Below are 57671 nucleotides of genomic sequence, written 5' to 3'. Positions count from 1 at the left end.
CGGGTATGGAGCTATGGGTATTTTCTTTACCCAATGCTTTTAACAGCAATTAATTTCATAGGATGAAAGCTCAATGCATCAATCTGGTTCTGTTTCTCTTTGTCGTTCCGCAATATCTGTTCTGGTGGCTACAGCGTTATATTCACCCATAGCATTGGCATCAACAGTTGAGTATGGTGAGACAGTTGATGGTGTTGTCCTGGAAAAAGATATCCAGCTGGTTTATGGGACCGCCAATAATACGAAAATCAATCCTGGCGGAGAACAGCATATTAAAGAATTTGGTATAAGTAGTAATACTGAAATTAACGGCGGGTATCAGTACATTGAAATGAATGGCACCGCAGAATACTCAGTATTAAATGATGGTTATCAAATTGTTCAAATGGGTGGTGCGGCAAACCAGACTACCCTCAATAATGGTGTGCTACAGGTTTATGGCGCAGCGAATGAACCTACGATTAAAGGCGGGCGCTTAATTATTGAAAAAGATGGGATTACCGTCTTTGCCGCTATCGAAAAGGGAGGATTACTGGAGGTTAAAGAGGGGGGATTAGCATTTGCGGTAGATCAGAAAGCAGGCGGTGCGATTAAAACAACCACCCGGGCCATGGAGGTATTCGGAACAAACCGTCTCGGTCAGTTCGATATCAAGGATGGTATTGCTAATAATATGCTGTTGGAAAACGGCGGAAGTTTGCGAGTTGAAGAAAATGACTTCGCTTATAATACCACTGTGGATAGTGGCGGCTTACTGGAGGTTATGGATGGCGGGACTGCAACTGGCGTTGATAAAAAAGCAGGCGGAAAATTAATTGTCTCAACGAATGCGCTGGAAGTGAGTGGTACAAACAGTAAAGGCCAATTTAGTATAAAAGATGGTGTGTCAAAAAATTATGAGCTGGATGATGGTTCCGGGCTTATTGTTATGGAGGACACGCAGGCCATTGACACTATCCTTGATGAGCATGCCACTATGCAATCGCTGGGAAAGGATACTGGTACGAGAGTGCAGGCAAATGCGGTGTATGATCTCGGTCGATCAGATCAGAATGGAAGTATCACGTATTCCTCTAAAGCCATCTCTGAAAATATGGTTATCAACAATGGCCGCGCTAATGTCTGGGCTGGCACAATGGTTAACGTTTCAGTCAGAGGGAATGATGGCATTCTTGAGGTCATGAAGCCGCAAATAAATTATGCACCCGCTATGTTGGTGGGTAAGGTAGTGGTTTCTGAGGGCGCTTCTTTAAGAACGCATGGTGCCGTGGATACCAGCAAAGCGGATGTTTCACTCGAAAATAGCGCATGGACCATCATTGCCGATATCACTACGACGAACCAAAACACTCCCCTCAACTTAGCCAACCTTGCGATGTCTGGCGCAAATGTGATTATGATGGCTGAGCCAGTGACTCGTTCATCTGTGACGGCAAGTGCGGAAAATTTCACTACGTTGACCACCAATACCCTATCGGGAAACGGCAATTTTTATATGCGTACCGATATGGCTAATCATCAGAGCGATCAGCTCAACGTCACCGGGCAGGCAACAGGTGATTTCAAAATATTCGTGACGGACACCGGTGCCAGCCCGGCAGCAGGAGATAGCCTTACACTGGTAACAACGGGCGGCGGTGATGCTGCATTTACGTTGGGCAATGCCGGAGGCGTTGTTGATATCGGTACGTATGAATATACCTTGCTGGATAATGGCAACCATAGCTGGAGCCTCGCAGAGAATCGCGCGCAAATTACCCCTTCAACCACTGATGTGCTGAACATGGCAGCAGCACAACCGCTGGTATTTGATGCAGAACTGGACACCGTGCGTGAGCGTCTTGGTAGCGTAAAAGGCGTTAGTTACGATACGGCGATGTGGAGTTCGGCAATTAACACCCGCAACAACGTGACCACTGATGCGGGAGCTGGCTTTGAGCAAACATTGACGGGCCTGACGCTCGGTATCGATAGCCGTTTCTCCCGTGAAGAAAGCAGCACAATTCGCGGCTTGTTCTTTGGTTACTCTCATTCTGATATTGGTTTTGATCGCGGCGGCAAAGGCAATGTCGATAGCTACACCCTGGGGGCTTATGCCGGTTGGGAGCATCAGAACGGTGCCTATGTTGATGGAGTGGTGAAAGTTGACCGTTTTGCCAACACCATCCATGGCAAGATGAGTAATGGGGCAACAGCGTTTGGCGATTACAGTAGTAACGGCGCGGGTGCTCATGTCGAGAGCGGGTTCCGTTGGGTTGACGGATTGTGGAGTGTTAGACCTTATCTGGCCTTTACCGGCTTTACCACAGATGGTCAGGACTACACGTTATCAAACGGCATGCGCGCGGATGTGGGAAATACCCGCATATTACGCGCTGAAGCGGGAACGGCGGTAAGCTATCACATGGACCTGCAAAACGGTACGACGCTGGAACCCTGGCTGAAAGCCGCCGTACGTCAGGAATACGCCGATTCTAACCAGGTGAAAGTTAATGACGATGGCAAATTTAATAATGATGTGGCTGGAACCCGTGGCGTTTATCAGGCTGGGATAAGGTCATCGTTCACCCCGACGTTAAGCGGTCATTTGTCAGTCAGCTATGGCAATGGCGCAGGGGTAGAATCGCCGTGGAATACTCAGGCGGGTGTGGTCTGGACGTTCTGATAACAGAAAATAAACAGGCCGTGATGTGTCGCGGTCTGTTTATCGAATTAAATGCAGATATAAAAAAAACCAACCGTAAAGGTTAATGCCGATCAGTTAAGGATCAGTTGACCGATCCAGTGGCTGTGTAAGAATCCGGAAACGCTCACTTGTTTCCGGATTTTTTTATGCACATTGGACAGGCTCTTGATCTGGTATCCCGTTACGATTCTCTGCGTAACCCACTGACTTCTCTGGGGGATTACCTCGACCCCGAACTCATCTCTCGTTGCCTTGCCGAATCAGGTACTGTAACGCTACGCAAGCGCCGTCTTCCCCTCGAAATGATGGTCTGGTGTATTGTTGGCATGGCGCTTGAGCGTAAAGAACCTCTTCACCAGATTGTGAATCGCCTGGACATCATGCTGCCGGGCAATCGCCCCTTCGTTGCCCCCAGTGCCGTTATTCAGGCCCGCCAGCGCCTGGGAAGTGAGGCTGTCCGCCGCGTGTTCACGAAAACAGCGCAGCTCTGGCATAACGCCACGCCGCATCCGCACTGGTGCGGCCTGACCCTGCTGGCCATCGATGGTGTGTTCTGGCGCACACCGGATACACCAGAGAACGATGCAGCCTTCCCCCGCCAGACACATGCCGGGAACCCGGCGCTCTACCCGCAGGTCAAAATGGTCTGCCAGATGGAACTGACCAGCCATCTGCTGACGGCTGCAGCCTTCGGCACGATGAAGAACAGCGAAAATGAGCTTGCTGAGCAACTTATAGAACAAACCGGCGATAACACTCTGACGTTAATGGATAAAGGTTATTACTCACTGGGACTGTTAAATGCCTGGAGCCTGGCGGGAGAACACCGCCACTGGATGATACCTCTCAGAAAGGGAGCGCAATATGAAGAGATCAGAAAACTGGGTAAAGGCGATCATCTGGTGAAGCTGAAAACCAGCCCGCAGGCACGAAAAAAGTGGCCGGGACTGGGAAATGAAGTGACTGCCCGCCTGCTGACCGTGACGCGCAAAGGAAAAGTCTGCCATCTGCTGACGTCGATGACGGACGCCATGCGCTTCCCCGGAGGAGAAATGGGGGATCTGTACAGTCATCGCTGGGAAATCGAACTGGGATACAGGGAGATAAAACAGACGATGCAACGGAGCAGGCTGACGCTGAGAAGTAAAAAGCCGGAGCTTGTGGAGCAAGAGCTGTGGGGTGTCTTACTGGCTTATAATCTGGTGAGATATCAGATGATTAAAATGGCGGAACATCTGAAAGGTTACTGGCCGAATCAACTGAGTTTCTCAGAATCATGCGGAATGGTGATGAGAATGCTGATGACATTGCAGGGCGCTTCACCGGGACGTATACCGGAGCTGATGCGCGATCTTGCAAGTATGGGACAACTTGTGAAATTACCGACAAGAAGGGAAAGGGCCTTCCCGAGAGTGGTAAAGGAGAGGCCCTGGAAATACCCCACAGCCCCGAAAAAGAGCCAGTCAGTTGCTTAACTGACTGGCATTAACCGTAAAGGTTGGTTTTTTTTGGGATTTTTGGTCGGCACGAGAGGATTTGAACCTCCGACCCCCGACACCCCATGACGGTGCGCTACCAGGCTGCGCTACGTGCCGACTCGTGGCTGCTAATACTACCGTTTTCCACACCGATTGCAAGTAAGATATTTTGCTAACTGATTTATAATTAATCAGTTAGCGATAAAACGCTTCTCGTCTGTCAGTACTTGCAATAACAAACTTAACTGTGGTTTTTCATCTTTCACTCTTTCACCACGTAAGTTGTAAGTACGGTATTTACCGTTATTGTTCAGCACCAGCGTCTTTTTCGGGGTGGTAATTGCCAGCGTATCGTTATCCGCGGCGGTAACCCAGTAATGACGGCGTTGAGGGTTGAACAAATCCTGACCTTGCGAATATTCGCTGGCAGGTGTGCTGACATGTAGCAGGCGTTGCATCAGCGTCGTCATCAGATCGGTATGATCAGTCAGAGCATTAATACGCTGCGCCGGCGTACCTGGCCAGTGAATCACTAATGGCACCTGCAGATGACCGTGGGACCAGTCAAAGGTTTCTTCCTCTTCGCTCAGCGGAATACCCCGACCGGCAGTGATAATCACCACCGTATTGTCCAGTTTGCCAGAATCACGTAGTGCATTGAGCACGCGGTTGATCTGGTCATCGACATTGCCTGCCGCCCGGCTATATTTCCGTGCAAATGCCTGCTGATTGCTGTCGTCAATGTTAGTGCCATTGAAAGAAACCCACGAGAACCAGCGGTTATCTTCTTGTGCGTAGCGGCCCAGCCAGTTGATCCACTGCGTGGCGGTCTGCTCGTCGGATTGGGTGCGTACGCTCGGCATCGAGAAATCTGACAACAATGCCTGGCGATACAGCGGGCTGGTAAAGCCATCCGACGAGAATAACCCCAGCTGATAGCCTTGCTGATTAAGCGCAGTAATTAACGCCGCAGGCGTACGAGTCGACAGAATGCCGTCCATATAGCTCGGCGAGATGCCATAGAACAGGCCAAAGATGCCGTTGTCTGTAGTGTTGCCGGAGCTCATATGGCGCGTGAACGAAATATTTTGCTCAGCAAAACCTGCCAGCGCAGGCATCTGCTTCTCGAAGCGTGAGTAGTTCAGGCCATCGACAGTAATCAACAGCACATTCTGCCCGGTGCCCATATCGCGATAGCGCAGTTCGCTTAACGGATACTGAACGGAAACGGCGTCTGGATTACCTTGCTCAATGAGACGGCGTTGATATTCCTGCGCATCCAGCAGACCATGCTTCTCAAGAAAACGTCGCGCCGTCATTGGGTACGAAAGCGGCAGGTTAGCGCGCTGCATGGTGATCGGGCGATAGAAGTTGGCATCGGCCCAGATATACACCACATGCGAGGCGATAAAGGCGATAAATAAGAATGCGGCCAGCGGGCGCGCGAAGCGCCGACGACGCGTCAGGCTGCGCAGCTTTTGCCAGCTCCACGTCGCAAACACCAGTTCAAGCAATAAAATAACCGGCACGCTGATGAACATCAGCTGCCAGTCGCGCGCCATCTCATTTTCGTCTGGGTTGATAACCAGTTGCCAGACGATGGGATTAAGATGGAGATGGAAACGAGTAAAGACTTCGCTATCGATCAGTAATAGCGTCATTCCCGCCGTTGCCAGAATGACGGACAAAAACCTCATCAGCCTCTGGGAGCCGACGATAAAGGTCAGCGGGAAGAGGATCAGCAAGTAGGTGGCGAACACCAGGAAGCTGAAATGGCCGATAATGCTTACGTAGGAATAAATGCGACCAGCAAGCGTTGTCGGCCAGTCGGCGATAAACAGGTAACGGCTGCCAATGACGAGCGAAAGCAGAATATTGAACAGTGCAAACCAGTGCCCCCAACTGACCATCTGGGAGACTTTTTCACGGTAGCGCTGACGATGAGTTACCATAACCTGTTATCTGTTTCCCTTAGTGCGCTTTGTCTTCGTTGATAGAGGACTGTAAGGCGCGGGCAAAAGAGTTGGCAATTGCCTGGCGTTGGGCCGGGGCAATGCTGGTGTTGATAAGGTTAGTGACCATGTTGCCTAACACCATCAGGGAAAGGTCGGTCGGAGCCTTATGTTTTTCCAGTACGTTGAGCAGCTCTGCGAGCAATTGTTCAACCTGTTCATCACTGTAGCGGGAAATTTGTGGCATAAATCGAAATCAGTTAGTTGATGAAAGGGCAACATATTACCGTAGCAACGGTTTTTTTTCTGCTTTTTTATGCGTTAAATCATTCTCGTTACGCTGCCTTCTGTAAAATGACCGCCATCTTTTATTGCGTCGCTTAACCGGCGGTGGTTGAATACCGCCCGGTCTTAAAGGAGAGTTTATCATGAGTCTGGATATCAACCAGATTGCTCTGCACCAGCTTATCAAGCGTGATGAGCAGAACCTTGAGCTGGTGTTGCGCGATTCATTGCTGGAACCGACGGAAACCGTCGTTGAGATGGTGGCAGAACTGCATCGGGTCTATAGCGCCAAAAATAAAGCTTACGGCTTGTTTAGCGAAGAGAGTGAACTGGCGCAGACGCTGCGCTTACAGCGTCAGGGCGAAGAGGACTTTCTGGCATTTAGCCGCGCGGCAACCGGTCGCCTGCGTGACGAATTAGCGAAATATCCTTTTGCTGACGGTGGATTCGTGCTGTTTTGCCACTATCGCTATCTGGCGGTGGAGTATCTGCTGGTGGCAGTTCTGAGTAACCTGAGCAGTATGCGTGTTAACGAAAATCTCGACATCAACCCAACCCATTATCTTGATATCAATCATGCGGATATTGTTGCGCGTATCGATTTAACCGAGTGGGAAACCAATCCAGAGTCGACCCGCTATCTCACTTTCCTGAAAGGGCGAGTAGGGCGCAAAGTGGCGGATTTCTTTATGGATTTCCTCGGGGCCAGCGAAGGGTTAAACGCGAAAGCGCAAAACCGTGGGCTGTTGCAAGCGGTCGATGATTTCACTGCCGAAGCACAACTGGATAAAGCAGAGCGACAGAACGTGCGCCAGCAGGTTTATAGCTACTGTAATGAGCAGCTGCAGGCAGGCGAAGAGATTGAGCTGGAGTCGCTGTCGAAAGAGCTGGCAGGCGTCAGCGAAGTGAGCTTCACGGAGTTTGCGGCTGAAAAAGGCTACGAACTGGAAGAGAGCTTCCCGGCAGACCGTAGCACACTGCGTCAGTTGACGAAGTTTGCCGGTAGCGGCGGTGGCTTGACTATTAACTTTGATGCGATGCTGTTAGGTGAACGCATCTTCTGGGATCCGGCAACCGATACCCTAACCATTAAAGGCACGCCGCCGAATTTGCGCGATCAATTGCAGCGCCGGACGTCTGGCGGCAATTAATCGGTTTTGTGTTCTGAATGCCAGATGCGGCGTGAACGCCTTATCTGGCCTGCAAAAAATAGCAATACCGTAATCAGGCATAATTTGCAGAGACAAAAAACCCCGCCGGAGCGGGGTTTTTTACAACTTATTCAGCAATTAAGCGCGAACGAAGTCGATGTGCAGCAGCTTCGGTTTGTACGGGTGACGCTGTACGTCCTGAGCTTTAACTTTGATTTCTTTACCGTCAACAACGATGGTCAGAACTTCGCTGTAGAATTCAGCTTTAACTTGCATGTTCATGACTTTGTCGTGATCCAGTTCGACAGCCAGCGGCGCTTCTTTGCCACCGTAGATGATTGCCGGGAACTTGTTAGCGGCACGCAGGCGGCGGCTCGCACCCTTACCCTGCTCTTTACGTACTTCTGCGTTGATAGTAAACATTTCTTTCTCTCTTAAATTAATCCTGCTACAGGCGACCCAGCAACAGGTAAGTGATCTGCTTTGCGTATGCAAAAGCGGGCGAGATTCTATACTCAATCGCCTTATACATCAATCAAAACTACCATTAACCGCGTAATTCGTGCGCCCGACGAAAACGACCTTCGTAATCGAACACTTTTTCACGCACTTGCCAGTACTGACCTTTCATGCGGGCGACGACAAAATCCGGGTGTCGCAGTAATGCTTGCTGGGCGAGGATATCGGCGGCGGTGATCCAGCGCAGAGGGATGCCCGGTGTGCGCGTATGCGGACGGATAAAAAGTTGTTCGAAGGCGGTACGCTGGGCGGGCGTTTGTAGACGGAAACGCTCACTCACATCCGCGCCGTCTTCATCGTAATAGGTGATTTTCAACCATTCGCCTTTCTCATCGTGCCCATGCTGCAAAGACATGCCGCTACAGCGTAATACCAGCGCGTCTTTCAGTCGTAGCGCCGCTTTTAACATGTCGTCCGGATCAACCAGTACCGTGTCACATTCGCGGCAGCGGCGGGCGGCAATATCATTTTCTGCGTTACATTGCGGGCAATTTTTAAAACGGAAACGGAAGTCACACTGTTCTCGATGACCGTCGTCATCTTCAAACCATCCCTGACAGCGACGACCAAAGTGTTCAATCAATGTCCCGTCAGCGGTCGTTTTCCCCCAAAAGGTGTTGGCAAAACCGCAGGCAGGGCAGAAAACCTGTACCGGGACGTTGTCACTTTTGCCTTTCGGTGTACCAACTTCCGGCGCGTAGAGATCGTGAGGATTACCCGCATAATCAAGAATTAAGCAATCAGTCTTGCCAGGAGCGAGACGCAGACCGCGCCCGACAATTTGTTGGTAAAGACTCACCGATTCGGTAGGGCGCAGAATGGCGATAAGATCGACGTGCGGGGCGTCAAATCCGGTGGTCAGTACCGCGACGTTGACCAGATAGCGAAAACGCTGGGCTTTAAAATCTTCAATTAACACATCGCGCTCAGCGCCGGGTGTGTCGCCAGTAATCAGTGCAGCATCTTCGGCAGGCAGCAGTCCCACTATCTCCTTGGCGTGTTCAACGGTGGCGGCGAAAATCATCACTCCTTTACGCTTTTCGGCGAACTCCATAATCTGGCTGATGATGTGCGGGGTAATACGTTGCTGTTTTTTCAGCTCACGGTTGAGATCGGCTTCACTGAACAAACCGTTACTCTGTGCCTGCAAGCGGCTGAAATCGTATTGCACTACTGGCATATCCAGTCGTTCTGGCGGTGTCAGATAGCCGTGTTTAATCATATAACGCAGCGGCAGCTCATAAATGCAGTCACGGAAAAGGGCTTTCTCATCCCCGCGTACCATGCCGTGATAATGGAACTGATAAATCCAGCCTTTGCCCAGTCGAAAAGGCGTGGCAGTCAGCCCCAGCAGGCGTAAGTGGGGATTCACTTTGGTCAGGTGAGTGAGGATTTGCTGATACTGGCTCTCTTCATCGTCACCAATACGGTGACATTCATCGACAATCAACAGCGAGAATTCACCCTGAAAGGCATCAAGATTACGGGCGACCGACTGCACGCTGCCAAATACCACTTTACCGTGGCTCTCTTTGCGCTTTAGCCCGGCGGCAAAAATATCGGCTTCCAGCCCCAGCGCCTGATATTTTGCATGGTTTTGCGCCACCAGTTCTTTAACGTGTGCCAGCACCAGCACGCGACCACGCGCCAGCCGCGCCAGTTCCGCTATCACCAGGCTTTTACCTGCACCGGTGGGCAGCACGATAACGGCAGGGGTTTTATGACGACGAAAATGGTTGAGCGTGGCATCCACGGCTTCTTGCTGATATGGGCGGAGTGTAAAAATCATGGTCTCGCGTAGGTAGATTATTCTGCTAATAGTATGCCACGGATCTTTTTCCCTTGAGGGAAGTTATTAGACCGCTATACTGGGCAGACAACAGTTCAGATTTTCGGGTCATTACCCGACCTCCGTTTTTTACAGGCAAAATCACACACATGCGACTTGATAAATTTATCGCACAGCAACTCGGCGTTAGCCGTGCTATTGCCGGGCGTGAAATCCGCGGCAATCGTGTCACCGTCGATGGCGAAATCGTCCGTAATGCAGCGTTCAAACTGCTCCCTGAACATGATGTCGCTTACGATGGCAACCCGCTGGCGCAGCAACACGGTCCACGTTACTTCATGCTCAATAAGCCTCAGGGCTATGTTTGCTCCACGGACGACCCTGATCACCCAACGGTGCTCTATTTTCTGGATGAACCGGTAGCGTGGAAACTGCACGCCGCAGGGCGTCTGGATATCGATACCACCGGTCTGGTGCTGATGACAGATGATGGTCAGTGGTCGCACCGCATTACTTCTCCGCGCCATCATTGTGAGAAGACCTATCTGGTGACGCTGGAATCACCCGTAGCTGACGATACGGCAGAGCAATTTGCTAAAGGCGTGCAGCTGCATAACGAAAAAGATCTCACTAAGCCGGCGGTGCTGGAAGTGATTACCCCAACGCAGGTTCGTTTGACCATCAGCGAAGGGCGTTATCATCAGGTGAAACGTATGTTCGCCGCCGTGGGTAACCATGTGGTTGAGCTGCATCGTGAACGTATTGGCGGCATTACGCTGGATGCTGATTTAGCCCCCGGTGAATATCGTCCGTTAACTGAAGAAGAAATTGCCAGCGTCGTCTAACTTTTCAATGACTTTCAGGAGCCCGTTGTGACCACCCGACAGCATTCGTCGTTTGCTATTGTTTTTATCCTTGGCCTGCTGGCCATGTTGATGCCGCTGTCGATTGATATGTATCTGCCCGCGCTACCGGTAATTTCAGCGCAGTTTGGCGTACCGGCGGGCAGTACGCAGATGACCCTCAGTACTTATATTCTGGGCTTTGCGTTGGGGCAGTTAATCTACGGGCCGATGGCAGACAGCTTCGGGCGTAAGCCGGTGGTTCTTGGCGGTACGCTGGTGTTTGCCGCCGCCGCGGTGGCGTGTGCGTTGGCAAACACCATCGATCAGCTGATTGTGATGCGTTTCTTCCACGGGCTGGCTGCGGCTGCGGCCAGCGTGGTCATTAATGCCCTGATGCGCGATATTTACCCGAAAGAAGAGTTCTCGCGGATGATGTCGTTTGTCATGCTGGTGACCACTATTGCACCGTTGATGGCACCGATTGTCGGCGGTTGGGTGCTGGTGTGGCTGAGCTGGCATTACATCTTCTGGATCCTGGCCGTAGCGGCGATTCTGGCTTCGGCAATGATTTTCTTCCTGATTAAAGAAACGTTGCCGCCAGAGCGTCGTCAGCCTTTTCACATTCGTACCACTATTGGTAACTTTGCGGCGCTGTTCCGTCATAAGCGTGTCCTGAGTTATATGCTGGCCAGCGGTTTCAGCTTTGCCGGGATGTTCTCGTTCCTGAGCGCCGGACCGTTTGTCTACATTGAAATTAACCACGTCGCGCCGGAAAACTTTGGTTATTACTTTGCGCTAAACATTGTTTTCCTGTTCGTGATGACCATCTTTAACAGCCGCTTCGTCCGCCGTATTGGCGCGTTAAATATGTTCCGCTCGGGGTTGTGGATACAGTTTATTATGGCGGCGTGGATGGTCATCAGTGCGCTGCTGGGGCTGGGATTCTGGTCGCTGGTGGTTGGCGTTGCGGCGTTTGTGGGCTGCGTGTCGATGGTGTCATCTAATGCGATGGCGGTCATTCTTGATGAGTTTCCCCATATGGCGGGAACGGCATCTTCGCTGGCAGGAACCTTCCGTTTCGGCATAGGGGCAATTGTTGGCGCATTGCTTTCTCTTGCGACCTTTAACTCTGCATGGCCGATGATTTGGTCAATTGCATTCTGCGCAACCAGCTCCATTCTCTTCTGTCTGTACGCCAGTCGGCCAAAAAAACGGTGATCTATTGCACAACGAGGAAGCTAAAAGGCTTCCTTTGTTGATGCATGTCAACCATAAATCCATCATTCCCCCGATATATGTTTATTTTATGTAAAATCAATTTATGTAAAAAGTCACATCATTGTAGTTAAAAAGGTTGAGTTAGATCGCAGAAACGGGTACATATAGCCCCGCAAACGTGACCACGCCCGCAGATATTATTTAAATCAGAGCCATAGAGGCCACGCTGGCGAGGCATCAATCTTTACGATCTGTATAAAGACGGATTGTTGATGATGTGTTAAAATTGATGTAAACAAATTGTGAAGTAAATGTACTTCCGGGGAAAATAAGTGACTTCATTACAACTCTCAATCGTCCATCGACTGCCGCAGAACTATCGCTGGTCTGCTGGTTTTGCAGGTTCGAAGGTTGAACCGATTCCGCAAAATGGACCGTGCGGTGACAACAGCCTGGTGGCGCTTAAATTGCTTAGCCCGGATGGTGATAATGCATGGTCGGTGATGTACAAACTCAGCCAGGCGTTAAGCGACATCGAAGTTCCATGTTCGGTACTGGAGTGTGAAGGTGAGCCGTGCCTGTTTGTAAATCGCCAGGACGAGTTTGCTGCAACATGCCGATTGAAAAATTTTGGTGTGGCAATTGCCGAACCCTTCTCAAACTACAATCCTTTTTAAGCGTCAGCTCAACGCCAGTAGCTGACGCGTATACTCCTGCTGCGGTGCGGCAAACACGCGCGCGCACGGTCCTTGTTCCACTACTTCCCCTTGTCGCAGTACGATAACCTGATGACATAACGCGCGGACAACGTGCAAATCGTGACTGATAAACAAATAGGCCAGTTGATGCTTTTGTTGCAATGATTTCAATAGCGTCAATATTTGCGCCTGTACCGTTTTGTCGAGCGATGATGTTGGTTCATCAAGAATGATCAGCGAGGGCTTAAGAATTAACGCCCTGGCAATCGCAATACGTTGCCGCTGACCACCAGAGAACTCCGCCGGATAACGGTGGCGTGTTTCAGGATCTAATCCCACTTCATGCATCACGGCTATCACTTGTTGTTCGCGTTGTGCGGCAGAAAGCGTCGGCTGGTGAACCCGTAAGCCTTCCTCAATAATTTGCAAAACGTTGAGTCGTGGGTTGAGCGAGGAGTTTGGATCCTGAAATACCACCTGAATGCGATGACGAATAGGTAACAGCTGGCGACGATTTAAATTTTGCAGTGGCTGACCGTCAAAGATAATGCTGCCCTGAGAGTTAATCAGTCGCAGCAGCGCCAGTCCCGTCGTGCTTTTCCCGGAACCGGACTCGCCCACTAAACCCAGTGTTTCACCCGCTCGTAGCGTAAAACTGATGTTTTTCACCACCACATTATGATCCACAATGCGCTTCAAAATCCCTTTGCGAATGGGGAAGGCAACCTGAAGCTGTTCAACATCCAGCAACGTTGAGGCAGGTTCTGGCAACGGCACTGGATCGCCTGACGGTTCACTGTTGAGTAGCTTTTGTGTGTAAGGATGAGTGGGTGAGGCAAATAGCGTAGCGGCGTTATTTTGCTCGACACAGCGACCGTTTTGCATTACCGCCACGCGGTGGGCCAGTTTTCTGACAATGCTGAGGTTATGAGTAATAAACAGCATGCCCATATTCAGCTCGCCTTGCAGTTCGCGCAACAGCTGTAAAATCTGCGCCTGGACAGAGACGTCCAGCGCGGTGGTCGGTTCATCGGCAATTAATAATTCCGGTCGCGTTAACAGCGCCATCGCAATCATCACCCGCTGGCGTTCGCCGCCGGAGAGCTGATGCGGATAATCTGTCAGCCGTTTTGCCGCCTGGCGGATACCGACGCGATCAAGGCAGTTCAGAATTTCGCCACGAGCCGCTTCCCGACGCATCCCGCGGTGGAGTGAAAGCACTTCATAAAGCTGTTTTTCCAGGGTATGCAATGGATTTAATGACACCATCGGCTCCTGAAAAATCATGGCGATCTTATTACCGCGTACACCGCGCAACGTTTGATCGCTGGCATGAAGCAGCGATTCGCCATGAAAACGAATATCGCCGGAGAGATATTCAACCGGCGGGGAAGGGAGCAGGCGTAAAATTGACAGCGCGGTAACGCTTTTGCCTGAACCTGACTCACCCACCAGCGCCAGCGTTTCGCCAGCCTCAATCTGAAGTGAAACATCATTGACTACTGTACGTACGGTTTGCTGATGGCGAAAACCCACCGACAAATTTTCAATCGCTAACAGAGTTTGCGTCATGCTACACCGCCTTATTAGGATCAAATGCGTCGCGGACGGCTTCACCAATAAAGATCAGCAAAGACAACAATATCGCCACCGACAAGAAGGCGGTGATCCCAAGCCACGGGGCCTGAAGGTTATTTTTCCCTTGTAACAGCAGTTCGCCGAGTGACGGTGAACCGAGCGGCAGACCGAAGCCGAGGAAATCGAGTGAGGTCAGGGTGGTGATCGAACTACATAAAATAAACGGTAAAAAGGTGAGGGTAGCGACCATGGCATTTGGCAACATATGACGCAGGATGATACTGCGATCGCTGACGCCAAGCGCCTGCGCCGCGCGGATGTAGTCGAAATTACGGGTACGTAAAAACTCCGCCCGCACCACGCCGACCAGACTCATCCAGCCAAACAAGACGGTAATTGCCAACAGCCACCAGAAGTTAGGCTGTACGACGCTGGAAAGTAAAATAATCAAAAACAGCGTCGGCATCCCCGACCATACTTCAATAAAACGTTGCCCCCAGAGATCGACTTTACCGCCGTAATAGCCTTGTAGCGCCCCCGCCAGCACGCCCATCACGCTGGAGCAGAGGGTCAGCATCAGGCCAAACAGAACTGAGATCCGCGTGCCATAGAGAATACGTGCCAGCACATCGCCGCCATTGGCATCCGTTCCCAGCCAGTTTTGCCGGGAGGGTGGGGAGGGGAAGGGCTTGTCGGTAGAAAAGTTGATACTGGTAGCGCCAAAGCGAATCGGTGCCCACAGTACCCAGCCGTTATGTTCCAGCCGTTGTTTCAGCCACGGGTCCTGATAATCAGCCTGACTTGCCAGCGGACCGCCAAAATCGCTTTCGCTGTAGTTTTTCAACAACGGGAAATACCAACTGCCGTCATAACGCACCAGCAACGGTTTATCGTTGGCGATAAGTTCAGAACACAAACTCAAACCAAACAAGACGAGGAAAATCCATAACGACCAGTAGCCGCGACGGTTATGACGAAAACGCGCCCAACGGGCCTGATTGACGGGGCTGAGTCGCGACATTAACGTCCCTCAAAATCTATACGCGGATCGACCAGCGTATAGCTGATATCACTGACAATATTCAGCAGCAGGCCAATCAGGGTGAAAATATACAAAGTACCAAACATTACAGGATAATCGCGCGAGACGGTCGCTTCGTAGCCCAGTAAGCCAAGACCATTGAGCGAAAACATTACTTCAATCAGCAGCGAGCCGGTAAAAAACATGCTGATAAACGTCGCCGGAAAACCGGCAATCACCAGCAGCATGGCGTTGCGGAACACATGTTTCCAGAGAATATTTTTTTCACTTACCCCTTTCGCACGGGCGGTCACCACGTATTGCTTGCGCACTTCATCAAGGAATGAGTTTTTTGTCAGCATGGTCAGCGCCGCAAAGCCGCCAATCACTGTCGCCAGCACCGGCAGCGTGATATGCCACAGATAATCGGTGATTTTCTGATACCACGGCAGCGAATCAAAGTTAGCGGAAACCAGGCCGCGTAGAGGGAACAGGTCGAAATAGCTGCCGCCCGCGAAGAAGACAATCAGCAGGATGGCAAACAAAAAGGCCGGAATGGCGTAGCCGATGATGATAAATGCGCTACTCCAGACGTCAAAGCGGCTCCCATTATAAACAGCTTTGCGAATGCCTAACGGAATCGACACCAGATAGATAATCAGCGTGCTCCACAATCCGAGGGTGATGGAAACCGGCAGACTGTCTTTAATCAGCGTCAGCACCGAGGCGCTGCGAAACAGGCTATCGCCAAAATCAAAGCGGATGTAGTCCCAGAGCATTTTGAAGTAACGTTCGTGGATCGGCTTATCGAAACCGTAGCGATGAGTGATCTCGGCGATCACTTCTGGATCTAATCCGCGTCCGCCACGGTAATTACTGTCGCTGATATTGCCGACGCCCGTTTGCGCATGGCTGGCGCGAACACCTTCACCGCCTGCGCCGGGTAATACTCCGGCATTACCAAACTCAATGGCGGCGATGGCCTGGTCGACCGGACCGCCAGGCGCAATTTGCACGATGAAAAAGTTGATAGTGATAATCGCCCATAACGTTGGGATCACCAGCAACAGACGGCGAATCAGATAAGCGCCCATCTACTCTCCCTGTTGTCTGGCTGACGGCAGTTTGGCCGCTTTATTAACGTCATACCACCAGGTATCGATACCCAGGCTGTAAACAGGGCGCACTGCGGGTTGAGAGAATTTATCCCACCAGGCGAGACGGTCTTCCGCCATATACCACATTGGCAGCATGTAATAATTCCACGTTAATACGCGATCCAGTGCTCGCCCCAACGGCAGTAATTTTTCTTTATTTCCCTGCGCGGCAATAATTTGGTTGATCAGCGAGTCGATAACCGGGCTTTGCACGCCGGGGGCATTATAAGTGGAATTGATATATTCCGATGACCAGGAAATCTGTAAATCGGAACTAGGCCACGGCATCGCCCGCCATAGGCGCGGCATCATGTCATAGTCGCGACTGCGCATGCGGTTGGTGATTTGCGAGTTATCCACTTTGCGAATGTCCATGTTGATACCCAGCCGTTGCAGGCTGTGCTGGAACGGCAATACCCACTGACTATTGCTGCTTGCGGGAAGCAATAATTCAAAGCTGAGTGGCTGACCCGTTGTGGCATTAACGCGTTGCTGACCCTTCAGCACCCAGCCTGCTTCGTTGAGAAGTTTGTCGGCTTTTAACAGGTTGTCACGATCGTAGCCATCGCCTTTGGATACCGGCGGCTGGTAGATTTGCGTGAAGACTTCTGGCGGTAGATCTTTTTTCATTGGTGCCAGAAGCACCAGCTCCGCGGCGTCGGGGTAATTTCTGGCCGCGTATTCGGTATTCTGAAAATAACTGTTCGTGCGACTCCAGGCATTGTAAAACAACGCTTTGTTCATCCATTCAAAGTCAAAGGCGAGAGTGATCGCTTCCCGCACCCGGCGATCGCTGAATACCGGACGTTGGATATTAAACGCCAGCCAGCGCGTATCCTGGGCTGATTCGTTCTTTTGCTCATCTTTGATGATGTATTTCTTATCGAAATTTTTACCGGTATAGCGCGTGGCCCAGTTTTTGGCGTCGTTTTCCATACGCAAATCAAAGGCACCGGCTTTAAACGCTTCAAAGGCGACATTATCATCGAGGTAATAATCGTAGCGAATGGTGTCGAAATTCCAGCGTCCACGGTTTACCGGTAAGTTTGCTGCCCAGTAATCTTTCACGCGGGAATAGACAATATTTTGCCCCATTTTCCAGGACGTAATTCGGTACGGACCACTGGCAAGCGGAGGCGTGGCGAGCGGGTCGCTAAGTTTGTGATTCTTCCAGTACTTTTCTGGAAATACCGGCAGCGAAAACAGACTCAGCATATCTTCTTTGCCGGGTTTAGCTAACTCAATGCGCACGGTTAACGGCGCAATGGCTTTGACGGTGGTGCCTTTGTAGACCAGACGAAATTGCGGCACGCCTTCAGTCATAAATTTTTGAAAAGTAAACTCTACATCGCGGGCAGTAATGGAAGAACCATCATGAAAACGGGCGCGCGGATTAATAGCGACCTCCACCCAGGAATAATCGTCAGCATAGCGTGCGCTTTCAGCAATCAGCGGGTAATAACAGCCTGGTTCGTCATCGGAAGTCGTAAATAGCGTGTCGTACAGCTGCTCGGTGCGTGCGCCCGGGTTGCCGCGCAGTGCATAGCGGTTGAAATTATCGAAGGTGCCGAGGGCTGACAACGTTATCTGCCCACCTTTTGGCGCGGCGGGGTTCACATAATCAAAATGGTTGAAATTAAAGGCGTACCGGGGTTCGCCCAGCACGGCAAAGGCATAGCTTTCCTTGATAGCCTGCGCTTGCGCACCAAAGGTGAACAGAGCGATAAACAGCAGCAGTATGCGCACAATCATCTGCAACGGATTTCCTTTTACTCATCATTAGCCGCAATCCGGCATGCTTTCACTATGAATAATAAGGGACGTAAGCACACCTTACCACTGCGGCGTATACGGTTTCTTCAGCCAGCGGACAAAATCGTCCAGCGGTAACGGGCGACTAATCCAGTAGCCTTGCATGAAATTAACGCCGCGTTCGCTTAGCCATCGCGCCTGTTCCGGCGTTTCGACCCCTTCAGCAACCGTCAGCATATTGAGACGTTTCGCCAGCGTCAGCACCGCGTCAAGTACGGGTGAAGTGATCGTTTCCGTACCGATGGCGTTGATAAATCCACGGTCAATTTTCAGATAATCGAGCGTAAAACGCTCAAGGTAGATAAGCGCGCTGTGCCCGGTACCGAAGTCATCAATAGCAATTTCTACGCCGACCGAGTGCAGCCAGGCAAAGAGTTGCGTGGCTTCTTGCTCTTTCAGCATATCGCGCTCGGTAATTTCCAGCACAATCTGGAAATGGTGAGCGGGCAGGGAAGTGAGCAGTTTCTGGATATCTGCTTTAAAGCTTTCGCTGTGCAGATGGTCCGGCGCAATGTTAATGCCAAATTTGACGCCTACCGGCAGTACTTTTTCTAATTCTGCGGCATCGCGGGCAATTAACTCAAACAGGTGCTGAGTCAGCGGCACAATCATCTTTTGCGATTCGGCAAAGTTAATGAAGGCATCCGGGGGAATTTCTCCCGCTACAGGATGCCGCCAGCGTAGCAGTACTTCCAGGCCCGTTACCCGCAAAGCTTGTGTATCCACCACCGGTTGATACGCCACGTAAAATTGTTCGCGCTTGATGGCGGTCATGATTTCTCTGCCGGGGCGCATACGTACGCTCATCAGGTAATAGCAAAGCAGGCCAACGACAGTTCCACTCATGCCGCCCAGTAAAAATGCGTACCACACATCGTTCCATGTCCAGTCATCCGCATAAAGCCGAACGGTCAGAGGAATGCCCGCAATTTTAGTTTCACGGACCGGCATTTCGGTTAATTCATTAACGTTCATCAAACGTGAAGAAAAGGTAGATAGCGCAGTATTGCCAATAATGAGGGCGACGCCATCGTAATCTTCCTGCCGTGAACTATAAAAGAGTGAAGGCGTCAGGTTGAGATTCAGCGCGGCAAAGACGCCGCTATTTTTCAGCAAAGGGTTGCGATACCAGATGACGATTGCGGGTTTGTTCGGCACCATCGGCGTACCGGGTAAGATCGCCATATCGACGTTTTTATTAATGTCGAGCGCCGGAATCAATTCATTGAGTGGAATGTCCATCTCACCAGTCGCAGATGAACAGAATGTTTTTTTATCTTTTACCAGCACAAACGTACGGACATTCATGCTAAACGCCGCGCGGGCAGTCAGTTCGGGGTTAGCCTGCTGGCAGGTATCTAAGGTCAGCGGCTGGAGCCGGTCAGTAGTGGATTTCAGGTCGGCAAAATAGGTATCGAGATACTTTTGTACGTCGGTAATCAGTGTGTCGTATTTGACTTCGTGCTTATGCCAGGCCACTAAAAACTGAAGGCAGCTCACCAGTATCGCAATCATCACGCCTGCAACAATGCAGGTAAGCAGGAGCTTACGTCCAGAATTGGGAGCGCGTATGAACATGATTCCGTTAATTTCCTGAAATTACGACAACATTTAAAAGATAACAATGACCGGACTATAGCCTGGATCAAGACGCGGAAACATCATTTTCTCTGATGAATGAAAACAAAAAAGCACTGCCTAAGCAGTGCTTTCAGTTAACTCGTCAGGATAGCCAAGGGATTGCATCCAAACGGTTTATTAGCTGCGGCTGAGAACCCGGCGTGCTTCGTTGTAACGCTTCTTCCAGTACGGTTCATTCATGCTGGAAATAATAACACCACTGCTGGTGGAAGCATGGACAAACTGATTGTTGCCGATATAAATACCGACATGGCGTCCCGTTGAACCGGCACGGAACAGAACTAAATCACCCGTACGCAAATTACTGCGGGAAACAGATTTACCCATTTCCTGCTGTTCGTAAGTCGAACGCGGAAGTTCTAAGCCAAATTGCTCACGGAATGTACGCTGTACGAAACCAGAACAATCGATACCTTTTTTAGTGCTGCCGCCCAGACGATAGCGTACGCCTTTCCAGTCAGCATACTGATCCATAATTCGCGATTTTACGTCGACATTACGAACCAGGTTTTCAAATTCATCCTGAGAAGCTTGCAGTGATGATGTTTCACTACCCACTGCACGTGTCTCAGGATGCATATTCTTTGCGGTGTTATTTGCACTACATGCAGAAAGCAGAACCGCTACTGCAATCGCGGGGATCCCGCGCAAGATATATCTCAAAATCGGTTGAGATTTGACCATGTTGTTTGTTTTCCCTTGAAGTCCTTAACGACAAATATCGTTATAAAAAAATGCCAAGCGACACGAGACTAATTACCTGGGCATGTTGAAACAATTCCTTAAGGCCAAATCTGTGGACTAACGCACAAAATTATATGCTGTGAGGATAATCTACCGCCGAGGCAAAACGAGTTCGAGATTACCCGATTGGTGCGGTCTTGGCGAGCGGTTTTACATGATTTTTTATAAGAAAAAGTGATACAGAAAGTTAATAAGCGGGATTGGTCAATTAAAGTACGATTGAGTGAAACGCATGCAATCCATTCATTTACTTAGAGAATGATTTTTGCGCGCGATGGATGAAAGCACGGTGCGCATCATCAGGATTATCCTCACTATAAAAATAACCCTGATGATGTTAATTACTGTGAGTTATTTGTTTTGGAAATGTTTGTTTTTTCCCGGTAGTGATTTGTCAAAAAAGGTGATTAATCGATCACTTAATGGCGTCAGCAACACCCAGGGCAAACCGATCAATATCACGGTCATCGAACCTACAATGATGTCAGTAAACCAGTGTGCGCCAATCATTACTCTGGGAAATGCAAAAACCACAAAAATAATAAGGGCGATAAGGCCTGCAACTTTGCCGAAATAACGCCACATGAATGCCGAAAAAATAAGCAGCATCATACCGTGATCGCCGGGAAAGCTATCTCGTGAGGCATCTTTCGTGGGGACAGAGAGCAGTTCGCTGACGCGGTTAATATTGGTAAAAGTCAATGTTGGGCTGGCCCGTTTTACAGGAATTAATGCCTGACCCAGCTGGTTTAATACCACTGCAGTTAATAGCATGACCAGACCAATAATCACGATACGTCGTCTGCCAGGGGCGTTTTCTTTCAGCCAGAAACTCAGCATCAACATTCCCATCGCCAGCAGAGAACAACCGTCGAAAGCGCGATTGTTGGTCAATGCAACCAGCCACAAAAAGGCCTTACTTTCGACCAGTTTCTGATTAAAGAAATAAAAAATATCCGCATCAATCGGCAACCAGAATCCATGATTAACGGGAATATACCAGGAAAGAAACAGCGCGAGGCCGACAATATTCAACAACACTATTTGCGGCAAATTTTTAATCATATTTTCTCTAATTATCTTACTGAAAAACGCAGGCAACCTTACGCGGTAGTCGCTAAACGAAGCTTCAACAGCGCGCTCTGCAAGGCATTCCAGTCAGCTTCGCTGCTGGAAATCAGCTCAATACGACTGTCCGGTGGCGCAACGTTTTGCGTTTCAATGTGCAGGTCATCGCCCTGACGGTTGATTCGCACCAGCCCTTCGGGAATACGCATCACGCCTTTGACGCGTTCCACCGGTGCAAGTCGCGCCCATTCCAGAATGCCAATGGTGTCGAATACCGTATCAGCGTCGAATATCCAGCCACAGGCCTGATGCCCTTGTCCGCTGTTCAGACTGCGACGCCAGCGTTGATGCTCTGGCAGGCTTAACGCTGCTAACCCTTTTTTCACGCTATGATGATGAGAATGTGCGGCGCTGGCGGGCAACTCGGCTAAATTGCGACGCGGCAAATCCAGAAGATGACCGTCAACTTTCCCATGCTCGCTGTGAATTAATTGCCGATCGCCACCATTTTGCTGCCACCAGCGCTGTAGCGCTTGCTCACTTTCGGGCGTCGCACGGTCGGATTTATTGGCGACAATAATGTCTGCGGCAGCCAGCTGGTCACGGAAGTTTTCATTGCTGGCGCTTTTTTCGTCCAGCAGCAGGCGTGGATCGAGAATGCACAACGTGGCGCGCAGATCTATCCACGGTTCATACACGGGCGCGGTTAAGAGATCTAGGATCTGTTTCGGATGACCCAGTCCGGTCGGCTCTATCAACAAGCGGTCTGGTTTTCCCTGACGCAGTAAGGTATTCAATCCTACCTGCATGGGTAAACCATTAACGCAGCACATGCAGCCGCCGGGGATCTCTTTCAACAATGCGCCGCTATCGGCGAGCAAAGCACCATCAATTCCGACTTCCCCAAATTCATTAACCAGTACCGCCCATTTTTCGTTGGGATCTTTATGGGCTAACAGATGAAGAATCGACGTGGTTTTCCCGCTGCCGAGAAAACCGGTGATGAGGTTGGTCCTGGTCACAACGGCTCCGCAATACTCTGGTAAGTTAACTGAGCGTTAATCCTGGCTAAAAAAGGCAGAAAAGAGAAGGGGGGAGCGGACGAAGGCGAGCTTCATCCGCTTTAACCGCAGAAATCGTTAAATTTTGAGGGTGTTTAATAGCGCCTGATGCGCGCCGAATTGTGCGATTTGTTGCCAGGCTTGTTCGATAGCCTGCACAAAATGCGGGTTATCTGGCAGATCATCACCGAAAACTTCACGCAGGGAAAGCAGGGCGGTTACGCGTTGTTCACTGCTACTGCCCGCAACAAGTTCGCGAATTTTATCGCTAAGCGGATCGCGAACATCAATGGCATTTCCGGCATCATCAACGCCGCTGACGTAACGCATCCAGCCTGCAACGCCTAATGCCAGCAACGACCAGTCCGTTTCGCGCCCCAGATGTATGCGAATACCTGCCAGCATACGTTGCGGTAATTTCTGGCTGCCATCCATCGCGATTTGCCAGGTCTTATGTTTCAGCGCCGGATTAGCAAAACGTGCAATTAACTTATCCGCATATTGTGTTAAATCGACATCTTTAATTCGCAATGTTGGCGCTTGCTCATCCAGCATTAATGTTCTGGAGGCATGGCGAAATGCGCGATCCTGCATGCAATCACTGATATGGGCGAATCCTGAGAGGTAACCCAGATAAGCGAGAAAAGAGTGGCTGCCATTAAGCATACGCAGTTTCATCTCTTCCCATGGCAGGACATCATTCACCATTTGTACACCTGCGACTTCCCAGGCAGGACGCCCAGCGACGAAGTTATCTTCCACCACCCACTGGATAAACGGTTCGCAGCTAATCGCGCAGGGATCATTCACCCCCAGATGCTGGCTGATTTCCGCCAGTGATTCGTCGGTTGCTGCCGGAACAATACGGTCGACCATGGTTCCCGGAAAACTGACGTGTTCTTTTATCCACCCGGCGAGTTCTGGTGAACGTTTTTCCGCCATCCCCAGCACCGCGTTTTTCACCACATGGCCATTGTCGGGAATATTGTCGCAGGAGAGTACGGTAAACGGTGCAAGGCCGCGTTCACGGCGTCGTTTCAGTGCTTCGACGAGAATACCCGGCGCGGAGTGAGGTTCTTCAGGGTTTTGTAGATCGTGAATAATCCGCGGATTGCTGGTGTCGAGTGCACCGGTGGCCGGGTCAATACAATAGCCTTTTTCGGTAATCGTCAGGGAAACAATTGCCACCTGTGGCTCGCAAAATTTCTCAATAATTGCCGCTAAGGAATCCAGTTTTGCATTAAGGCATTCGTGAACGGCACCGACAATTATCGCCTGATTGCCGTCCGCCCCTTTCTCCAGCACGGTATATAAATGGTTCTGTGCGCGGAGCTGGCTCATCAGTTGATCACCGCTGAACAAGCTGATTTCACAGATCCCCCAGTCACCGCCCTGGGCATTCAGCACACGATCGGTCAGTAACGCCTGATGTGCGCGGTGAAAGGCTCCAAAGCCAAAATGAACGATACGTGATTGCAACTGCTGGCGATCGTAGCGTGGAGCGTGTACATGATGCGGGAGCGTAACGGAGGCGATTGTATTCATAGGAGTCACGTCTTAGTAACGATTAATTAACAATGACAGTGTAAAGTTATATGACAGCAATTGAAATTGGTCTGGATTGTTAATGCGATGAAGTGTGAGGGCGATCAATCAACGAGTGAAAATTGAGGACGTAAGGTGTTCAGGAAGCGCAAAATAGAAGATTGGTATAATAAATTAAAAAAGGGACAGCCTGAGCTATCCCTTTTCTGCATGCGGCTGAAGTTAGTCAGCACGACCCATATAACGGCGTTCTTCGATATGGATACGAATTTTTTCGCCCGGGCTTAAGTATTCTGGTACCTGAATCACCAGACCAGTGCTCAATGTCGCCGGTTTGTTACGGGCGCTGGCAGATGCCCCTTTGATGCCAGGTGCGGTTTCAACGATTTCCAGATCAACGGTCTGCGGCAGCTCAAGCGCCAGCAGTTGACCGTCCCAGGTCAGCACCTGCATGTCCGGCATGCCGCCCTCTGGCATAAACAGCAACTCTTCTTCAATCTGATCTTTGGTGAAGGTATACGGGGTATAGTCTTCTTTATCCATAAAGACATATTCGTTGCCATCGACATAGGAGAAGTCAACGTAACGGCGGGTCAGCGTCACGGTGTCAACGATATCATCTCCTTTGAAACGCTCTTCTACTTTCAGCCCGGTACGGACATCAGAAAAACGCATTTTGTACAGCGTAGCGGCACCGCGGGCAGTGGGCGACTGAATATCAATATCCTTAACCAGCAGCAGTTTGCCGTTGTAATTCAGTACCATACCTTTTTTAATTTCGTTCGCTCTTGGCATCGAAAAATTCCTGTAGTCGAAAATGTCAAAAATATCGCGACAAAGTACTCGCGACGGGCCTTTCGGGCAAGTGGTATTCGCACTTTTGCTGGTGCAAAAAAGGTGGTACTGTGCGCGCTCATCAATCCGGTGGTTAACCTTAAGAGAACAACGTATGGAATGCCGTCCGGGTTGCGGGGCGTGTTGCACTGCCCCTTCAATTTCCAGCCCTATTCCCGGTATGCCAGATGGCAAGCCCGCCAATACGCCCTGCATTCAGCTTGATGAACAGCAACGCTGTAAAATTTTCACCTCGCCACTGCGACCGAAAGTCTGTGCAGGCTTACAAGCCAGCGCTGAAATGTGCGGTAACTCGCGTCAGCAGGCGATGACCTGGCTTATCGATCTGGAAATCCTGACCGCGCCTTAAACATCTTTAATCCGTAGTAAGCAAAACAGAGTGGCGATAATCATCACCATCGCAAACCAGAACACAGCGTGATAATTCCAGATCTCGGCGACGATGCCCGCCACTGATCCTGCGATGATCCAGCCCACGCGCGAAGTGTTGGTATAGAGCGTGGTGGCTGAACCTGCCTGACCGGGCATCAAATCCTGAAAATAGAGCATCCCGATGCCACCCAGAATGCCAATAAAAATAGCATTTAGCAGCTGCAAGCCCAACAGAATGACAGGTGAATGCGCCATCAGCATTCCTGCGTAAAAACAGACGCCACCCACGGCAGCAACGCGCATTAAGAAACGCTTACCCAGACGTTTGGCGAAATATCCGGCAATCAACATGGTCGGGATTTCCAGCCCGGCGGCGGTCCCCATCATCACACCGGCCAGTTTCTCGGGAAGATGCAGTTCGTTGATAATAAATAGCGGCATGTTGATGATGTACAGGCTGTTCGAGCCCCACATCAATGTACAAATGACAAACAGCAGCAGCGTATCGCGACGGTTACGGCGCGGCGCTTCAACCGTGCCGGTCGCCAGTGGAAGTTCTTTTTGCATCGACGGTAAAAACAGCCACACCATCACGCCGCAAACAATAAACGCTACCGCTGCGCTCAGATACATTACCGTAAAGCTGAAACCCATCGCTAAGGCATAAGCCAGCGGCGGGCCAATGACCCATGCCAGTGAAACCTGAGCGCGTAAAAAAGAGCTGAACATCACCGCTTCACGTCCGGTTTTGTCAGCATGTTCACGGGCGAGGGCAAACATTTGCGGGTTAGCAGTCGAGCCAAAGCTGCTAAGAAAGACGCCAACGAATAGCAAAACAAAGTAGTTGCGATTCCAGGCAAAAAGAGTGCAGGCCAGCACGCCTAACAGGCAGCAAAAGACAATCAGCGATTTGCGATCGCCGCGCTTATCAGAGCGCCCGGCGAGAAACTGACTTACCAGAATCCCAATGACAGCGCTGCCGGTAAAGAAGAATCCCACCATCGCCGGGCGGGCATGTACTTCATCAGTAAGAAAAATACTGAGTGTCGGGGTTTGCAGAGCGCCCGCAATACCGGTGAGAAAAGCAACGATTAAAAACGCCGTCGAGGTCAGGTCAAACGATTTCGCGCTGGAGACTGCGGGGGAGTTATGCATGCTGGTCGATCACTGGAAGAGGAAGACGCGGAGTTTACGCTGCTTGTCAGAAAATAAACAGACAGCGAAATCAAAAGCGCCACGAATAATCAAAATGCCATTTCACTGTTGCTGATTGGCTGCTGACGCTGCTGAAATGAAATTGCTGATAACGGATTTTCCCATCAGCAATTAGGAAAAATGACAAAAAATTGTGCAGCACATCAAACTTTTGCTCATAACTTTACGGCTTTCCTTGCGTGCTGAAACAGAAGTATTATGCTTTCTTGAAACGTTTCAGCGCGATCTTGTCTTTAACCCTAAGCCAGGTTGGCGCTTTTTTTCTCATAGAAGCTGAATCGTTTCAATTCAGCAAGAGAGGAGAACTATGTTCCAGTTATCCGTACAGGACATCCATCCGGGCGAAAAGGCCGGAGACAAAGAAGAGGCGATTCGCCAGGTCGCTGCGGCGCTGGTGCAGGCCGGTAATGTAGCTGAAGGCTACGTCAATGGCATGCTGGCGCGCGAACAGCAAACCTCTACGTTCCTCGGCAATGGTATTGCTATTCCACACGGCACTACCGACACCCGCGATCAGGTGCTGAAAACCGGCGTTCAGGTATTTCAGTTCCCGGAAGGCGTCACCTGGGGTGACGGCCAGGTAGCGTACGTGGCGATCGGTATTGCTGCCAGCTCGGATGAACATTTGGGCCTGCTACGCCAGCTGACCCACGTACTGAGCGATGATTCCGTTGCTGAACAACTGAAGTCAGCAACAACAGCAGAAGAACTTCGCGCATTGCTGATGGGCGAAAAGCAGAGTGAGCAGCTGAAGCTCGACAACGAAATGCTGACGCTGGATATCGTCGCCAGCGATCTGCTGACTCTTCAGGCGCTGAACGCTGCTCGTCTGAAAGAGGCGGGGGCAGTTGACGCCACTTTCGTCACCAAAGCCATCAATGAACAACCGCTGAACCTCGGACAGGGTATCTGGCTGAGCGATAGCGCCGAAGGCAATCTGCGTAGCGCGATTGCGGTAAGCCGTGCGGCAAATGCTTTTGATGTGGACGGCGAAACGGCAGCCATGCTGGTGAGTGTGGCGATGAATGACGATCAGCCCATTGCGGTTCTTAAGCGTCTCGCTGATTTGTTACTCGACAATAAAGCTGACCGCTTGCTGAAAGCGGATGCGGCAACGTTGCTGGCGTTGCTGACCAGCGATGATGCGCCGACCGACGACGTGTTAAGCGCGGAGTTTGTGGTGCGCAATGAACACGGCCTGCATGCTCGTCCAGGTACCATGCTGGTCAATACCATTAAACAATTTAACAGTGATATTACCGTGACAAACCTTGATGGCACCGGCAAACCGGCAAACGGACGTAGTCTGATGAAAGTTGTGGCACTTGGCGTTAAGAAAGGTCATCGCCTACGCTTTACCGCCCAGGGTGCAGATGCTGAACAGGCGCTGAAAGCCATTGGCGACGCTATCGCTGCTGGTCTTGGGGAGGGCGCATAATGAGCAGACGTGTTGCTACTATCACCCTTAATCCGGCTTATGACCTTGTTGGTTTCTGCCCGGAAATTGAACGCGGCGAAGTGAACCTGGTGAAAACCACCGGTCTGCATGCGGCGGGTAAAGGCATCAACGTGGCCAAAGTATTAAAAGACCTGGGAATTGATGTCACCGTTGGCGGCTTCCTCGGTAAAGACAATCAGGATGGTTTTCAGCAACTGTTCAGCGAGCTGGGCATTGCCAACCGTTTCCAGGTTGTACAGGGGCGCACCCGAATTAACGTTAAGCTGACGGAAAAAGACGGCGAAGTGACCGACTTCAACTTCTCGGGTTTTGAAGTCACCCCCGCCGACTGGGAACGCTTTGTGACTGATTCTCTGAGCTGGCTCGGTCAGTTCGATATGGTCTGTGTCAGCGGAAGCTTACCGTCAGGCGTCAGCCCGGAAGCGTTCACCGACTGGATGACTCGCCTGCGTAGTCAGTGTCCTTGCATTATCTTTGATAGTAGCCGCGAAGCGTTAGTAGCAGGTTTGAAAGCGGCACCGTGGCTGGTGAAACCTAACCGCCGCGAGCTGGAAATCTGGGCAGGCCGTAAACTGCCTGAAATGAAAGATGTGATTGAAGCTGCACATGCGCTACGTGAACAAGGTATCGCGCATGTCGTTATTTCACTGGGTGCCGAAGGCGCGCTTTGGGTTAATGCCTCCGGCGAATGGATCGCCAAACCACCGTCAGTCGATGTCGTAAGCACCGTTGGCGCAGGGGATTCTATGGTTGGCGGCCTGATTTATGGCTTGCTGATGCGTGAATCCAGTGAACACACACTGCGTCTGGCGACAGCTGTTGCAGCCCTGGCGGTAAGTCAAAGCAATGTGGGTATTACCGATCGTCCGCAGTTGGCCGCAATGATGGCGCGCGTCGACTTACAACCTTTTAACTGACAGCAGGAGAGGCATAATGAAAACGCTGCTGATTATTGACGCTAATCTCGGTCAGGCACGCGCCTATATGGCGAAGACCCTGCTGGGCGCGGCGGCGCGAAAAGCAAAACTGGAAATCATCGACAATCCGAACGACGCTGAAATGGCGATTGTTCTCGGTGATTCCATCCCGAACGACAGCGCGCTGAACGGTAAAAATGTCTGGCTGGGCGATATTTCCCGGGCAGTTGCGCACCCTGAGCTGTTCCTGAGTGAAGCCAAAGGCCATGCGAAACCTTACACTGCGCCGGTCGCTGCGACAGCACCGGTTGCCGCCAGCGGTCCGAAACGCGTAGTTGCGGTGACTGCTTGCCCGACTGGCGTAGCACACACCTTTATGGCGGCTGAAGCCATTGAAACCGAAGCGAAAAAACGTGGCTGGTGGGTGAAAGTTGAAACCCGTGGTTCTGTTGGCGCGGGTAATGCAATCACTCCCGAAGAAGTCGCAGCAGCGGATCTGGTGATTGTGGCGGCAGATATCGAAGTGGATCTGGCGAAATTTGCTGGTAAACCGATGTATCGTACCTCTACCGGTCTGGCGCTGAAGAAAACCGCGCAGGAACTGGATAATGCGGTTGCTGAAGCAACGCCGTATGAACCGGCGGGCAAAACTCAAACAGCGACCACTGAAGGTAAGAAAGAGAGTGCAGGCGCTTACCGTCACTTGCTGACTGGCGTCTCTTACATGCTGCCGATGGTCGTTGCAGGTGGTCTGTGTATCGCGCTTTCTTTTGCTTTTGGTATCGAAGCGTTTAAAGAGCCGGGTACGTTGGCTGCGGCGCTGATGCAGATTGGTGGTGGTTCAGCCTTTGCGTTGATGGTGCCGGTACTGGCAGGTTATATTGCCTTTTCCATTGCCGATCGTCCGGGTCTCACGCCGGGTCTGATTGGCGGTATGCTGGCGGTCAGCACTGGTTCTGGCTTCATTGGCGGTATTATTGCGGGCTTCCTGGCTGGTTACATTGCGAAGTTAATCAGTACGCAATTGAAACTGCCACAGAGTATGGAGGCGCTGAAACCGATTCTGATCATTCCGCTAATTTCCAGTCTGGTGGTCGGTCTGGCGATGATCTACCTGATCGGTAAACCGGTTGCTGGCATTCTCGAAGGGTTGACTCACTGGCTGCAGACCATGGGGACTGCGAATGCGGTTCTGCTGGGGGCGATCCTCGGTGGCATGATGTGTACTGACATGGGCGGTCCGGTAAACAAAGCAGCGTACGCATTCGGTGTGGGTCTGCTGAGTACTCAAACCTATGGCCCGATGGCGGCGATTATGGCGGCAGGTATGGTGCCACCGCTGGCAATGGGCCTGGCAACAATGGTGGCGCGTCGCAAATTCGACAAAGCGCAGCAGGAAGGTGGCAAAGCCGCTCTGGTATTGGGACTGTGCTTCATTTCGGAAGGTGCAATTCCGTTTGCTGCTCGTGATCCGATGCGTGTGCTGCCGTGCTGTATCGTGGGTGGGGCGCTGACTGGCGCAATCTCAATGGCGATTGGTGCGAAACTGATGGCACCGCACGGTGGTCTGTTTGTTCTGCTGATCCCTGGCGCTATTACGCCGGTACTGGGTTACCTGGTAGCCATTATTGCCGGTACGCTGGTGGCGGGTCTGGCCTATGCCTTCCTGAAACGTCCGGAAGTGGACGCAGTAGCGAAAGCAGCGTAATAAAAGGTGTGTTACAGGGCAGAAATTTCCTGCCCTGTAACATTTGATGCGCGCAAAGAGAATGACCGGTTTGTGAATGTAATTTTATGAATTTAAATGGTTTTATCTTTTAGTAGAAACCTGAAACCTTCATCAAACACTAAGGTTATTTCCTCAAGGGCAGATTAATTTCTGCCCTTTTTTATTGTTCCTGTTCTGTGCATCCCGTCACAAATTCCCCGTTTTTATAATTCAGGCATTTAATCGCGTTTTGTGAGCCTGCTCAAATCTGCCCATTTTGCCTCTCTGGCGGTAATTTACTTTACGTAAAACATGCATACTATGAGCACATGTTTAAATATGAACACATGTTTAAACCGTCTTTGCAGTATCAATATTCTTGTGGATTGACAGGGTTGGTAATTTTTTACCAGAGGACGTGCTATGCGCGAAAAGGATTATGTCGTAATTATAGGTTCGGCGAATATTGATGTCGCCGGATATTCACATGAATCATTAAATTATGCGGATTCAAATCCAGGTAAAATAAAATTTACGCCTGGTGGAGTCGGGCGCAATATTGCACAAAACCTGGCGTTGCTGGGGAATAAATCCTGGCTACTGAGCGCAGTAGGCAGTGATTTTTATGGTCAATCGTTGCTAACGCAAACCAATCAATCTGGTGTTTATGTCGATAAATGCCTGATTGTGCCGGGAGAAAACACGTCGAGCTATTTATCATTACTCGATAATACCGGTGAAATGCTGGTTGCTATAAATGACATGAATATTAGCAACGCTATTACAGCTGAATATCTCGCACAGCACCGTGAATTTATTCAAAGGGCAAAGGTCATTGTCGCGGACTGTAATATCAGTGAAGAGGCACTGGCATGGATTCTGGATAATGCCGCCAATGTACCTGTATTTGTCGATCCGGTTTCGGCATGGAAATGTGTCAAAGTGCGTGACCGTCTAAATCAGATCCACACCCTGAAGCCAAACCGCCTTGAAGCGGAAACCTTGAGTGGGATTGCTTTGTCAGGGCGTGAAGATGTGGCAAAAGTTGCTGCCTGGTTCCATCAACATGGCCTGAACCGACTGGTAATGAGCATGGGCGGCGACGGCGTTTATTACAGTGATATCAGCGGTGAAAGTGGTTGGTCTGCGCCGATCAAAACCAATGTCATTAATGTTACCGGAGCGGGCGATGCCATGATGGCGGGACTTGCTTCGTGTTGGGTAGACGGAATGCCGTTTGCCGAATCTGTTCGTTTCGCACAGGGATGTTCGTCAATGGCGCTCTCCTGTGAATACACCAATAACCCCGATTTATCGATTGCCAACGTTATATCGTTAGTGGAGAACGCAGAATGTCTGAATTAAAAATTTCCCCTGAATTATTACAAATTTCCCCGGAAGTGCAGGACGCTTTAAAAAACAAAAAACCGGTTGTGGCGCTGGAATCGACCATTATTTCTCACGGGATGCCGTTCCCACAAAATGCCCAGACCGCAATTGAAGTTGAAGAAACTATTCGTAAACAGGGCGCTGTACCTGCCACTATCGCCATTATTGGCGGCGTGATGAAAGTGGGTTTAAGCAAAGAAGAAATTGAATTGCTGGGTAGTGAAGGGCATAACGTGACCAAAGTTAGTCGTCGCGATTTACCTTTTGTTGTTGCCGCCGGAAAAAATGGCGCAACTACCGTTGCTTCAACGATGATTATTGCGGCGCTTGCCGGAATTAAAGTATTTGCCACAGGGGGAATTGGTGGTGTGCATCGCGGGGCGGAACATACCTTCGATATTTCTGCCGATTTGCAAGAACTGGCAAATACTAATGTCACCGTTGTTTGTGCCGGGGCGAAATCTATTCTCGATTTAGGATTAACCACTGAGTATTTAGAAACCTTCGGTGTGCCGTTAATTGGCTATCAGACCAAAGCGCTGCCTGCGTTTTTCTGCCGCACCAGCCCGTTTGAAGTCAGTATTCGCCTTGATAGTGCCACGGAAATCGCTCGTGCAATGGCGGTGAAATGGCAAAGCGGTCTGAACGGTGGCCTGGTGGTGGCGAATCCGATCCCGGAACAGTTTGCGATGCCGGAGGAATCTATCAATGCAGCCATAGATCAAGCCGTCGCCGAAGCCGAAGAGCAGGGCGTTATTGGTAAAGAAAGCACACCGTTCCTGCTGGCTCGTGTTGCTGAACTGACTGGCGGTGACAGCCTGAAATCCAACATCCAACTGGTGTTCAACAACGCCATTCTGGCGAGCGAAATTGCCAAAGAATACCAGCGTCTCGCGGGTTAATTTCTGACGGGCAGAAAGCCGTCGCCCGTACTCATCAAGCATACCAAAACCTGGCGCTGACGCCGGGTTTACTGGCATGAAGGGAAAATCATTATGGATATAATGAGAAGTGTTGTGGGGATGGTGGTGTTACTGGCAATAGCATTTCTGTTGTCAGTGAATAAAAAGGGCATCAGTTTGCGCACGGTTGGAGCCGCACTGCTGCTGCAAATCGCTATTGGTGGCATCATGCTCTACTTCCCACCGGGAAAATGGGCAGTAGAACAGGCGGCATTAGGCGTTCATAAAGTGATGTCTTACAGTGATGCCGGTAGCGCCTTTATTTTTGGTTCATTGGTCGGGCCGAAAATGGATGTCCTGTTTGATGGCGCGGGCTTTATCTTCGCCTTTCGCGTACTTCCGGCGATTATCTTCGTTACTGCGCTCATCAGTCTGCTGTACTACATTGGCGTGATGGGGCTGCTGATTCGCATCCTTGGCAGCATTTTCCAGAAAGCCCTCAACATCAGCAAAATCGAATCTTTTGTTGCGGTTACTACTATTTTCCTCGGGCAAAATGAGATCCCGGCGATCGTTAAACCGTTTATCGATCGCATGAATCGCAACGAGTTGTTTACGGCTATTTGTAGCGGGATGGCGTCCATTGCTGGTTCGATGATGATTGGTTATGCCGGAATGGGCGTACCAATTGACTACCTGTTAGCGGCATCGCTGATGGCGATCCCTGGCGGTATTTTGTTTGCACGTATTCTTAGCCCGGCAACCGAGCCTTCGCAGGTCACATTTGAAAATCTGTCGTTCAGCGAAACGCCGCCAAAAAGCTTTATCGAAGCAGCGGCGAGCGGTGCGATGACCGGGCTGAAAATCGCCGCTGGTGTAGCGACGGTGGTAATGGCGTTTGTCGCAATTATTGCGCTGATCAACGGCATTATCGGCGGAATTGGCGGCTGGTTTGGTTTCGCCAATGCCTCTCTGGAAAGTATTTTTGGCTATGTGCTGGCACCGCTGGCGTGGATCATGGGTGTGGACTGGAGTGATGCCAACCTTGCGGGTAGCCTGATTGGGCAGAAACTGGCGATTAACGAATTTGTCGCTTACCTGAGTTTCTCCCCATACCTGCAAACGGGCGGCACGCTGGAAGTGAAAACCGTGGCGATTATCTCCTTTGCGCTTTGTGGTTTTGCGAACTTTGGTTCTATCGGTGTTGTCGTTGGCGCATTTTCGGCTATTTCGCCAAAACGCGCGCCGGAAATCGCCCAGCTTGGTTTACGGGCGCTGGCAGCAGCAACGCTTTCCAACCTGATGAGCGCGACCATTGCCGGGTTCTTTATTGGTTTAGCTTGAGTTTCATTGCCGGATGTACGCCTTATTAAGCGTTGCATCCGGCAATCGCGCTATTGCAGATTATTTTTTACTGCATCATCCCGGAGAATTTATTCTCCGGGTCCATCTCCAGCGCCAGTCCTGACAACTGCTTTCTGTTTTTAATTAGATATCCTTTCTTGCTTTTAATTAATAAACCGTCGTGAATGAATTGCGCGAGAACATATAAAAGATGTCGATAAGAAACGCCTAAATACTCTGCCGCTTGCGTATGCTTTTCGTGATAAAGATCACCTTCTTGTGAGAGTAATATAAAAGCTGCCAGGCGATTCACTAACGGAAATGATTGATTCTGAGTTAAAGAAACAATATTACGATAATTTTTATGACTTAAGGTGACGCAAAGTTTTCGTAAAAATAGGGTGTCGTTTAATAACAGTGGACGGTAATGTTTCATAGGGAGCGCAAGGCACCAACACTCTTCAATAGCCTGCACCGCACGCGGTTCATGGTCTTTGTCGATTAACTCAATCTCGCCAATAAAACAGGGAGCGGCAAAGAAATCGATCAGCGACACGCGACCATTAGCAAGCGTGGCGTAAAGCCTGGCGCGGCCTCGCGTCAGATAAAACAGCCAGGACGGCTGTTGCCCTTCCTGCACTATGTAGTCACGCGCTAAAAAATGAAACAGCCGCGTATCGGCTGAAACATCCGTTGAAAAGCAATCCTTAAACGCGGATTCACTCATCAATTGCTGCTTAAGATCATTATTGTGGATTTCTTTCACGATGTTTATCCGCTATGAGATTTCTCATATTTAGCATACTTACGCTGTTGTTAAGATTCAATCATCGGCCCGGTCGAATTTTCTTTGCTGTAGAAAAAATAACGCAACTGGAAACAGAGGAAATAAACAATGGAAAAGAGAAAAATTATTCTGGATTGTGATCCGGGTCATGATGATGCTATTGCCATAATGATGGCCGCGAAACATCCGGTGATTGATTTATTAGGCATCACCATTGTGGCGGGTAATCAGACGCTTGATAAAACATTAATTAATGGCCTGAATGTTTGCCAGAAACTGGAGATTAATGTTCCGGTTTATGCGGGGATGCCACAGCCCATTATGCGTCAACAAATCGTTGCCGATAATATTCACGGTGAAACCGGACTTGATGGCCCGGTATTCGGGCCGCTGACCCGCCAGGCAGAAAGCACTCATGCGGTGAAATATATCATTGATACCCTGATGGCAAGCGATGGTGATATCACTCTGGTGCCGGTTGGTCCGCTTTCAAATATCGCGGTGGCAATGCGTATGCAACCCGCGATCCTGCCGAAAATCCGTGAAATTGTGCTAATGGGCGGCGCTTACGGTACAGGCAACTTCACCCCATCTGCCGAGTTCAACATCTTTGCCGACCCGGAAGCCGCACGCGTGGTGTTCACCTCCGGCGTTCCGTTGGTGATGATGGGCCTCGATCTCACCAACCAGACTGTTTGCACCCCGGACGTGATTGCCCGGATGGAAAGGGTAGGCGGCCCCGCCGGAGAGCTGTTCAGCGACATCATGAATTTCACTCTAAAAACGCAGTTCGAAAACTACGGCCTGGCTGGCGGCCCGGTGCATGACGCCACCTGCATCGGTTATCTGATTAACCCTGATGGCATTAAAACCCAGGAGATGTACGTCGAAGTGGACGTCAACAGTGGCCCTTGCTATGGGCGTACTGTCTGCGACGAGCTGGGCGTTCTTGGCAAGCCCGCTAATACCAAAGTCGGCATCACTATTGATACCGACTGGTTCTGGGGATTAGTCGAAGAGTGCGTGCGCGGCTACATCAAAACCCATTAAGTGTTGATAACAAGCCGGGTCAGTATCGCAAGATGCAGGCCCGGCTATTTCTGATGGGCAGAAAGCCGTCGCCCAAAATGACATGAAGAGATAATAACTATGGATGTCATGAGAAGTGTTCTGGGAATGGTGGTATTGCTGGCAATTGCGTTTTTGCTGTCAGTAAACAAGAAGAAGATCAGCCTGCGTACCGTTGGCGCGGCGTTAGTGTTACAGGTCGTGATTGGCGGCATTATGCTTTGGTTACCGCCAGGGCGTTGGGTCGCTGAAAAAGTCGCTTTTGGCGTGCATAAAGTGATGGCGTACAGCGACGCGGGTAGCGCATTTATCTTTGGTTCTCTGGTCGGACCGAAAATGGACACCTTATTTGATGGCGCTGGATTTATCTTTGGTTTCAGGGTATTACCGGCAATTATCTTCGTTACAGCACTGGTGAGTATTCTCTACTACATCGGTGTGATGGGGATCTTAATTCGCATTCTCGGCGGTATATTCCAGAAAGCATTGAATATCAGCAAGATTGAGTCATTCGTCGCGGTCACTACCATTTTCCTCGGGCAAAACGAAATTCCGGCAATCGTCAAACCCTTTATCGATCGTCTGAATCGCAATGAATTATTTACGGCTATTTGTAGTGGCATGGCCTCGATTGCTGGTTCGACAATGATTGGTTACGCCGCACTGGGCGTGCCTGTGGAATATCTGCTAGCGGCATCGTTAATGGCGATCCCCGGCGGGATCTTGTTTGCCCGCCTGTTAAGCCCGGCTACGGAATCTTCGCAGGTTTCCTTTAATAACCTCTCTTTCACCGAAACACCGCCAAAAAGCATTATTGAAGCCGCCGCTACAGGGGCAATGACCGGGCTGAAAATCGCCGCAGGTGTGGCGACAGTGGTGATGGCATTTGTTGCAATAATTGCGTTGATTAACGGTATTATCGGCGGCGTTGGCGGCTGGTTTGGTTTTGAACATGCCTCGCTGGAGTCCATTTTAGGTTACCTGTTGGCTCCACTGGCATGGGTGATGGGGGTTGACTGGAGTGATGCGAATCTTGCCGGGAGTTTGATTGGACAGAAGCTGGCAATAAATGAATTTGTCGCTTACCTCAATTTCTCACCTTATCTGCAAACAGCTGGCACTCTGGATGCTAAAACCGTGGCGATTATTTCTTTCGCGTTGTGCGGTTTCGCTAACTTTGGTTCTATCGGGGTGGTGGTTGGCGCATTTTCTGCGGTTGCGCCACACCGTGCGCCGGAAATCGCCCAGCTTGGTTTACGCGCGCTGGCGGCGGCGACGCTTTCCAACTTGATGAGTGCGACCATTGCCGGGTTCTTTATTGGTTTAGCTTGAGTGTCATTGCCTGATGCGCAAGCTTATCAGGCCTACATTTACTTGCTGAAATTGCCTGATTTGTAGGCCGGATAAGACGCGTTAAGCGTCGCATCCGGCAACATTGTTACACCATTGGCACTAATGACAGCGCGTTATCGGCAGACAGGGTAGGGTTGTTTAAGCTGCCGCTGGCGCGTGAAATTGCCGCGCAGGCCATCGCAAAACGGGCGCTGTCACGGAAATTGTTTCCCTCCAGAAAGCTATATACCAGGCCCGCCATAAAACCATCGTCAGCACCAAAACTGTCTACTGTCGTATGCGCTGGCGCGGTCAGCAAAAATTGCTCTCCATCCTTTTCGCTGCAATAAACTGACTCATCGGGCAAATAAACAAACAGTTGCTGAACGCCTTGCTGATGCAACGCATTCACTGCGGCATTACGGTCAGCATCGCTGGTGATCGCCTGTCCCCATAAAATTTCCAGCTCCGGTAAAGTGGGTTTCAGGGTGTGAATATGCGCCAGCCAGTGTTTGATTTTGCCCGCTTTGAATTCTGAAACGGTATCGACAAACACCGGGATCTCATCAGCGAGGGTAAAGACCCACTCCAGCGCCTCGGCTGTCAGGTTGCAATCAGCCAGTACCACGCCCGCATGACGAAGTAAATCGCGCGACCCGTTCAGTAGTTGCGGTGTCAACTGATCCAGCAGATGGGTATCGTTAATCGCCAGCACGGTTTGATCGTCTCGATTGGCAATTGCCAGATACGTCGATGTGCTTTGACCATGTAAACGAACGCAGCCGGAGACATTCACGCCGGCGCGGCGCGTTTCTTCCAGGAGCATTTCGCCATAAAAGTCATCGCCAATCACTGAAAGCAAATGGACGTCGCGGCCTAACAGCGCCAGATTGTGGGCGATATTGCGTCCAACGCCGCCTGCCGAGCAATTAATGGTACCGGGATGAGAAGCCGCTTGCGGGTAACGGATATCCGCCATCCCGCGAATATCCATATTGATTGTCCCCACCACTACGCAGTATTCCTGCTCGGTGAGAATGTAACCTTTGCCTTTAATTCGACCTTTGCGCATTAAATCCATAATATGCGCCGCAACGCGCGAACGGCTGATTTGCAGCATATCAGCAATTTCGTTCTGCTGAATCAGCGGGTTACGCCGTAAAATTGCAAGGATCTCCTTCTCCCGGTTGTTCATCTTCAGGCTACCGCTTTTTCAGTTTGTTGCGCTTTCAGCCAGGCGATCTCTTCTGCCCAGATATCCGGGTTGATGGTTTCAAGGATCAGCGGAATGCCGTCGAAACGGTCGTCCTGCATGATCCAGCGGAACGCATCATGACCGATATTGCCTTCACCGAGGCTATGATGGCGGTCAACGCGGCTGCCAAAGGTGCTTTTCGCATCGTTAAGGTGCATCCCGCGCAGATACTTAAAGCCGACAATACGGGCAAAATCCGCGAACGTTTTCTCGCATTCGGCTGGAGTACGCAAATCATACCCGGCAGCAAAAGCATGGCAGGTATCAATGCAGACGCCGACGCGGGATTTATCTTCCACGCCGTCGATAATCGCCGCGAGATGTTCGAATTTAAACCCTAAGTTACTGCCCTGACCGGCGGTGTTTTCAATCACCGCTGTCACACCTTGAGTTTTATCCAGCGCAATGTTGATGGATTCGGCAATACGCGCAAGGCAATCCTCTTCTGAAATCTGCATCAGATGGCTGCCAGGGTGGAAGTTGAGCAAAGAAAGCCCCAGCTGTTCGCAACGCTGCATTTCATCTATAAACGCATCGCGCGATTTTTCCAGAGCTTCAGCGACCGGATGTCCGAGGTTAATCAGATAACTGTCGTGGGGAAGAATTTGCGCCGATGTGTAGTGATATTTTTCACAGGCGGCTTTGAATTCATCGATGGTTTGCGTCGTGAGCGGTGCGGCACGCCACTGACGTTGGTTTTTGGTGAACAAGGCAAACGCGGTTGCGTCGATTTCGGCGGCGCGAATTGCGGCATTTGCCAGACCGCCAGCAGCACTAACGTGCGCTCCAATGTATTTCATGCGAGGACTCCTGTTAAACCCGCTGGAGGAAAACGGTAATGATAGCGGGTTAACAGGAGCAAGATGTAGTGGTTTATGCGATGACGCTTTGAATCACATAGTTAATCGCACCACCACCAACAATCAGCCAGGCAAACAGTACCAGTGCCATCAGCAGAGGTTTCGCCCCGGCTTTTTTCAGTGCGCTGACGTGAGTGGTCAGACCCAGCGCCGCCATCGCCATTGCCAGCAGGAAGGTATCCAGCGTTACCAGCATGTTCACCACGCTCTGCGGTAACAGGTGGAACGAGTTAAAGATGGCAACTACGATGAACAAGATGGCAAACCACGGAATAGTGATTTTGCTTTTCTCGCCGCTGTTCGCCCCAGACAGCTGTTTAACACGCGCCGCCAGCAGGATGAGGAACGGAGCCAGCATCATCACGCGCAGCATTTTGGAAATAACTGCTGCGTTTTCTGCATCCGGGCTGATGGCATGACCTGCCGCCACCACCTGCGCCACTTCGTGCACAGTAGAACCAATGTAGATACCGAAAGTTTCCGGACTAAACCATTGAGACATCAGCGGATATATCGCCGGGTAGAGGAAAATCGCGACGGTCCCGAAGATAACAACGGTTGCAACAGCCACGGTTACTTTACTGGCTTCCGCTTTCACTACCGGCTCAGTCGCCAGTACCGCGGCAGCACCACAGATACTGCTACCGGCACCGATCAACCAGCTGGTGTGCTTATCCAGACCAAACACTTTCTGCCCCAGGAAGCAAGCCAGCAGGAAGGTACTGGACAGCGTCAACACGTCAATGATGATCCCACTGATACCGACATCGGCAATTTGCGAGAACGTCAGACGGAAGCCATAAAGAATGATACCCAGACGTAATAAATATTGCTTGGCAAACAGCACACCACCGTCACAGCTTTTCCAGATGTGCGGATAGATGGTGTTGCCTAAAACCATCCCCAACAAGATTGCGAGGGTGAGGGCACTAAACCCGGCACCCGCAACCGCGGGAATGGAACCACCCCACAGGGCGACCCCGGTGATAACTGCACTCAGGGCTAACCCCGGAATAAAATGCCACAGTGTACGATGTTGTTTCTGTAAGGTGATATTCGTCATAACCCTCTCCTTTAACCGGGCATAAGGTTACGACTAACTGGTTTAAAAATAAAATTGATTATATATTTATAATTAATCTTTATAAGTGGTAAGCGACTATGCACATCACCCTCCGGCAGTTGGAAGTTTTTGCAGAAGTATTGAAAAGTGGATCAACCACCCAGGCGTCGGTGATGCTGGCGTTGTCGCAATCAGCAGTGAGCGCAGCCTTGACCGACCTGGAAGGGCAGCTTGGCGTGCAACTGTTTGATCGCGTGGGGAAAAGACTGGTAGTTAATGAACACGGGCGACTGCTCTATCCGCGTGCGTTGGCACTGCTTGAACAGGCGATCGAAATCGAACAACTGTTTCGCGAAGACAACGGTGCGATTCGTATCTATGCCAGTAGTACCATCGGTAACTACATTCTGCCTGCAGTTATCGCCCGTTATCGCCATGATTATCCGCAGTTGCCGATTGAACTTAGCGTTGGGAACAGCCAGGACGTGATGCAAGCGGTGCTGGATTTCCGCGTTGATATTGGCTTTATTGAAGGACCGTGCCACAGCACTGAAATCATTTCTGAACCGTGGCTGGAAGACGAGCTGGTGGTTTTCGCCGCGCCGACTTCGCCATTGGCTCGTGGACCTGTCACCTTAGAACAGCTGGCCGCTGCGCCGTGGATCCTGCGTGAACGCGGCTCCGGCACGCGGGAGATTGTCGATTATCTGTTGCTGTCACATTTACCGAAGTTTGAGATGGCGATGGAATTAGGTAACTCCGAGGCAATCAAACATGCGGTGCGTCATGGGTTGGGAATTAGTTGCCTGTCGCGGCGGGTGATTGAAGATCAATTGCAGGCAGGCACATTAAGTGAAGTTGCGGTCCCTCTGCCGCGCCTGATGCGTACGTTGTGGCGTATACATCATCGGCAAAAACACCTTTCCAACGCGCTACGGCGCTTTCTGGACTATTGCGATCCCGCGAATGTACCGCGTTAAGTTGCTGTACAAGAACATGCTGGTGCTGTGTCGATTTCGTGACGCAGCGCCCTCAGCATGCATTCGCCAGAAAAGAGATTGGCTGCTTTACTTATAATCCCTGGGCGATCATGAAGGTGTCTTATAACCGTGTATTTCTGCCGGAAGGATTGCCAATCGTCTGCTACAATCGCGCCTCATTTTTAAGATGGATAGCATTTTTGTATGGGTTCCGAAACTAAAACTACAGAAGCGCCGGGCTTACGCCGTGAATTAAAGGCGCGTCACCTGACGATGATTGCCATTGGCGGTTCCATCGGTACAGGTCTTTTTGTTGCCTCTGGCGCAACGATTTCTCAGGCAGGTCCGGGCGGGGCATTGCTCTCGTATATGTTGATTGGCCTGATGGTTTACTTCCTGATGACCAGTCTCGGTGAACTGGCTGCATATATGCCGGTTTCCGGTTCGTTTGCCACTTACGGTCAGAACTATGTTGAAGAAGGCTTTGGCTTCGCGCTGGGCTGGAACTACTGGTACAACTGGGCGGTGACTATCGCCGTTGACCTGGTTGCAGCTCAGCTGGTCATGAGCTGGTGGTTCCCGGATACACCGGGCTGGATCTGGAGTGCGCTGTTCCTCGGCGTTATCTTCCTGCTGAACTACATCTCAGTTCGCGGCTTTGGTGAAGCGGAATACTGGTTCTCACTGATCAAAGTCACGACAGTTATTGTCTTTATCATCGTTGGCGTGCTGATGATTATCGGTATCTTCAAAGGCGCGCAGCCTGCGGGCTGGAGCAACTGGACAATCGGCGAAGCGCCGTTTGCTGGTGGTTTTGCGGCGATGATCGGCGTAGCTATGATTGTCGGCTTCTCTTTCCAGGGAACCGAGCTGATCGGTATTGCTGCAGGCGAGTCCGAAGATCCGGCGAAAAACATTCCACGCGCGGTACGTCAGGTGTTCTGGCGAATCCTGTTGTTCTATGTGTTCGCGATCCTGATTATCAGCCTGATTATTCCGTACACCGATCCGAGCCTGCTGCGTAACGATGTTAAAGACATCAGCGTTAGTCCGTTCACCCTGGTGTTCCAGCACGCGGGTCTGCTCTCTGCGGCGGCGGTGATGAATGCAGTTATTCTGACGGCGGTGCTGTCAGCGGGTAACTCCGGTATGTATGCGTCTACTCGTATGCTGTACACCCTGGCGTGTGACGGTAAAGCGCCGCGCATTTTCGCTAAACTGTCGCGTGGTGGCGTGCCGCGTAATGCGCTGTATGCGACGACGGTGATTGCCGGTCTGTGCTTCCTGACCTCCATGTTTGGCAACCAGACGGTATACCTGTGGCTGCTGAACACCTCCGGGATGACCGGTTTTATCGCCTGGCTGGGGATTGCCATTAGCCACTATCGCTTCCGTCGCGGTTACGTATTGCAGGGACACGACATTAACGATCTGCCGTACCGTTCAGGTTTCTTCCCACTGGGGCCGATCTTCGCATTCATTCTGTGTCTGATTATCACTTTAGGCCAGAACTACGAAGCGTTCCTGAAAGATACCATTGACTGGGGCGGCGTAGCGGCAACGTATATTGGTATCCCGCTGTTCCTGATTATTTGGTTCGGCTACAAGCTGATTAAAGGAACACACTTCGTACGTTACAGCGAAATGAAGTTCCCGCAGAACGATAAGAAATAAGTTTCCTCCCTTCCTTGCTAAGCCCTCTCAACCGAGAGGGCTTTTTCAATTCCATTTCCCTGACAAATCATGCGGATATAAAATTTATCATTTGGATTGATAATTGTTATCGTTTGCATTATCGTTACGCCGCAATCAAAAAAGGCTGACAAATCAGAGGCTGTTCCGGCTTTCTGGGATGATCACCTGCATACAAATAAGTCCACCGCGATGCTGCCGTACGCAAGGGGACGTGAAGAAGATGTGAGCGATAACCCATTTTATTTTCGTAGTTACCTCATGGAGATATGGAATGTTTAGGTTGAACCCTTTCGTACGGGTCGGGCTGTGTTTGTCCGCTATTTCTTGTGCATGGCCTGTGTTAGCGGTCGATGATGATGGCGAAACGATGGTTGTCACTGCATCTTCCGTTGAACAAAACCTTAAAGATGCACCCGCCAGTATCAGCGTCATTACCCAGGAAGACCTGCAGCGAAAACCGGTACAGAATCTGAAGGATGTCCTCAAAGAAGTGCCTGGCGTACAACTGACGAACGAAGGGGATAACCGTAAGGGCGTTAGTATTCGTGGTCTGGACAGCAGCTACACCCTGATTCTTGTCGACGGTAAACGCGTTAACTCCCGCAATGCCGTCTTCCGCCACAATGATTTCGATCTGAACTGGATCCCGGTCGATTCCATCGAACGTATTGAAGTGGTCCGTGGCCCGATGTCGTCGCTGTACGGTTCCGATGCGCTCGGCGGTGTAGTGAATATCATCACCAAAAAAATCGGTCAGAAATGGTCGGGTACCGTTACCGTCGATACCACCATTCAGGAACATCGCGATCGCGGTGATACCTATAACGGTCAGTTCTTTACCAGTGGACCATTAATTGATGGTGTGCTGGGAATGAAAGCTTACGGCAGCCTGGCAAAACGTGAAAAGGATGACCCGCAAAACTCAACGACCACCGATACCGGAGATACGCCGCGTATTGAAGGATTCTCCAGCCGCGACGGCAATGTCGAATTTGCCTGGACACCGAATCAAAATCACGATTTTACTGCCGGATACGGTTTCGACCGTCAGGATCGTGATTCCGACTCGCTGGACAAAAACCGCCTGGAACGCCAGAACTACTCCGTCAGCCATAATGGGCGTTGGGATTACGGCACCAGCGAACTGAAATACTACGGTGAGAAAGTCGAGAACAAAAACCCTGGCAACAGCAGCCCGATAACTTCCGAAAGCAATACGGTCGACGGCAAATACACGTTGCCGCTGACGGCGATTAATCAGTTTCTCACGGTTGGCGGTGAATGGCGTCACGACAAACTTAGCGATGCGGTGAACCTGACCGGGGGAACCAGCTCCAAAACGTCTGCCAGCCAGTACGCGCTGTTTGTGGAAGATGAATGGCGGATCTTCGAGCCGCTGGCGCTGACGACCGGCGTGCGTATGGACGATCACGAAACCTACGGTGAACACTGGAGTCCGCGTGCCTACCTGGTTTATAACGCCACCGACACCGTAACGGTGAAAGGGGGCTGGGCGACGGCATTTAAAGCACCTTCTCTGTTGCAACTTAGCCCTGACTGGACGAGCAATTCCTGCCGTGGCGCATGTAAGATTGTGGGTAGCCCGGATCTGAAACCAGAAACCAGCGAAAGTTGGGAGCTGGGGCTTTACTACATGGGTGAAGAAGGCTGGCTGGAAGGGGTTGAATCCAGCGTTACCGTTTTCCGTAACGATGTGAAAGATCGTATCAGCATCAGCCGTACGTCTGACGTCAATGCTGCACCGGGCTACCAAAACTTTGTTGGTTTTACAGCGAACGGTGTGCCGGTATTTAGCTACTACAACGTTAACAAAGCTCGTATTCAGGGCGTGGAAACCGAACTGAAAATTCCGTTCAACGATGAATGGAAACTGTCACTCAACTACACCTACAACGATGGTCGTGATGTCAGCAACGGCGAAAACAAACCGCTATCCGATCTGCCGTTCCATACCGCTAACGGTACGCTGGACTGGAAACCGCTGGCGCTGGAAGACTGGTCATTCTATGTTTCTGGTCACTATACCGGGCAGAAACGAGCCGACAGCGCGACGGCTAAAACACCTGGCGGTTATACCATCTGGAATACCGGCGCGGCCTGGCAGGTGACTAAAGACGTCAAACTGCGCGCAGGCGTGCTGAACCTTGGCGACAAGGATCTCAGTCGTGACGACTACAGCTATAACGAAGACGGACGTCGTTACTTTATGGCAGTGGATTATCGCTTCTGATGAGAAGATGCCCGGCGAACCGGGCGGACTTTCACTTCAGTAAATACTGCGCATGGAAGCGCAGGTGATCCTCTATAAAAGAGGCGATGAAGTAGTAACTGTGATCATATCCCGGCTGAATACGCAGCGTCATCGGCCATGCTTTCTGGCGCGCGGCTTCTGCAAGTACTGCAGGTTGCAGTTGGTCAGCAAGAAACTGATCATTATCGCCCTGATCGATAAGCGTCGGGATCGCATCCTGCGCGTTACTGGCATACATCAGCGCGCAACTGTCCCATTCCAGCCATGCATTTTTGTCCTCACCTAAATAGCGGCTAAACGCTTTGATTCCCCACGGGACGCTGCACGGATTCACAATTGGCGCAAAGGCGGAAACGCTGGTGTATTTGCCCGGGTTTTTCAGCGCCATAATCAGCGCACCGTGACCACCCATTGAATGACCGCTAATGGCGCAGCGGTCGCTGACATTAAATTGCGACTGAACCAGCGCCGGTAATTCATCGCGCAGATAATCATACATCCGGTAATGCGTCGCCCACGGCGGTTGCGTGGCATTAAGATAAAAGCCTGCGCCCTGGCCTAAATCGTAGCCATCGTCGTTGGCAACCTGTTCGCCGCGCGGGCTGGTGTCTGGCATCACCAGTACAATCCCCAGTTCTGCCGCCACGCGCTGGGCACCCGCCTTGGTGGTGAAGTTCTCGTCATTGCAGGTTAATCCGGAAAGCCAGTACAGCACTGGAGGCGGGGTGTGATCACGAGGTGGTGGGAGAAAGATACTGAACGTCATCGGACAGTTTAAGGTACTGGAGTCGTGTCGCCAGCGTTGCTGCCAGCCTTCAAAACAGCGGTGCTCTTCGAGCATTTCCATGCGTGGCTCCTTGTTGTGTTGTTTGCAATTTCTTCATCATACCGTTTATTCAATGTGCTGTGAGTAACTTTCACTTCCGTATTTGCATAACGATGTTTTAACATCTGCTGATGAAAGGCAGCGGCAATTACAATAATTATCGCTGTGAATACTGGATTATGTGCGCCGCCTCACGCACAATAATCAGGCTGTAAATCAGCTTAATAACTTTGCCCCCACGCAGGGCGGAGGCGTCACACCTGCAGGAGAAATCATAAATGCCATCACTCAGTAAAGAAGCGGCCCTGGTTCATGAAGCGTTAGTTGCGCGAGGACTGGAAACACCGCTGCGCCCGCCCGTGCATGAAATGGATAACGAAACGCGCAAAAGCCTTATTGCTGGTCATATGACCGAAATCATGCAGCTGCTGAATCTCGACCTGGCTGATGACAGTTTGATGGAAACGCCGCATCGCATCGCTAAAATGTATGTCGATGAAATTTTCTCCGGTCTGGATTACGCCAATTTCCCGAAAATCACCCTCATTGAAAACAAAATGAAGGTCGATGAAATGGTCACCGTGCGCGATATCACTCTGACCAGTACCTGTGAACACCATTTTGTTACCATCGATGGCAAAGCGACGGTGGCTTATATCCCGAAAGATTCGGTGATCGGTCTGTCAAAAATTAACCGTATCGTGCAGTTCTTTGCCCAGCGTCCGCAGGTGCAGGAACGTCTGACGCAGCAAATTCTCATTGCGCTACAAACGCTGTTGGGCACCAATAACGTGGCTGTTTCTATCGACGCGGTGCATTACTGCGTGAAGGCGCGTGGCATCCGCGATGCAACCAGTGCCACGACAACGACCTCTCTTGGTGGATTGTTCAAATCCAGTCAGAATACGCGCCACGAGTTTCTGCGCGCTGTGCGTCATCACAACTGATTAAAAGGCAGGAACCATGGAGCGCAACGTCACGCTCGATTTTGTTCGCGGCGTCGCCATTCTGGGGATCCTGCTATTAAACATCAGCGCCTTTGGGCTACCAAAGGCGGCTTATCTCAATCCCGCCTGGTACGGTGCTATTACGCCGCAGGATGCATGGACCTGGGCATTTCTCGATCTCATCGGCCAGGTGAAATTCCTCACGCTTTTTGCGCTGCTGTTTGGTGCTGGCCTGCAAATGTTGCTGCCCCGTGGCAGACGCTGGATCCAGTCGCGGTTAACGCTGTTAGTCTTGTTGGGCTTTATTCACGGTTTATTGTTCTGGGACGGCGATATTCTGCTGGCTTACGGGCTGGTGGGCTTAATCTGCTGGCGGCTGGTGCGCGATGCGCCATCGGTAAAAAGCCTGTTTAATACAGGCGTCATGCTTTATCTGGTGGGGCTTGGCGTTTTGCTGTTATTGGGGTTGATTTCCGATAGCCAGACCAGCCGCGCCTGGACACCTGATGCATCGGCTATTTTGTATGAAAAATACTGGAAGCTTCACGGCGGCGTTGAAGCGATCGGTAATCGTGCCGATGGTGTTGGCAACAGTTTACTGGCACTGGGCGCACAGTATGGCTGGCAACTGGCAGGGATGATGCTCATTGGTGCGGCGCTGATGCGCAGCGGCTGGCTGAAAGGGCAGTTCAGCTTACGTCACTATCGTCGTACTGGTTTTGTGCTGGTGGCGATTGGGGTGATCATTAACCTTCCTGCTATCGCCCTGCAATGGCGGCTGGACTGGGCGTATCGCTGGTGCGCCTTCTTACTTCAAATGCCGCGGGAACTGAGTGCGCCGTTTCAGGCGATTGGCTATGCGTCGCTGTTTTATGGCTTCTGGCCGCAATTAAGCCGCTTTAAGCTGGTGCTTGCGATCGCCTGCGTCGGACGGATGGCGCTGACCAACTATCTATTGCAAACGCTGATTTGTACCACGCTTTTTTACCACCTCGGTTTGTTTATGCATTTTGACCGTCTGGAGCTGCTGGCGTTTGTTATTCCGGTATGGCTGGCGAATATCCTCTTCTCTGTTATCTGGCTGCGTTACTTCCGCCAGGGGCCGGTGGAATGGCTCTGGCGTCAGTTAACTTTGCGTGCTGCCGGACCGGCAATATCTAAAACATCAAGATAACGATCTGGATCACATTCGTTAACAAAATGGCTGTAACCGTTTCCATTGCTGTGACTCGATTCACGAAGTCCTGTATTCAGTGCTGACAAAATAGCCGCCAGCAAGCAGTCATTTACTGCAATCTCATAACAGGTAGTGAATATGATCACCATTCGTGATGTAGCGCGTCAGGCTGGCGTCTCTGTGGCAACGGTTTCCCGAGTGCTCAATAACAGCACGCTGGTCAGTGCCGACACGCGTGAAGCAGTAATGAAAGCCGTGAGTGAGCTGGATTATCGACCAAACGCCAATGCCCAGGCGCTGGCAACTCAGGTTAGCGACACCATTGGCGTGGTGGTGATGGACGTTTCTGATGCGTTTTTCGGCGCGCTGGTAAAAGCGGTGGATCTGGTCGCCCAGCAGCATCAGAAATACGTGCTAATCGGCAATAGCTATCATGAAGCGGAAAAAGAGCGTCACGCCATTGAGGTGTTAATTCGCCAGCGTTGTAATGCATTGATTGTTCACTCAAAAGCATTGAGTGACGATGAACTGGCGCAATTTATGGATAACATTCCCGGTATGGTGTTAATCAACCGCGTTGTGCCGGGGTACGCCCATCGTTGCGTTTGCCTGGATAATCTCAGCGGTGCCCGAATGGCGACGCGCATGTTGCTGAATAACGGTCATCAACGTATTGGTTATCTTTCTTCCAGCCACGGCATTGAAGATGACGCCATGCGTAAAGCAGGCTGGATGAGTGCGTTGAAAGAGCAGGATATTATTCCGCCGGAAAGCTGGATTGGCACTGGTACGCCGGACATGCCGGGCGGTGAGGCGGCGATGGTTGAACTGCTGGGGCGCAATCTACAACTTACCGCTGTATTTGCTTATAACGACAATATGGCTGCTGGCGCACTGACAGCATTAAAAGATAATGGCATTGCGATTCCGTTACATCTCTCAATCATCGGTTTCGATGATATTCCCATCGCCCGTTACACCGACCCGCAATTAACGACCGTACGTTATCCCATTGCTTCAATGGCGAAATTAGCCACCGAACTGGCCTTGCAGGGGGCAGCAGGCAATATTGATCCTCGTGCCAGCCACTGTTTTATGCCGACGTTAGTGCGTCGCCATTCTGTCGCAACACGCCAGAATGCGGCGGCGATCACTAACTCAACAAATCTGGCGATGTAACCGCTTTCAATCTGTGAGTGATTTCACAGTATCTTAACAATGCGATAGCTATGATTGCACCGTTTTAACGTTGTAACCCGTATGTAACAGTGAATAATCACTTTCACCGAGGTAATAGCGTCATAACAACAATTAAAGCCGTTTTCTGGAGCGTTACCGGGCATGGAAGAACGAATTTTAAAAAGTGAGCTTCGGCGTTCAGTAACACTTCATTAACTCTACTGCCCCGCCGAGCATTTATCTCAAGCACTACCCTGCATAAGAAAAACCGGAGATACCATGAATAAGAAGGTGTTAACCCTGTCTGCTGTGATGGCCAGCATGTTATTCGGTGCCGCTGCACACGCTGCTGATACTCGCATTGGTGTAACAATCTACAAGTACGACGATAACTTTATGTCTGTGGTGCGCAAGGCTATTGAGCAAGATGCGAAAGCCGCGCCAGATGTTCAGCTGCTGATGAATGATTCTCAGAATGACCAGTCCAAGCAGAACGATCAGATCGACGTATTGCTGGCGAAAGGGGTGAAGGCACTGGCAATCAACCTGGTTGACCCGGCAGCTGCGGGTACGGTGATTGAGAAAGCGCGTGGGCAAAACGTGCCGGTGGTTTTCTTCAACAAAGAACCGTCTCGTAAGGCGCTGGATAGCTACGACAAAGCCTACTACGTTGGCACTGACTCCAAAGAGTCCGGCATTATTCAGGGCGATTTGATTGCTAAACACTGGGCGGCGAATCAGGGGTGGGATCTGAACAAAGACGGTCAGATTCAGTTCGTACTGCTGAAAGGTGAGCCGGGCCATCCGGATGCAGAAGCACGTACCACTTACGTGATTAAAGAATTGAACGACAAAGGCATCAAAACTGAACAGTTACAGTTAGATACCGCTATGTGGGATACCGCTCAGGCGAAAGATAAGATGGACGCCTGGCTGTCTGGCCCGAACGCCAACAAAATCGAAGTGGTTATCGCCAACAACGATGCGATGGCAATGGGCGCGGTAGAAGCACTTAAAGCACACAACAAGTCCAGCATTCCGGTGTTTGGCGTCGATGCGCTGCCAGAAGCGCTGGCGCTGGTGAAATCCGGTGCACTGGCGGGCACCGTACTGAACGATGCTAACAACCAGGCGAAAGCGACCTTTGATTTGGCGAAAAACCTGGCCGATGGCAAAGGTGCGGCTGATGGCACCAACTGGAAAATCGACAACAAAGTGGTCCGCGTACCTTATGTTGGCGTAGATAAAGACAACCTGGCTGAATTCAGCAAGAAATAAGACTGATTGGGCGCAGTCTATTACTGCGCCCTTATTGTATGACCAACAAGGTAAAATTATATGGTCAGCTCAACGACTCCGTCCTCCGGGGAATACTTGTTGGAAATGAGCGGTATCAACAAGTCCTTTCCTGGTGTTAAGGCACTTGATAACGTTAATTTAAAAGTCCGGCCACATTCTATCCATGCATTAATGGGGGAAAACGGTGCAGGAAAATCGACATTATTAAAATGCCTGTTTGGTATTTATCAAAAAGACTCCGGCACCATTTTATTCCAGGGTAAAGAGATCGATTTCCATTCTGCCAAAGAAGCACTGGAAAATGGTATTTCGATGGTACACCAGGAGTTAAACCTGGTATTACAACGTTCGGTGATGGACAACATGTGGCTGGGGCGATATCCCACCAAAGGTATGTTTGTCGATCAGGACAAAATGTACCGTGAAACCAAAGCGATTTTTGATGAACTGGATATTGATATCGATCCGCGTGCGCGCGTCGGCACATTATCCGTTTCGCAAATGCAGATGATCGAAATCGCCAAAGCGTTTTCCTATAACGCGAAAATTGTGATTATGGATGAACCGACTTCTTCGTTGACCGAAAAAGAGGTCAATCATCTGTTCACTATTATTCGTAAATTAAAAGAGCGCGGCTGCGGTATTGTTTATATCTCGCATAAAATGGAAGAAATCTTCCAGTTATGTGATGAAGTTACCGTATTGCGCGACGGTCAGTGGATCGCTACCGAACCGCTGGCAGGGCTGACGATGGACAAGATCATCGCCATGATGGTTGGGCGTTCTCTTAACCAACGTTTCCCTGACAAAGAAAACAAGCCGGGCGAAGTGATTCTGGAAGTGCGTAACCTGACGTCACTGCGCCAGCCGTCGATTCGCGATGTCTCGTTTGATCTGCATAAAGGGGAGATCCTCGGTATTGCCGGTCTGGTGGGGGCGAAACGTACCGATATTGTTGAGACGTTATTTGGTATTCGCGAGAAATCGGCTGGCACCATTACGTTGCACGGCAAAAAGATCAATAACCATAATGCCAACGAAGCCATAAACCACGGATTTGCACTGGTAACTGAAGAGCGCCGCTCAACGGGAATTTATGCCTATCTGGATATCGGTTTTAACTCGTTAATTTCCAATATTCGCAACTACAAAAATAAAGTTGGTTTACTGGATAACTCGCGGATGAAAAGCGATACCCAGTGGGTGATTGATTCGATGCGGGTAAAAACACCGGGGCATCGGACGCAAATTGGTTCGCTCTCAGGTGGTAATCAGCAAAAGGTGATTATTGGTCGCTGGCTGTTAACGCAACCAGAAATATTAATGCTCGATGAACCGACGCGCGGTATTGATGTCGGGGCGAAGTTTGAGATTTATCAGTTAATTGCCGAGCTGGCGAAGAAAGGCAAGGGGATTATTATTATCTCCTCCGAAATGCCAGAGTTGTTAGGGATAACAGACCGTATTCTGGTCATGAGCAATGGTCTCGTTTCTGGAATTGTCGATACAAAAACAACAACGCAAAACGAAATTCTGCGTCTTGCGTCTTTGCACCTTTAAGATTAGGGGCTTCCCATGAGTGCGTTAAATAAGAAAAGTTTTCTTACTTACCTGAAAGAGGGCGGTATTTACGTCGTTCTTTTAGTTTTGCTGGCAATTATTATTTTCCAGGACCCAACATTTTTAAGTCTGTTGAACTTAAGTAATATTCTCACCCAGTCATCGGTGCGTATTATTATCGCGCTCGGTGTGGCAGGGTTAATTGTCACCCAGGGGACCGACCTTTCTGCAGGTCGCCAGGTGGGGCTGGCGGCAGTAGTAGCGGCGACGTTATTGCAGTCCATGGATAACGCCAACAAAGTGTTCCCGGAAATGGCGACGATGCCGATTGCGCTGGTTATTCTGATTGTCTGTGCCATTGGTGCGGTGATCGGTTTGATCAACGGCCTGATTATCGCTTATCTCAACGTGACGCCGTTCATTACCACGCTCGGCACGATGATCATCGTCTATGGCATCAACTCGCTCTATTACGACTTTGTCGGGGCGTCGCCAATTTCTGGTTTTGACAGTGGCTTCTCTACCTTTGCTCAGGGCTTTGTCGCGCTGGGGAGTTTCCGTCTCTCTTACATCACCTTCTACGCGCTGATTGCGGTGGCGTTCGTCTGGGTGTTGTGGAACAAAACCCGCTTCGGCAAGAACATTTTTGCTATCGGCGGTAACCCGGAAGCGGCGAAAGTTTCTGGTGTCAACGTCGGCCTGAACCTGCTGATGATCTACGCGTTGTCTGGTGTGTTCTATGCCTTCGGCGGGATGTTAGAAGCCGGACGTATCGGCTCTGCCACCAACAACCTCGGCTTTATGTATGAGCTGGATGCTATCGCGGCGTGCGTGGTAGGCGGCGTATCGTTCAGCGGCGGTGTGGGGACGGTGATTGGCGTGGTGACCGGGGTAATTATTTTTACCGTCATCAACTATGGCCTGACGTACATCGGTGTAAACCCGTACTGGCAGTACATCATCAAAGGGGCGATTATTATCTTCGCCGTGGCGCTGGATTCACTGAAATACGCGCGTAAGAAGTGATGTGATTGTGGGTATTGCCGGATGCGTCGCATCCGGCAATCGGTGCCAAATGCCGGATGCGTCGCTGGTTTTACAACGTTACAGAGTGTTCTTTCTCTCCCTTCTTAAACTTCACTTCCCCAAGCTCAATACAACCCACCGGGCAGACGTGACCACAAAGCAGACAACCCACGCATTTCTCGGTATTACAATGCGGCGTGCGTGTTTTCTCGCTCCATTCCATCGCCTGGTGACCGCCGTCGTAACAGGAAATATAACAGCGTCCACAGCCAACACATTTATCGAGATTGATACGGGGATAGACAATATAACTGCGGTCTAAATCTTCCGCCGGAACAATATTGTTATTCGCCAGACCTACCATCTCCTGCAACGAATCAAATCCCTGATCGGCGAGATAATGCGACAACCCGCTCGCCATATCTTCCACTATCCGATACCCGTACTGCATAATGCCGGTGGTCACCTGTAACGTTGCTGCGCCGAGCAATAAAAACTCCGCCGCATCCTCCCAGGTTTCAATGCCGCCGATACCGCTGATCGGGAAATCGCGCAGTTCTGGATGGGTGCGCATTTGCTGAATAAAGCGCAGGGCGATCGGTTTCACTGCTTTACCGGAATAACCGGAAATACTCGATTTACCGTTAACGATCGGCATACCAATTTTCTGATTAAGATCGATATTGGTGATTGATTTAACGGTGTTAATCGCCGCAATGCCATCTGCGCCGCCGCGCTTCGCCGCCAGCGCCACTTCGCACATATCACCGATATTCGGCGTCATCTTCGCCAGCATTGGCAGCGTGGAACCACGTTTTACTGCCCGACAATATTTTTCTACCAGCTCCGGGCTTTGCCCGACATCGCTACCCATCGCATGAGAAGTCATTTGCGGACAGGAGAAGTTACACTCGATCATATCCGCGCCAGCTTCTTGCACCAGGCGCGCCAGCTCCTCCCATTGCTGCTCATTTTCCCCCATGATCGAAGCGATCAATACTTTGTCCGGGTAATCTTCCTTCAGCCGACGCAGGGCGGCCAGATTCTCTTCCAACGGATGTTCAGCAATCTGCTCCATATTTTTGAAGCCGATAAAACCGGTATCTTCTTTCACCAGATGATCAAAACGCGGCGAGACTTCGTTGGCGATAAAAAAACCGATCGTTTTAAACACCACGCCACCCCAGCCTGTGTCGTAGGCTTTGGCACACATCTCATAGCAGTTGCCTACCGGCGAAGAAGAGAGGCAGAACGGGTTGGGAAACTTCACGCCGCAAAAAGTAATCGAAAGATCTTTCGTTAACATGAGCAAGCTCCCTCTAAATAGTGATGAATCGCCCCGGCGGCTTCTTTCCCGGTTTTCACTGCATAGACCACGGTTTTGTCACCCTCAACAATATCGCCAGCAGCAAAGACTTGCGGATCGCGGGTCTGATAATTTTGTGTTTTGATGGTGTTACGCTGCGGCTCTAACTCCGCAAAGGCATCCAGTCTGGCATGCTGACCGACGGCGAGAATAATTTTATCTGCCGCCATCGTCAGTTCGCCCGGTAACCGTACATGCTTAAACGTGACTTTATTGCCTTCCACGGCTACTGGCGTGAATCCATCGATGATCGAAACGCCCAGCTCCCGAGCGCTGGCAAACTCTTTTTCGCTTGCCGGAAACTCATCTAACTCTTCACGCGCTACGCAAGTTACCGCCTGACAGCCGAGAACTTTCAGCGTGCTGGCTACGTCCATCGCGACATCACCGCCGCCGATAATTAATGCGCTTTGTGGAATGCTGATATCGCCTTGCGCCTGTCGTGCACGTTGCAAGAAGTCGACGGCAATCTCAACGTCGCTATGCTCAAACAGTGGTAGCCCGGAACCGCTAGATAACCCCACGGTGACCAGTACCGCGCGGTTTTCCGCTTTCAGCTGCTCCAGGGTGAGTGTTTTACCGATTTCGTTATTGCACTTAATGGTCACGCCCATTTTTTCAATACGGGCGATTTCTGCATCCAGTACTGATTGCGGTAACCGGAATTGCGGAATGCCGTTACGCAACCAGCCACCGGGTTGTGCTTCTTTCTCATAGATCGTGACGTCATAACCCTGGTTTGTCAGCGTCACACTGGCCTGCAATCCGGCAGGACCTGCGCCAATAATGGCGACTTTGCCGAGCGTTTTAGTACCGGGCTGATAAATTTCCATCCCAGTTTGTTGTTCAAAATCAGTAACAAAACGCTGTAAGCGGCCGATATCAATGGGAGTATCAACACCGGCACGGGTACAACCGCTTTGGCATAATTTCTCCGTCGGGCACACTCTGGCACAAACGGCACCGAGGGCATTATTTTCACGAATTGTCTCGGCAGCGCCTTTAAAATTACGAAAGTAGATTGAGCGAATAAATTTCCCCGGATCGGTCTGTGCCGGGCAAGCCTGACTACAGGGAGCGTCGTGACATAATAAGCAGCGAGAGGCTTCTTTAATCGCCAGTAACGGTGTAAAAGCCGGAGTGAGTTCATCCAGATAATTTTGTTGCGGCATGTGATCTTCCTTAATGCTATGAGTAATTAAGGCGAACGCTAAATATACTCGTCATACTTCAAGTTGCATGTGCTGCGTCTGCGTTCGCTCACCCCAGTCACTTACTTATGTAAGCTCCTGGGGACTCACTCACTTGTCGCCTTCCTGCAACTTGAATTATTTAGAGTATAAATATTGCGTGCTGATATTAAGGCTATGCGCGTGGGGAAATTTAAACTGTGAAAGGATTCACAAATAGCTGCGGTTCAGAATGTTATATCCGCAGCTTATTGAGTGAAGTAATAATTATTCTCAATAATTAACAGAAAAGAGAAAATATTAACGATAGAAAATAAGATAAACAATCATGCCGATAGATAAAATTCCGAAGCCGATATATGCCACCATATAAGCGAAGAAGAGTCCGGGATTTTTTGCTCGCCAGACATACACCGGTTCCGGTGCATTTTTAACCCGTTTATCAATCGCGCCTGCGCGCCAGCCTTTCCATGCTTCGCGGAAACAAAATATCGGGATAAGGAAAAAAACGGCAACGACAAAAAACTGCTGTACATCCATAACTACTTTCCTTGTTTCTTTTGCAATTCAAGTAACTGTTCGGGCGTGACGGCGGGATACCCCTGCGCATCTTCCGGCACCTGGTGCATAGCCGGAATAGGGACCAGCGGCCCTAAAAAACGCGGTTCACGTTTAAAAATATAAAGGTCGGCCAGCGCTCCGAAACGGGCGGCAAATTCGCGAATACGTACTGACAGCATATCTTTCGGTGACGGTACGGCATAACACTGAGCCTGAATCCCCATATGCAGCGCAATAAATAATGCCCGCTCACAGTGGAAACGTTGGGTGATAATAATGAAATCATTAGTATCGAAAACTTTGCGTGTACGCACGATGGAATCCAGCGTACGAAAGCCTGCGTAATCGAGAACAATATCTGATGGGTCGACACCAGCAGCGATTAAATCTTTGCGCATGGTCATCGGCTCATTATAACTTTGCAATGCGTTATCGCCGCTCAGTAATAGATAATTTACCTTACCGCTGTTATAGGCATTAATCGCTCCTTGAATGCGGTAGCGATAATACTGATTAATTACGCCAGTACGATAATATTTTGCTGTGCCGAGCACCACACCGACCTGGCGGTAGGGGAGATCCTGCAATTCGTCGTAGATATAAGGCGCGGTTTTCCAGCTCATCCAGCGATCGAGGCCGAGCACAGTCAACAGCAGCAAGCCGATCAGGACTAACAGGCTGAGGAACACGCGCTTTAACATGCAGGAGACTCGATCTAAGGAAAATTTCCATCAGGCTACTTTACCCGCTGGTTTTGCGCAAGAAACGGCAAACTGTTTGCCGGGATTTTCGACACCAGGAGAGGGCTGGCAAGCCGGA

At 50.6% G+C, this 57671-nt stretch carries 48 protein-coding genes and 1 tRNA gene; 24 read left to right on the top strand and 25 right to left on the bottom strand.

All coding sequences use genetic code 11. The features are described from left to right. Nucleotides 1-73: 73 nt before the first annotated feature. Nucleotides 74-2665: an autotransporter YejO gene (yejO, locus tag G434_RS17460; protein ID WP_000554217.1), complete on the top strand. Its 2592-nt coding sequence runs from the start codon at nucleotides 74-76 to the stop codon at nucleotides 2663-2665. Between the two features lie 149 nt (nucleotides 2666-2814). Further along, nucleotides 2815-4161: an IS4-like element IS4 family transposase gene (locus G434_RS17465; protein WP_000483767.1), complete on the top strand. Its 1347-nt coding sequence runs from the start codon at nucleotides 2815-2817 to the stop codon at nucleotides 4159-4161. 43 nt (nucleotides 4162-4204) lie between these two features. Here the strand turns inward: G434_RS17465 and G434_RS17470 are convergent. The 3 genes from G434_RS17470 to G434_RS17480 form a co-directional block, all read right to left on the bottom strand. Beyond that, nucleotides 4205-4281, bottom strand: a tRNA-Pro gene (locus G434_RS17470). A 74-nt stretch (nucleotides 4282-4355) separates the two neighbouring features. Beyond that, complete coding sequence (gene yejM / locus G434_RS17475) at nucleotides 4356-6116, bottom strand: LPS biosynthesis-modulating metalloenzyme YejM (RefSeq protein WP_000256203.1); 1761 nt, start codon at nucleotides 6114-6116, stop codon at nucleotides 4356-4358. A 19-nt stretch (nucleotides 6117-6135) separates the two neighbouring features. Continuing rightward, complete coding sequence (locus tag G434_RS17480; protein WP_001135667.1) at nucleotides 6136-6363, bottom strand: YejL family protein; 228 nt, start codon at nucleotides 6361-6363, stop codon at nucleotides 6136-6138. A gap of 181 nt (nucleotides 6364-6544) precedes the next feature. Here G434_RS17480 and yejK point away from each other — a divergent pair, with 181 nt between their 5' ends. Continuing rightward, nucleotides 6545-7552 (top strand): nucleoid-associated protein YejK, encoded by a 1008-nt coding sequence (gene yejK / locus G434_RS17485; protein WP_000050789.1) that lies wholly within the window; start codon nucleotides 6545-6547, stop codon nucleotides 7550-7552. 138 nt (nucleotides 7553-7690) lie between these two features. Here the strand turns inward: yejK and rplY are convergent, their stop codons facing one another. Next, a complete protein-coding gene (gene rplY, locus G434_RS17490) occupies nucleotides 7691-7975 on the bottom strand; it encodes a 50S ribosomal protein L25 (RefSeq protein WP_000494186.1) in 285 nt (94 codons plus the stop codon). Between the two features lie 124 nt (nucleotides 7976-8099). Then, entirely contained in the window at nucleotides 8100-9860 is a 1761-nt protein-coding gene (locus G434_RS17495; protein ID WP_000578079.1) for a DNA repair helicase RadD, read from the bottom strand. Nucleotides 9861-10009: 149 nt separating this feature from the next. On the opposite strand from G434_RS17495, the gene rsuA reads away from it, so the two are divergent. From rsuA to G434_RS17510, 3 genes are all read left to right on the top strand, one after another. Further along, on the top strand, nucleotides 10010-10705 hold the full coding sequence (gene rsuA, locus G434_RS17500) for a 16S rRNA pseudouridine(516) synthase RsuA (RefSeq protein WP_001234850.1): 696 nt from the start codon (nucleotides 10010-10012) through the stop codon (nucleotides 10703-10705). 27 nt (nucleotides 10706-10732) lie between these two features. After that, nucleotides 10733-11923: a multidrug efflux MFS transporter Bcr gene (gene bcr, locus G434_RS17505; protein ID WP_000213371.1), complete on the top strand. Its 1191-nt coding sequence runs from the start codon at nucleotides 10733-10735 to the stop codon at nucleotides 11921-11923. Between the two features lie 332 nt (nucleotides 11924-12255). Continuing rightward, a complete protein-coding gene (locus tag G434_RS17510; RefSeq protein WP_000202798.1) occupies nucleotides 12256-12600 on the top strand; it encodes a YejG family protein in 345 nt (114 codons plus the stop codon). Nucleotides 12601-12603: 3 nt separating this feature from the next. Here the strand turns inward: G434_RS17510 and yejF are convergent, their stop codons facing one another. The 10 genes from yejF to yeiP all read right to left on the bottom strand — a co-directional run bounded on the left by yejF (nucleotide 12604) and on the right by yeiP (nucleotide 25043). Beyond that, entirely contained in the window at nucleotides 12604-14193 is a 1590-nt protein-coding gene (gene yejF, locus G434_RS17515; RefSeq protein WP_000194914.1) for a microcin C ABC transporter ATP-binding protein YejF, read from the bottom strand. Between the two features lies 1 nt (nucleotide 14194). Further along, nucleotides 14195-15220 carry an ABC transporter permease gene (locus tag G434_RS17520; protein ID WP_000088904.1) on the bottom strand — a complete coding sequence of 342 codons (1026 nt, stop codon included), beginning with the start codon at nucleotides 15218-15220 and terminating at the stop codon, nucleotides 14195-14197. Continuing rightward, nucleotides 15220-16314, bottom strand: coding sequence for a microcin C ABC transporter permease YejB (locus G434_RS17525; protein ID WP_000501604.1), 1095 nt, complete (start codon nucleotides 16312-16314; stop codon nucleotides 15220-15222). The genes G434_RS17520 and G434_RS17525 overlap by 1 nt, the downstream gene beginning before the upstream one ends. Further along, entirely contained in the window at nucleotides 16315-18129 is a 1815-nt protein-coding gene (locus G434_RS17530) for an extracellular solute-binding protein (protein WP_001310053.1), read from the bottom strand. It abuts the gene before it with no gap. 81 nt (nucleotides 18130-18210) lie between these two features. Beyond that, the gene (locus tag G434_RS17535) at nucleotides 18211-19767 is read right to left on the bottom strand and encodes a cyclic di-GMP phosphodiesterase (protein ID WP_000470600.1); all 1557 of its coding nucleotides are present in this window, start codon (nucleotides 19765-19767) and stop codon (nucleotides 18211-18213) included. A gap of 180 nt (nucleotides 19768-19947) precedes the next feature. Next, complete coding sequence (gene mepS, locus G434_RS17540) at nucleotides 19948-20514, bottom strand: bifunctional murein DD-endopeptidase/murein LD-carboxypeptidase (protein ID WP_000241011.1); 567 nt, start codon at nucleotides 20512-20514, stop codon at nucleotides 19948-19950. 411 nt (nucleotides 20515-20925) lie between these two features. Then, nucleotides 20926-21639, bottom strand: coding sequence for a Kdo(2)-lipid A phosphotransferase (gene lpxT / locus G434_RS17545; protein ID WP_001297918.1), 714 nt, complete (start codon nucleotides 21637-21639; stop codon nucleotides 20926-20928). Nucleotides 21640-21677: 38 nt separating this feature from the next. Continuing rightward, nucleotides 21678-22664: a zinc-binding GTPase YeiR gene (gene yeiR, locus G434_RS17550; protein WP_000198816.1), complete on the bottom strand. Its 987-nt coding sequence runs from the start codon at nucleotides 22662-22664 to the stop codon at nucleotides 21678-21680. A gap of 117 nt (nucleotides 22665-22781) precedes the next feature. Beyond that, complete coding sequence (locus tag G434_RS17555; protein WP_001091919.1) at nucleotides 22782-24248, bottom strand: mannitol dehydrogenase family protein; 1467 nt, start codon at nucleotides 24246-24248, stop codon at nucleotides 22782-22784. A 222-nt stretch (nucleotides 24249-24470) separates the two neighbouring features. Beyond that, complete coding sequence (gene yeiP, locus G434_RS17560; RefSeq protein WP_001136827.1) at nucleotides 24471-25043, bottom strand: elongation factor P-like protein YeiP; 573 nt, start codon at nucleotides 25041-25043, stop codon at nucleotides 24471-24473. A 154-nt stretch (nucleotides 25044-25197) separates the two neighbouring features. Between yeiP and G434_RS17565 the strand changes: the two genes are divergently transcribed. Continuing rightward, a complete protein-coding gene (locus tag G434_RS17565) occupies nucleotides 25198-25452 on the top strand; it encodes a YkgJ family cysteine cluster protein (protein ID WP_001446648.1) in 255 nt (84 codons plus the stop codon). Here the strand turns inward: G434_RS17565 and setB are convergent. Next, nucleotides 25449-26630, bottom strand: coding sequence for a sugar efflux transporter SetB (gene setB, locus G434_RS17570; RefSeq protein ID WP_000551977.1), 1182 nt, complete (start codon nucleotides 26628-26630; stop codon nucleotides 25449-25451). The genes G434_RS17565 and setB overlap by 4 nt on opposite strands. A 367-nt stretch (nucleotides 26631-26997) precedes the next feature. On the opposite strand from setB, the gene fruB reads away from it, so the two are divergent. From fruB to G434_RS17600, 6 genes are all read left to right on the top strand, one after another. After that, nucleotides 26998-28128 carry a fused PTS fructose transporter subunit IIA/HPr protein gene (fruB, locus tag G434_RS17575; protein WP_000487246.1) on the top strand — a complete coding sequence of 377 codons (1131 nt, stop codon included), beginning with the start codon at nucleotides 26998-27000 and terminating at the stop codon, nucleotides 28126-28128. After that, nucleotides 28128-29066 carry a 1-phosphofructokinase gene (gene fruK, locus G434_RS17580; RefSeq protein WP_000091263.1) on the top strand — a complete coding sequence of 313 codons (939 nt, stop codon included), beginning with the start codon at nucleotides 28128-28130 and terminating at the stop codon, nucleotides 29064-29066. The genes fruB and fruK overlap by 1 nt, the downstream gene beginning before the upstream one ends. 16 nt (nucleotides 29067-29082) lie before the next feature. Beyond that, nucleotides 29083-30774 carry a PTS fructose transporter subunit IIBC gene (gene fruA / locus G434_RS17585; protein WP_000854455.1) on the top strand — a complete coding sequence of 564 codons (1692 nt, stop codon included), beginning with the start codon at nucleotides 29083-29085 and terminating at the stop codon, nucleotides 30772-30774. Between the two features lie 423 nt (nucleotides 30775-31197). After that, on the top strand, nucleotides 31198-32139 hold the full coding sequence (locus tag G434_RS17590; protein ID WP_001208153.1) for a pseudouridine kinase: 942 nt from the start codon (nucleotides 31198-31200) through the stop codon (nucleotides 32137-32139). Continuing rightward, nucleotides 32127-33065, top strand: coding sequence for a pseudouridine-5'-phosphate glycosidase (gene psuG, locus G434_RS17595; RefSeq protein ID WP_001292478.1), 939 nt, complete (start codon nucleotides 32127-32129; stop codon nucleotides 33063-33065). Before G434_RS17590 ends, psuG begins: the two co-directional genes overlap by 13 nt. 93 nt (nucleotides 33066-33158) lie before the next feature. Beyond that, complete coding sequence (locus tag G434_RS17600; RefSeq protein ID WP_001309591.1) at nucleotides 33159-34409, top strand: NupC/NupG family nucleoside CNT transporter; 1251 nt, start codon at nucleotides 33159-33161, stop codon at nucleotides 34407-34409. A 67-nt stretch (nucleotides 34410-34476) separates the two neighbouring features. On the opposite strand, the gene G434_RS17605 is transcribed toward G434_RS17600, so the two are convergent. After that, nucleotides 34477-35175, bottom strand: coding sequence for a transcriptional regulator YeiL (locus G434_RS17605; protein ID WP_000658598.1), 699 nt, complete (start codon nucleotides 35173-35175; stop codon nucleotides 34477-34479). A 129-nt stretch (nucleotides 35176-35304) separates the two neighbouring features. Between G434_RS17605 and rihB the strand changes: the two genes are divergently transcribed. Together rihB and G434_RS17615 are read left to right on the top strand one after the other, a co-directional pair. After that, a complete protein-coding gene (gene rihB / locus G434_RS17610; protein WP_000415440.1) occupies nucleotides 35305-36246 on the top strand; it encodes a ribosylpyrimidine nucleosidase in 942 nt (313 codons plus the stop codon). Between the two features lie 99 nt (nucleotides 36247-36345). Further along, nucleotides 36346-37596 (top strand): NupC/NupG family nucleoside CNT transporter, encoded by a 1251-nt coding sequence (locus G434_RS17615; RefSeq protein ID WP_000382942.1) that lies wholly within the window; start codon nucleotides 36346-36348, stop codon nucleotides 37594-37596. 106 nt (nucleotides 37597-37702) lie between these two features. Here G434_RS17615 and G434_RS17620 read toward each other — a convergent pair whose 3' ends face one another. From G434_RS17620 to G434_RS17630, 3 genes are all read right to left on the bottom strand, one after another. Next, nucleotides 37703-38791: a sugar kinase gene (locus G434_RS17620; protein ID WP_001065010.1), complete on the bottom strand. Its 1089-nt coding sequence runs from the start codon at nucleotides 38789-38791 to the stop codon at nucleotides 37703-37705. A 2-nt stretch (nucleotides 38792-38793) separates the two neighbouring features. After that, complete coding sequence (nfo, locus tag G434_RS17625) at nucleotides 38794-39651, bottom strand: deoxyribonuclease IV (protein ID WP_000873880.1); 858 nt, start codon at nucleotides 39649-39651, stop codon at nucleotides 38794-38796. Between the two features lie 73 nt (nucleotides 39652-39724). Continuing rightward, nucleotides 39725-40774, bottom strand: a complete 1050-nt coding sequence (locus G434_RS17630; protein WP_000182053.1) for a YeiH family protein — start codon at nucleotides 40772-40774, stop codon at nucleotides 39725-39727. A 98-nt stretch (nucleotides 40775-40872) separates the two neighbouring features. Between G434_RS17630 and yieE the strand changes: the two genes are divergently transcribed. The 3 genes from yieE to cirA all read left to right on the top strand — a co-directional run bounded on the left by yieE (nucleotide 40873) and on the right by cirA (nucleotide 45700). Then, nucleotides 40873-41754: a DNA-binding transcriptional regulator YeiE gene (gene yieE, locus G434_RS17635; RefSeq protein WP_000548286.1), complete on the top strand. Its 882-nt coding sequence runs from the start codon at nucleotides 40873-40875 to the stop codon at nucleotides 41752-41754. Between the two features lie 204 nt (nucleotides 41755-41958). Further along, a complete protein-coding gene (gene lysP / locus G434_RS17640; RefSeq protein ID WP_000534384.1) occupies nucleotides 41959-43428 on the top strand; it encodes a lysine-specific permease in 1470 nt (489 codons plus the stop codon). A 292-nt stretch (nucleotides 43429-43720) separates the two neighbouring features. Continuing rightward, on the top strand, nucleotides 43721-45700 hold the full coding sequence (gene cirA, locus G434_RS17645; RefSeq protein ID WP_000489223.1) for a catecholate siderophore receptor CirA: 1980 nt from the start codon (nucleotides 43721-43723) through the stop codon (nucleotides 45698-45700). 31 nt (nucleotides 45701-45731) lie between these two features. On the opposite strand, the gene yeiG is transcribed toward cirA, so the two are convergent. Further along, complete coding sequence (gene yeiG / locus G434_RS17650; RefSeq protein ID WP_000425460.1) at nucleotides 45732-46568, bottom strand: S-formylglutathione hydrolase; 837 nt, start codon at nucleotides 46566-46568, stop codon at nucleotides 45732-45734. Nucleotides 46569-46825: 257 nt separating this feature from the next. Between yeiG and folE the strand changes: the two genes are divergently transcribed. From folE to mglC, 6 genes are all read left to right on the top strand, one after another. Then, entirely contained in the window at nucleotides 46826-47494 is a 669-nt protein-coding gene (gene folE / locus G434_RS17655; protein WP_001139613.1) for a GTP cyclohydrolase I FolE, read from the top strand. 16 nt (nucleotides 47495-47510) lie between these two features. Then, nucleotides 47511-48668, top strand: a complete 1158-nt coding sequence (gene yeiB / locus G434_RS17660) for a DUF418 domain-containing protein YeiB (protein ID WP_000440897.1) — start codon at nucleotides 47511-47513, stop codon at nucleotides 48666-48668. Between the two features lie 141 nt (nucleotides 48669-48809). Further along, entirely contained in the window at nucleotides 48810-49850 is a 1041-nt protein-coding gene (gene galS / locus G434_RS17665; protein ID WP_000628658.1) for an HTH-type transcriptional regulator GalS, read from the top strand. Nucleotides 49851-50129: 279 nt separating this feature from the next. Continuing rightward, a complete protein-coding gene (gene mglB / locus G434_RS17670; protein ID WP_001036964.1) occupies nucleotides 50130-51128 on the top strand; it encodes a galactose/glucose ABC transporter substrate-binding protein MglB in 999 nt (332 codons plus the stop codon). A gap of 60 nt (nucleotides 51129-51188) precedes the next feature. After that, entirely contained in the window at nucleotides 51189-52709 is a 1521-nt protein-coding gene (gene mglA, locus G434_RS17675; RefSeq protein ID WP_000255032.1) for a galactose/methyl galactoside ABC transporter ATP-binding protein MglA, read from the top strand. A 15-nt stretch (nucleotides 52710-52724) separates the two neighbouring features. Then, nucleotides 52725-53735: a galactose/methyl galactoside ABC transporter permease MglC gene (mglC, locus tag G434_RS17680; RefSeq protein ID WP_001275118.1), complete on the top strand. Its 1011-nt coding sequence runs from the start codon at nucleotides 52725-52727 to the stop codon at nucleotides 53733-53735. A gap of 70 nt (nucleotides 53736-53805) precedes the next feature. Here the strand turns inward: mglC and preA are convergent, their stop codons facing one another. The 4 genes from preA to sanA form a co-directional block, all read right to left on the bottom strand. Further along, nucleotides 53806-55041 (bottom strand): NAD-dependent dihydropyrimidine dehydrogenase subunit PreA, encoded by a 1236-nt coding sequence (gene preA, locus G434_RS17685; protein ID WP_000956072.1) that lies wholly within the window; start codon nucleotides 55039-55041, stop codon nucleotides 53806-53808. Continuing rightward, nucleotides 55035-56273, bottom strand: coding sequence for an NAD-dependent dihydropyrimidine dehydrogenase subunit PreT (gene preT / locus G434_RS17690; protein ID WP_001136377.1), 1239 nt, complete (start codon nucleotides 56271-56273; stop codon nucleotides 55035-55037). The genes preA and preT overlap by 7 nt, the downstream gene beginning before the upstream one ends. A gap of 318 nt (nucleotides 56274-56591) precedes the next feature. Continuing rightward, nucleotides 56592-56831, bottom strand: a complete 240-nt coding sequence (locus G434_RS17695; protein ID WP_000383096.1) for a DUF2542 family protein — start codon at nucleotides 56829-56831, stop codon at nucleotides 56592-56594. 2 nt (nucleotides 56832-56833) lie between these two features. Continuing rightward, on the bottom strand, nucleotides 56834-57553 hold the full coding sequence (gene sanA, locus G434_RS17700; protein ID WP_000920064.1) for an outer membrane permeability protein SanA: 720 nt from the start codon (nucleotides 57551-57553) through the stop codon (nucleotides 56834-56836). Between the last annotated feature and the right edge of the window lie 118 nt (nucleotides 57554-57671).

Origin of the sequence: Escherichia sp. KTE172 (genome assembly GCF_000408845.1) — a bacterium.
Classification (GTDB): Bacteria; Pseudomonadota; Gammaproteobacteria; order Enterobacterales; family Enterobacteriaceae; genus Escherichia; species Escherichia coli.
Note: the sequence above shows the minus strand (reverse complement) of the source record. Positions and strands in the feature narration are given on the sequence as shown.

Excerpts from the sequence above, each read along its gene's own strand:
- mepS (WP_000241011.1), bottom strand. The coding sequence starts at position 20,514 with ATGGTCAAATCTCAACCGATTTTGAGATATATCTTGCGCGGGATCCCC.
- cirA (WP_000489223.1), top strand. The coding sequence starts at position 43,721 with ATGTTTAGGTTGAACCCTTTCGTACGGGTCGGGCTGTGTTTGTCCGCT.
- G434_RS17480 (WP_001135667.1), bottom strand. The coding sequence starts at position 6,363 with ATGCCACAAATTTCCCGCTACAGTGATGAACAGGTTGAACAATTGCTC.
- yejM (WP_000256203.1), bottom strand. The coding sequence starts at position 6,116 with ATGGTAACTCATCGTCAGCGCTACCGTGAAAAAGTCTCCCAGATGGTC.
- lysP (WP_000534384.1), top strand. The coding sequence starts at position 41,959 with ATGGGTTCCGAAACTAAAACTACAGAAGCGCCGGGCTTACGCCGTGAA.
- mglB (WP_001036964.1), top strand. The coding sequence starts at position 50,130 with ATGAATAAGAAGGTGTTAACCCTGTCTGCTGTGATGGCCAGCATGTTA.
- yejO (WP_000554217.1), top strand. The coding sequence starts at position 74 with ATGCATCAATCTGGTTCTGTTTCTCTTTGTCGTTCCGCAATATCTGTT.
- G434_RS17495 (WP_000578079.1), bottom strand. The coding sequence starts at position 9,860 with ATGATTTTTACACTCCGCCCATATCAGCAAGAAGCCGTGGATGCCACG.
- G434_RS17630 (WP_000182053.1), bottom strand. The coding sequence starts at position 40,774 with ATGACGAATATCACCTTACAGAAACAACATCGTACACTGTGGCATTTT.
- galS (WP_000628658.1), top strand. The coding sequence starts at position 48,810 with ATGATCACCATTCGTGATGTAGCGCGTCAGGCTGGCGTCTCTGTGGCA.
- G434_RS17600 (WP_001309591.1), top strand. The coding sequence starts at position 33,159 with ATGGATATAATGAGAAGTGTTGTGGGGATGGTGGTGTTACTGGCAATA.
- G434_RS17565 (WP_001446648.1), top strand. The coding sequence starts at position 25,198 with ATGGAATGCCGTCCGGGTTGCGGGGCGTGTTGCACTGCCCCTTCAATT.
- preA (WP_000956072.1), bottom strand. The coding sequence starts at position 55,041 with ATGTTAACGAAAGATCTTTCGATTACTTTTTGCGGCGTGAAGTTTCCC.
- G434_RS17615 (WP_000382942.1), top strand. The coding sequence starts at position 36,346 with ATGGATGTCATGAGAAGTGTTCTGGGAATGGTGGTATTGCTGGCAATT.
- G434_RS17695 (WP_000383096.1), bottom strand. The coding sequence starts at position 56,831 with ATGGATGTACAGCAGTTTTTTGTCGTTGCCGTTTTTTTCCTTATCCCG.
- mglC (WP_001275118.1), top strand. The coding sequence starts at position 52,725 with ATGAGTGCGTTAAATAAGAAAAGTTTTCTTACTTACCTGAAAGAGGGC.
- setB (WP_000551977.1), bottom strand. The coding sequence starts at position 26,630 with ATGCATAACTCCCCCGCAGTCTCCAGCGCGAAATCGTTTGACCTGACC.
- G434_RS17590 (WP_001208153.1), top strand. The coding sequence starts at position 31,198 with ATGCGCGAAAAGGATTATGTCGTAATTATAGGTTCGGCGAATATTGAT.
- psuG (WP_001292478.1), top strand. The coding sequence starts at position 32,127 with ATGTCTGAATTAAAAATTTCCCCTGAATTATTACAAATTTCCCCGGAA.
- fruA (WP_000854455.1), top strand. The coding sequence starts at position 29,083 with ATGAAAACGCTGCTGATTATTGACGCTAATCTCGGTCAGGCACGCGCC.
- yejK (WP_000050789.1), top strand. The coding sequence starts at position 6,545 with ATGAGTCTGGATATCAACCAGATTGCTCTGCACCAGCTTATCAAGCGT.
- yeiP (WP_001136827.1), bottom strand. The coding sequence starts at position 25,043 with ATGCCAAGAGCGAACGAAATTAAAAAAGGTATGGTACTGAATTACAAC.
- G434_RS17620 (WP_001065010.1), bottom strand. The coding sequence starts at position 38,791 with ATGAACAACCGGGAGAAGGAGATCCTTGCAATTTTACGGCGTAACCCG.
- yieE (WP_000548286.1), top strand. The coding sequence starts at position 40,873 with ATGCACATCACCCTCCGGCAGTTGGAAGTTTTTGCAGAAGTATTGAAA.
- G434_RS17520 (WP_000088904.1), bottom strand. The coding sequence starts at position 15,220 with ATGTCGCGACTCAGCCCCGTCAATCAGGCCCGTTGGGCGCGTTTTCGT.
- preT (WP_001136377.1), bottom strand. The coding sequence starts at position 56,273 with ATGCCGCAACAAAATTATCTGGATGAACTCACTCCGGCTTTTACACCG.
- rihB (WP_000415440.1), top strand. The coding sequence starts at position 35,305 with ATGGAAAAGAGAAAAATTATTCTGGATTGTGATCCGGGTCATGATGAT.
- nfo (WP_000873880.1), bottom strand. The coding sequence starts at position 39,651 with ATGAAATACATTGGAGCGCACGTTAGTGCTGCTGGCGGTCTGGCAAAT.
- fruB (WP_000487246.1), top strand. The coding sequence starts at position 26,998 with ATGTTCCAGTTATCCGTACAGGACATCCATCCGGGCGAAAAGGCCGGA.
- folE (WP_001139613.1), top strand. The coding sequence starts at position 46,826 with ATGCCATCACTCAGTAAAGAAGCGGCCCTGGTTCATGAAGCGTTAGTT.
- yeiG (WP_000425460.1), bottom strand. The coding sequence starts at position 46,568 with ATGGAAATGCTCGAAGAGCACCGCTGTTTTGAAGGCTGGCAGCAACGC.
- yeiB (WP_000440897.1), top strand. The coding sequence starts at position 47,511 with ATGGAGCGCAACGTCACGCTCGATTTTGTTCGCGGCGTCGCCATTCTG.
- G434_RS17530 (WP_001310053.1), bottom strand. The coding sequence starts at position 18,129 with ATGATTGTGCGCATACTGCTGCTGTTTATCGCTCTGTTCACCTTTGGT.
- fruK (WP_000091263.1), top strand. The coding sequence starts at position 28,128 with ATGAGCAGACGTGTTGCTACTATCACCCTTAATCCGGCTTATGACCTT.
- yejF (WP_000194914.1), bottom strand. The coding sequence starts at position 14,193 with ATGACGCAAACTCTGTTAGCGATTGAAAATTTGTCGGTGGGTTTTCGC.
- rsuA (WP_001234850.1), top strand. The coding sequence starts at position 10,010 with ATGCGACTTGATAAATTTATCGCACAGCAACTCGGCGTTAGCCGTGCT.
- sanA (WP_000920064.1), bottom strand. The coding sequence starts at position 57,553 with ATGTTAAAGCGCGTGTTCCTCAGCCTGTTAGTCCTGATCGGCTTGCTG.
- G434_RS17555 (WP_001091919.1), bottom strand. The coding sequence starts at position 24,248 with ATGAATACAATCGCCTCCGTTACGCTCCCGCATCATGTACACGCTCCA.
- G434_RS17535 (WP_000470600.1), bottom strand. The coding sequence starts at position 19,767 with ATGTTCATACGCGCTCCCAATTCTGGACGTAAGCTCCTGCTTACCTGC.
- mglA (WP_000255032.1), top strand. The coding sequence starts at position 51,189 with ATGGTCAGCTCAACGACTCCGTCCTCCGGGGAATACTTGTTGGAAATG.
- rplY (WP_000494186.1), bottom strand. The coding sequence starts at position 7,975 with ATGTTTACTATCAACGCAGAAGTACGTAAAGAGCAGGGTAAGGGTGCG.
- G434_RS17525 (WP_000501604.1), bottom strand. The coding sequence starts at position 16,314 with ATGGGCGCTTATCTGATTCGCCGTCTGTTGCTGGTGATCCCAACGTTA.
- lpxT (WP_001297918.1), bottom strand. The coding sequence starts at position 21,639 with ATGATTAAAAATTTGCCGCAAATAGTGTTGTTGAATATTGTCGGCCTC.